Genomic DNA, 54676 nt, shown 5'->3' on the forward strand with positions numbered 1-54676 from the left:
GCAGCCCGTGCCCACGGAGTTCGGCTCCCTGATCCCGGGTCTGAACTCCCAGCAGTTCGACGTCGTGGCCGCCGGGATGTACATCAACGCCGACCGCTGCGAGCAGGTCCTGTTCGCCGATCCCGACTACCGGATGCTCGACTCGTTCATCGTCCGCAAGGGCAACCCGAAGGGGCTGCACGACTACCGGGACGTCGTGGCGAAGCAGGCCAGGTTCGCCACCGGGACCGGCTACGCGGAGATCCAGTACGCGGTCGAGGCCGGGTACCGGCAGAGCGACATCCTGATCGTGCCCGACCAGGTGGCGGGGCTGAACGCCGTCGAGGCCGGCCGGGTGGACGTCTTCGCCGGCACCGCGCTCACCACCCGCGAGGTGGTGAGGAAGTCCTCGAAGGCCGAGGCCACCAAGCCGTTCGCGCCGCTGGTGAAGGGCAAGCCGCACGTCGACGGCGGCGGTTTCGCCTTCCGGCCGACCGAGACGAAGCTGCGGGACGCCTTCAACACCGAGCTGCACCGGCTGAAGAAGAGCGGCGAGCTGTTCCGGATCCTGAAGCCCTTCGGGTTCTCGCGGGACGAGATGACGGATCTGACCGCGAAGGAGCTGTGCGGCGGATGACGACAGGACTGTGGGAACTCGTACTCCAGGGCGTGTGGATCACCGTCCAGCTGCTGTTCTTCAGCGCACTGCTGGCCTGCGCCGTCTCCTTCGCGGTCGGTGTCGCCCGCACCCACCGGCTGTGGATCGTCCGCTTCGTGGCGGGCTTCTACACCGAGGTGTTCCGCGGGACCTCCGCACTGGTGATGATCTTCTGGGTGTTCTTCGTGCTGCCGCCCGCCTTCGGCTGGCAGCTGGTGCCGATGTGGGCGGGCACGCTCGCGCTGGGACTGACCTACGGGGCCTACGGCTCGGAGATCGTGCGCGGCGCGCTGAACTCCGTCGACCCGGCGCAGCGTGAGGGCGGCGTCGCGCTCAGCTTCACGCCCTGGCAGCGGATGCGGCTGATCCTGCTGCCGCAGGCGGTGCCGGAGATGATCCCGCCGTTCAGCAACCTGCTGGTCGAACTGCTCAAGGGCACCTCGCTGGTGTCGGTCATGGGCATGGGCGACCTGGCGTTCAGCGGGAACCTGGTGCGGCTCGCGCTCCAGGAGAGCGCCCACATCTACACGTACATCCTGCTCATCTACTTCGTGATCGCGTTCGCGCTGACCCGGCTGATGCGCGGGCTGGAGAAGCGGCTGAAGCGGGGCGTCGGCAAGGCGGTGCGGGGCGGGGCCGTGACGTCGCCCGAACCCGTGGGCACACCGGTCGGCGGTGGTGCGGCGTGAACTGGGACTGGGGCGCCGTACGCGACTTCCTGCCGCACTTGTGGGACGGTCTGCTCGTCACGCTGCAGGCGCTGGTGCTCGGCTCGGTGATCTCGTTCGTGCTGGGGCTGGTGTGGGCGCTGCTCATGCGGGCGCCGACCCGGTGGGTGCGCTGGCCGGTGGGGGTGGTCACTGAGTTCGTCCGGGACACCCCGCTGCTGGTGCAGCTGTTCTTCCTCTTCTACGTGCTGCCCGAGTGGGGCCTGACGTTCTCCGCGCTGACCACCGGTGTCTTCGCGATCGGGCTGCACTACTCGACGTACACGATGCAGGTCTACCGGGCCGGTATCGAGGCGGTGCCCGCCGGCCAGTGGGAGGCGGCGACGGCGCTGAACCTGCCGCGGCGGCGGACCTGGACGGCGGTGATCCTGCCGCAGGCGGTCCGCCGCGTGGTCCCGGCGCTCGGCAACTACGTCATCTCGATGCTCAAGGACACGCCGCTGCTGATGGCGGTCACGGTGCTGGAGATGCTCGGGCAGGCGCGCCTGTTCTCGCAGCAGCACTTCCAGTTCACCGAGCCGCTGACCGTGATCGGTGTGGCCTTCGTCCTCGTTTCCTATCTGGCCTCCCTCCTCCTGCGAGCACTGGAGCGACGTCTTGTCCGTTGACGCCACGAAGAATCCCGAGACCCCCGAGAACACCGGGAAACCGGAGGGCTCCGTGCACCGGGCCCGGCAGGAACGGGCCGCCGCCCTGACCGGGCGGGGCGAACTGGTCCGGCTGGAGAACGTGACCAAGCGGTTCGGCGACCACACGGTCCTCGACGGCCTGGACTTCCGCGTGGACGCCGGCAGGCACGTCACGCTGATCGGCCCCTCCGGGTCGGGCAAGACGACCATCCTGCGGCTGCTGATGACGCTGACCAGGCCGGACGAGGGCACCATCATGGTCGACGGCGAGCAGCTCTTCCCGGCGCCCGAGAAGCGGGTCCGGGAGATCCGCAAGAAGATCGGCATGGTCTTCCAGCACTTCAACCTGTTCCCGAACATGTCGGTGCTGCGGAACGTCACCGAGGCTCCCGTCACGGTGCTCGGCCTGTCCAGGGACGAGGCGGAGGTCCGCGCGCGGGAGCTGCTGGAGCTGGTGGGGCTGGCCGGGAAGTGCGACGCGCGGCCCGCGCAGCTGTCCGGCGGCCAGCAGCAGCGGGTGGCCATCGCCCGGGCGCTGGCGATGCGGCCGCAGGTGCTGCTGCTGGACGAGGTGACCTCCGCGCTCGACCCGGAGCTGGTCGCGGGCGTCCTGGACGTGCTGCGGGACATCGCCCGCTCCACGGACATCACGATGCTGTGCGTGACCCACGAGATGGGCTTCGCCCGGGACATCTCCGACCAGGTGCTGATGTTCGACTCGGGGCGGGTGGTGGAGGCCGGGCCGCCGGAGCAGATCTTCGGGGACCCGGAGCAGGAGCGGACGCGGGAGTTCCTCAGCGCGGTGCTGTGACCTGGCCGCCGGGGCCCGGCGGGCCTCCCTCGGCGGCATTCCCGCGCCCGCGCCCGCGTCCGGTCCGCGGGCCGGCGGGACCGGGTCAGGGACCGGTCCCGCGCCCCGTCCCGGTGGTCCCCGGTGGTGGTCACGAGCACCCCCGGGGACCGGGTAGTATTTTCTTCGTCGCCGGCCGCGGGAAGCGGACGGCGGGAGTCATGCGCCGCTAGCTCAGTTGGTTAGAGCAGCTGACTCTTAATCAGCGGGTCCGGGGTTCGAGTCCCTGGCGGCGCACGCAACGGTGAGGCCGGTTCACACGACGTGGACCGGCCTCACCGCTTTTCGCGCGTCCGGCACTCACGGCAGGAGACCGCCGGACGCGGAGAAGACCACGTGGACGGCGGCCATGAACGCGAGGCACCCGGCGACGAACACCCCGAGGAACGCGCAGACGCAGCCCTGGCCGGCCGCGAGCAGACCCGGCGCGGGGGCGTGCGCCGTGGCGCGCTCCGGCTGCCCGGCCGGGTGGCGCACGGTGACGACGTCGCCCTCGACGACGGTCGCCGGGCCGCCGCTCTCGGCGAACCGCACGGCGCGCCCCTCGGGCGTGGTGAACTCGTACACGTGGTGCATCCCGGCGCTCCCGGACGTGCCGCCGCCGCTGGTGGCCGTGTACGCCCGCAGGCACCGGGCCTGGGCGGTGAGGCCGCTGCGCCAGGCCCGCCGCAGGCGGCTCGCCTGCCGGGCGACGGCGACCAGTACGCAGACCGCGCCGCCCGCCATGAGTGCCGGGACGATGTAGAAGAGCGTTTCCATGGAGCCCCCCGAGCGCCGTGCGCGGCCGTGATCGGCCGGCGTGGACGGGAGGCTACCCACGCCGGCCGTGCCGCTCGCTCAAGGAAAGCTCTGAGAACCGCCGGACCGCTCCCGGGCGGGCGCCCGGCGGGTCCCGGGGCCGGGCCGGGGGGTCAGAACGTGACGTCCGAGCAGGCGTAGAACGCGTTGCCCGTGTCGGCGATCGTCCAGACCGCGAGGATGACGTGGTGGCCGCTCAGGCCGCTGGGCAGGGTGCCGCTGTGGCTGAGGGTGGCCGGGGGCTGCTTGCCGCCGTAGGGGATCGTCAGGAACGGGGTCGTGTCGAGGTCCGCGCGGGTCAGGGCGTGGTCCTGGTTCCAGCCCTGCCGGGTGACGTAGTACTTGAAGTCGGTCGTGGCGTGCCGTGCCTCGAACTGCCAGCGGAAGGTGTAGCTCTGGCCGCCGGTGACCTTGGTGGTGGGCCAGGCGGCACCCTGGGGGGTGCGGGCGCCGTCGAGCTGCCCGAACCGGTCCAGGCCGCCCGAGCACAGGTGGCCGTCCGCCGGCCCGCGCGCCGGGAAGCCCTTGGGGCCCTCGACGCTCTGCGGCTCCCACTGGATCTCGCCGCAGCCCCGCACCGTGCCGTCGGCGCAGAGGAGCTGCCTGCTGATGGGGAGGTCGGTGTACCCGTGGCCGCTGGCGCCGCCGGCGGAGAGCACGAGGGCTCCGGCGGTGGTCAGGCCCAGCACGGCCGCGTACAGCTTGGCCTTGGTGCGCATGAAGTCGCTCCTGGTGAACGTGTGGGGAAGTTCGGTGAGCAGGACCTGTGCGTTGGTCTAGACCAAGAACCAGACTATGGCGACTACTTGAACATGTCCATACCAATCACGGGATGGTTTCCCGGCGTCCGGCGCAGAACGCCACCGTCAGGTCCCGCACCAGCACCTTGCGTTCGCCGTCGTCCAGATCGACCAGCCCGCGCATGGTCAGCCGGGTCACCGTGTCCTCGACCGAGTCCACCACCGAGGTCAGGGCACTGGCCCGGTCGCGGGCGTCCAGGGCGGCCACACCGCGCCGGTGCATGGCGCCGGCGACCTCCGGGGCGTACTCGACACGCGCCGGGCGGACGGAGAACACCTCCAGACCGGCCGGCTCCGCCTCCCGCGCCACCCACCGGGTCAGCGCCTCCCCGGCCGCCTCCACCGCGCCCCGCACGCCCCCGGCACCGCGCACCGTCACCCGCGCCAGCGCGGCCTCCACGCACGCGCGCAGGTACGCCTCGTGGTCGTCGACCCCGAGCACGGCCCGCGCGGTGTCCCGCACCCGCCAGACCACGAGCACCACCACCCGCAGCGCGATCCCGTCCGCGTCGGCGGCCGGCATCGGCTCGCTGCGCCAGTGCCGCAGCCGCACGTCGACGCCGCGGCGCGGCAGGAGCGGATTGATCCACAGCAGCCCGGCACGCCGGACGGTCCCGCGGTAGCGGCCGAACAGCCCGAGCACCCACGCCCGCCCGGAGCGCCCCCTGGTCAGCCCGCCGAAGCCGAACAGGGCGAGCGCCCCGGCCCCGGCGTACGCGGCCCACTGCGGCAGGCCGAGCCCCGCGCCCGCACCGGCCGGCAGCCGCAGCGCGTGGGCGGCGAGCGGCGGCAGCACCCCCGCCCACCAGGAGGTGAGCACGCAGCCCGCCGTCCCGCACGCACCGACGAGGACACCGGCGGCACCCGGCAGCACCCGGGCCGGCCGCTCCACCAGGCCGGGATCGGACGCGGGCGCCGGGCCGGCCGGGGCGGGCACCCGGCGGCGCTGGCGCGGCCGCTCGCCGGTGCCGCGCCTGCTGCCCACCACGGCGGGCCGGAGCGCGGCCGCGGGAGGGTCGCGGTCGAGCCGGCCGGGGCCGGGATCGTCCCGGAAGAGCAGGTGGAGAGGGATCTCGGTGGTCGCCTCGTTCTGGATGAGCCGGGGGAAGGAACGATTCGGCCGGTCAGCCGGGAGCTCCATGCGATCCACGTCACACTCCATACGGACTTGTCCGGATCTGTGCACGTTGATCAGTGTCACAATCGGCCCGGAAATACGCATGTCTGACGGTCCGAATGATGGAAACGACGCCTTCCGGAGCAGGTCCGCCGCCCCGGCCGTGGTCACAGGCACCTCACCGCGTCCTGTAAAGTTGTCCACGTCAGCAGGCGCCGCTAGCTCAGTTGGTTAGAGCAGCTGACTCTTAATCAGCGGGTCCGGGGTTCGAGTCCCTGGCGGCGCACGGTGACGACGGCGGTCGTGTTCGCGGAAAGCGCTAGCACGACCGCCGTCTTCTTTTGCGCGCGCGCCGCGCCGCGTACGGCGAGGCCCCCACGTCGCCCCGCATCCGCCCCCATCCCCGCTCGCTCGCACTCCTGTGCGCCCGCCCCTCTCGCATCCATATGAGCCGTTACTCCGCTTTCGGCATGGTGCGATCACGCTGAGCCGCAGGACTCTGGCCGTCACCATGCCGACTGCCGACGGCAGTTGGAGACCGCGGGGCGTCGCGGGTGGCGGCGGGGGCCCTCGGGAGCGGTGCGGCCGGGGCGCGAGGGATTTCGAAAGATCGTTTGAACCAGTTGCCCGATGCGTGGGAAAAGGGGTCCCGCTGCGTCGAGGGCGGCGGAGGCGGGCAGCCATGCAACCGGTACGGAACCGGATCAACACGCGCTGACCGGCGTGTGGGGGGATGAGTCATGACGTCGACGCCGCCGGGCGCCCGGCACCAGCAGAACGCGTCCGAGACGACCCGGGCGCGGGGGCCGGCGCGCCGCACCGGCAGCACCACCGGCGATCTCCGCAGGATCAGGAGCACCCTGCCGAGATACGACTACGAGCACCACAGCCGCCTGGCGGGACCGCTCACCCGGCCCGCCCCGGACCGGCCCTACCAGGTGCAGTACCGCTCGCTGCTCTCGCAGGAGCCGCACCGGCTGCGGGCCGCGCTGATGCCGGCCGCCGCGCCGCTGCTCTCCCTGGTCCTGCTGGCCTGGCTGATGCGGCCGCAGCACTGGACCGAGCGGGACCACCCGGCCTACGGCTTCCTGCCGGTCCTCGACGGGGTCATGCTCGTCTCGATCGGTCTGATCGAGTTCTTCCGCTGCCTGAACGTGCTGTCCAACGCGCACGCCACCCTGGTCGCCCGCGACCCGGTCCCGGTGGTGCCGGAGGCCGGTACCCGCGTCGCCTTCCTCACCACCTTCGTACCCGGCAAGGAACCGCTGGAGATGGTCGCGCGGACCCTGCGGGCGGCCGTCCGGCTGCGGCACCGGGGCGTCATGCACGTGTGGCTGCTCGACGAGGGCGACGACGCCGGGGTGAAGGCGGTCTGCGCGCGCCTGGGCGTGCACCACTTCACCCGCAAGGGCGTCGAGCGCTGGAACCGGCCGAGCGGCCCGCACCGCGCGAGGACCAAGCACGGCAACTACAACGCCTGGCTCCAGGCGCACGGGGACGAGTACGACTTCTTCGCCTCCGTCGACACCGACCACGTCCCGCTGCCCAACTACCTGGAGCGGATGCTCGGCTACTTCCGTGACCCGGACGTCGGCTTCGTCGTCGGCCCGCAGGTCTACGGCAACTACGACACCTTCGTCACCAAGGCCGCCGAGTCGCAGCAGTTCCTCTTCCACGCGCTGATCCAGCGGGCCGGCAACCGCTACGGCACGCCCATGTTCGTCGGCACCTCCAACGCCGTGCGGATCAGCGCCGTCAAGCAGATCGGCGGCCTGTACGACTCGATCACCGAGGACATGGCGACCGGGTTCGAGATGCACCGCGCGAAGAACCCGGCCACGGGCCGCCGGTGGAAGTCCGTCTACACCCCGGACGTGCTCGCGGTCGGCGAGGGGCCGAACTCCTGGACGGACTTCTTCACCCAGCAACTGCGCTGGTCCCGGGGGACGTACGAGACGATCCTCAAGCAGTACTGGAAGGGGTTCGGCTCGCTGCCGCCGGGCCGGCTCCTCCACTACACCATGCTGGTCATCTTCTATCCGATGTCCGCGCTGAACTGGATCCTGGCCGCGCTGAGCTGCGCGCTCTTCCTGGGCCTCGGCGCCTCCGGCGTGAACATCGACCCCGCCGTGTGGCTCATGCTGTACGGCAACGCGTCCGCGCTCCAGATCGGCCTGTACGTCTGGAACCGGCGGCACAACGTCTCCCCGCACGAGCCCGAGGGGTCGGGCGGCGTGGCCGGCATGGTGATGTCCGCGCTGTCGGCGCCGGTCTACGCCCGCTCACTGATGGACGCGGCGCTGCGCCGCCGGAGCGGGTTCGTGGTGACACCGAAGGGCGAGTCGGCGAGCCCCGACACCCTGTTCGGCACGTTCCGCGTCCACTGGTTCTTCGTCCTGGTCTTCGGCGGCTCGATCGCGGCCGGTCTCGCACGCGGCCACGCCCACCCCGCGATGCTCGTCTGGGCCGCGCTCGCCCTGCTCATCACCGTCTCGCCCGTGGCCCTCTGGCGCTGGTCGCTGCGGCGCGCCCGGCGTGCCCCGGCGCCCGCCCGGCCGGTGGCGGCTCCGGCGCCCGTGGCGGCAGAGCCGGAGGACGCCCCGCAGGACGCCGTGCCACCGGCGTACGCGGGCCACGGAGCGGGAGGGCGTCACGCATGAGGGACCAGGCCGGCCTCCGCCGGGCCCGCCGGATCGGGATCGGGGCGGTGGTGGTGCTCGCCCTGGCCGGGACGAACGGGCCGTGGCTCTACCGCTTCGGCACGGCGCGCTATCACCAGTACAGGATCGACGAGCCCGGGTACAAGGCGGCCAACGGGCACTGGGACGTCGTCGAGTTCCCCAGGGAGTACCGGCAGGACACCATCCACGCGGTGCTGCTGCACACCGGCAAGGTCCTGCTGGTGGCGGGCTCGGGCAACAACCAGGCGAACTTCGACGCGAAGAAGTTCGACTCGCGCGTCTGGGACCCGGTCAAGGGCACCGTCAGGAAGGTGCCCACGCCCAACGACCTGTTCTGCACCGGCCACACCCAACTGGCCGACGGCAGCATCCTGATCGCGGGCGGCACCAAGCGGTACGAGAAGCTCAGGGGCGACGTCACCAAGGCCGGCGGCCTGATGATCGTCCACAACGAGAACCCGGACAAGCCGGTCACGCTGCCCGCCGGGACGCGGTTCACCGGGAAGGCGAACGGCAGGACGTTCGTCTCCAGGGACCCGGTGCTCGTGCCGCGCGCGCGGAAGAACTTCGACCGCGGGACGGGGAAGTTCCTCGGCACCACCGCGGGGCTCGGCCGGATCTACGTCGAGGCGCAGAAGAGCGGCGCCCGCTACGAGACCGGCACCCAGGACAACTACCGGATCCAGGGCCTGGCCGGCGCCGACGCCCGCAACACCTACGGCATCGCGCAGAAGCTCGCCCTGGACAAGAAGGACTTCCAGGGGATCCGGGACACCTACGAGTTCGACCCGGTCGCCGAGAAGTACATCAAGACCGACCCGATGCACGAGGCCCGGTGGTACCCGACGCTCACCACGCTCGGCGACGGCAGGATCCTCGGCGTCTCCGGCCTCGACGACATCGGCCAGCTGGTCCCCGGCAAGAACGAGATCTTCGACCCGCGCACGCGGAAGTGGACGTACACCCCGAAGGTCCGTCAGTTCCCGACCTACCCGGCGCTGTTCCTGATGCAGAACGGCAGGATCTTCTACTCCGGTTCGAACGCGGGGTACGGTCCCGACGACGTCGGCCGGAAGCCGGGGATCTGGGACGTGCGGAGCAACGCGTTCACCGAGCTGCCCGGGATGAGCGACGCGAGCATGCTGGAGACGTCCGGCACGGTGCTGCTGCCGCCCGCCCAGGACGAGAGGTTCCTGGTCATCGGCGGCGGCGGGGTCGGCGAGTCCCGGCTGTCCAGCAGGAAGACCCGGCTCATCGGCCTGAAGGCGAAGCACCCGCACTTCACCGACGGTCCGGCGCTGGACGAGGGCACCCGCTACCCGCAGGCCTCGGTCCTGCCCGACGACACCGTGCTGGTCTCCGGCGGCTCGAGGGACTACCGGGGCCGCGGTGACTCGGACATCCTCCAGGCCCGCCTCTACGACCCGCGGACCAACGCCTTCCGCCGGGTCGCCGACCCGCTGGTGGGACGTGACTACCACGCGGGCTCGATCCTGCTGCCCGACGGCCGGGTGATGTTCTTCGGCTCCGACCCGCTCTACGGCGACAAGGCCGGCACCAGGCCGGGCACGTTCGAGCAGCGCATCGAGATCTACACACCGCCCTACCTGTACCGGGACACGCGGCCCTCGCTGTCGGGCGGGCCGCGGACCCTCGCGCGGGGCACGTCGGGCACGTTCACCTCGCGGCACGCCACCGTGATCAGGAAGGCCCGGCTGATCCGGCCGAGCGCCTCCACCCACGTCACGGACGTGGACCAGCGCTCGATCGCGCTGGACTTCCACGCGTCCGGCGACAGGGTCACGGTGACGGTCCCGAAGAACCGGAACCTGGTGCAGTCGGGCTGGTACATGCTGTTCGTGGTCGACGACCGGGGCACGCCCAGCCAGGCGCGGTGGGTGAAGGTCCCGTAGGGCCACCCGGCACGCCCCGCCGCCCCGCACGGTCCCCGAGGCGCCCTGCCTCGCTCGGGCGCCCGGGGGCCCGCGCCGCGCGGCTACCCGCTCGCCCGCGCCAGCCCGAGCGCGTACGTCTCCCACCAGTCGCCCGCCGCCGGCCCGCCCTTGCAGGTGCCGTCGGACTCACCGGGGCGCTTGACCCACAGATAGGCGTCCGCCAAGGGGTCGGCGGTCTTCGTGGTGGGGGCCTCGCCGAGGGCGCGGCCGGGCGGGTTGCACCAGCGTTCGCCGGGATCGCCCTGCGTGTAGGGGCCGTTGCCGTTGCGGCTGGTGTCGATGACGAAGTGCTTGCCGCCGACCCTCGCGGAGAGGTGCCTGCCGTAGGCGAGCGAGGCCCGGGTGGAGTAGAAGTTGGAGACGTTGACGGCGAAGCCGTCGGCCCGGTCCACGCCCGCCCGCCGGAGCGGCTCGAAGATCTGGTCGGGCCGGCCCCAGCTGGCGTTGCCCGCGTCCAGGTAGACCCTGGTGTTCTCGAGAGTCTTGAGCGTGGCGACGGCACCCTTGAGGAGGTCGTAGCGCTCCTCCTGGTACTGGCGCGGGGTGCAGCCGTCCACCAGGTGCAGCACCGCGTCCGGCTCCAGGACCACCGTGGCCGCGCGGTCGCCGATGCCGCGGGCAACGCCGTCGACCCAGGCCCGGTAGGCGTCACCGTCGGCGGCGCCGCCGCGCGAGTACCGGCCGCAGTCGCGGTGCGGGATGTCGTAGAGGACGAGCAGGGCGGTGCGGCCCGCCCGGGCGGCGGCCTCGGTGAAGCCGCGCGCCTCCCGCTCGGGGTTCTCCGGTCCGATCCACTCACCGGTCGGCTGCTCGGCGATCTTGCGGATCTGCTCGGCGTCGGCCTTCCGGCCGGACTTGGCGTAGGCGGCGACCTGGCGGGCGGCCCGGCTGTCCGGGTCGACCCAGAACGGGCCGGCCGCCCGGGGCCGCTGGCCGATCGCGGCCCCCGCACCGCCGGCCCCGCCCTTCCCGTCTCCTCCCCCGCCCCCGGCGGAACACCCGGTGACCATCAGCGCCGCTCCCAGCAGCATCGCGCACGCCCGGGTCCGCGCCGCGGGGACGTGCGAGAGCGCCCCCCTCGTGCCGTGCATACGACTCCCCCTCGGTGCACCGGGCCGTACGGCCGCACGTCCCGCATTCCGCGCGTTCCATGCTGCCAGGCGGCGGCACGCTCACGGGCCGGTTCGGGGCAGGTACACCGAGACGGCGGGGCCGGGGAGTTCGGGGCGCCGGGCGGGGTGGTCCTGGGCGGGACGGCCGACGGCGGCCATGTCGCCGGTCGTCGGCGCGGCCGGCCGGCGCCCTGCCTCGGCGGACGCGCCGCCCCACTGCCACAGCGCCAGCAGCAGCACCACCCAGACCAGCCCGGCGACGAGGCGGCCGAGCCCACGCAGACGATCGGTGACGCGCGGGAGACCGGTGACGCCAGACCGTGCGGTGGCACACGGAGGTCCGGTGACGCCAGACCGCGCGGGGACGCGCGGGCGTTCCGTCACACGCGGGCGTTCGGTGACGCGCGGGCGTTCGGTGTCGGACATCGTGATCCCGTCCTTCAGTCCTCGGTCCGCCGGCGGCCGTGCGGGGCGGCGTCGTCGTCCCCGGGGCGGCCCGCGCCGCGTGCGCCGCGTGCGCCGCGTGCCCGCGGCAGGAGGACGACGGCCGCCGCCGCGACTCCCGCGAGGACCAGTCCGGTCACCGCGTGCGCCATGCCGGGCGCGGCCGCGACGGCGTGCGGGTCCGCGGGGGCGGAGGGGGCCGGGCGCGCCTGCACCGGGACGACGGCGACGGCGACGCCGCCGGGGGCGGGCGGCGCGGACGCCGGGGCACGGCCGCCACCGGCCCCGGCCGCTCCCTGGATGCTGCCGGAGGTGGTGGCGGGGGCCATGGCCGGGGCGAAGGCACCGGCCACCAGCAGCCCTGTGCACAGAGTCAGGCGCAGCGAACCCATCGTGACACCTCCGGTACCAGGAGACGTCACGGAGCCCGGGACCGCATCCGCGACCGGCCGGTACTGCTCCGTACGGGTGACCGGCCGACGGGTCAGGGCCCGCCCGGGGCCGGCGTCAGACGCGTTCCACCAGGTCGGCGATGGAGTCGATGACCTCGGACGGGCGGAACGGGTAGCGGTCGACGTCCTTGGGCTGCGTCACGCCGGTCAGCACCAGGAAGGTGCGCATCCCGGCCTCCAGACCGGCGAGCACGTCGGTGTCCATCCGGTCGCCGATCATGGCGGAGGTCTCGGAGTGGGCGCCGATCGCGTTCAGCCCGGCCCGCATCATCAGCGGGTTGGGCTTGCCCACGAAGTACGGCTTCTTGCCCGTCGCCGCGGTGATCAGGGCGGCGACCGAGCCGGTGGCGGGCAGGTCGCCCTCCACGGAGGGGCCGACGTTGTCGGGGTTGGTGGCGATGAACCGGGCCCCGTCGTTGATCAGCCGCACGGCCTTCGTCAGGGCCTCGAAGGAGTACGTCCGGGTCTCGCCGAGGATCACGAAGTCGGGGTCGTGGTCGGTGAGGACGTAGCCGATGTCGTGCAGCGCGGTCGTCAGGCCGGCCTCGCCGATGACGTAGGCGCTGCCGCCGGGCCGCTGGTCGTCGAGGAACTGGGCGGTCGCCAGTGCGGAGGTCCAGATGTTCTCCTCCGGCACGTCCAGGCCCATGCGGCGCAGCCGGGCGTGCAGGTCGCGCTGGGTGTAGATCGAGTTGTTGGTCAGCACCAGGAACGGCCGGCCCGAATCACGCAGCGTCTTCAGGAAGGCGTCGGCGCCGGGGATCGGAACACCCTCGTGGATCAGGACACCGTCCATGTCGGTGAGCCACGACTCGATGGGCTTGCGGTCTGCCATGGGTTTCGCTCTCCTGCCGTACGCGGGTCTGCGTGAGCCCCAGCCTAACCAGTGACCGGATCTTGCCGGAACGCTTCAGCGCCGCGCTGTTCCGGGGAGCCGGAGCCCGGCCGGGCGGTCAGCTGCCGGTGGCCCGCTTCCAGTCCTCGACGTACGCGGTCAGGTTCTCGCCGATGTCGGACCAGTCGGGCCGGAAGATCTCCACGCCCTTCATCAGGGCCGCCAGCGCGGTGGCGTTCGCGTCGGTGGCGTGGACGTCCTGGCGGGCGCTGAAGCCGCCGCCGATCTCACTGACCTGCTGCTGGGCCGGCCTGGCGAGCATGAAGTCGAGGAGCTTCCTGCCGTTCTCGGTGTGCGGGGCCTTGGTGACGAGCCCGGCGGCGTAGGGCAGGGCGAAGGTGGTGGGCCTGCCGCCCTGCCGGGCCGGGAACCAGATGCCGAGGTTCGGCATGGTCCTGGACTGGGCGTGGTTCATCTGGACGTCACCGTTGGCGACGAGGAGTTCGCCCTTGTCCACCTTGGGGGCGAGCTTGCCGGTGGAGGCGGACGGCCCGACGTTGTTGGACTGGAGTTTCTTCAGGTACGCCAGGGCCGCGTCCTTGCCGCCGAAGTCGTGCATGGCCTTGACGAGCACGGCGGTGCCGTCACCGGCGACGCCGGGCGTGGAGTACTGGAGCCGGTTCTTGAACTTCGGGTCCAGGAGCTGCTCCCAGGTGGTGGGGGCGGGCTTCAGCTCCTTCTTGTCGTAGACGAACCCGAAGTAGTTGTTGACGACGGAGGTCCAGGTGCCGTCGGCCGCCTTGTCGGCGGGGCCCACCTGGCCGGCGCCCTTCGGGGCGTACTTCTGCAGCAGGCCCTTGCCGTCGGCCTGCTGGATGAACGGGGGCAGGGTGACCAGCACGTCGGCCTGCGGGTTGGCCTTCTCGCGCACGGCGCGCTGCACCATCTCGCCCGAGCCGCCCTCGACGTACTCGACCTTGATGCCGGTCTGCTTCTCGAAGTCCTTGAAGACCCGGTCGTACCAGCCGTCGCCGTTCTCGCCCTTGAGGCCGTCGGCGCTGTAGACGGTGACGGACTTGTCGTCGGCGGAGGAGGAGCCGTCGCAGGCGGACAGCAGGGGGGTGACGAGCAGGGCGAGCGCGACGGCGAGCTTGAGGGTGTTCCTGGGCATGGCGGGGCGGACTCCTTGCGGCGGCGGACGGCAGGGACGAGGCAGGGAAGGGGGCAGGGGGGGGCAGGGGGGCAGGGCGATGGGTGCGGGTCAGCGGTAGGTCGCCCGGGTGCGGACACGGGAGACGGCCAGCAGGACCAGCAGCGTGACGGCCATCAGCACCACGGCGACGGCGGAACCGGTGAAGAGCGAACCCCGGTCGGTGGCCGCGAAGATCAGCACGGGCAGCGGGGTCCAGTCGGGCGGGTAGAGCATCATCGTGGCGCTCAGCTCCCCCATGGACAGGGCGAAGCAGAGGCCGGCGGCGGCCGTGAGCGAGGGCAGCAGCAGCGGCAGCCGCACCCGCCACAGCACGTACGCGGGACGGGCGCCGAGCGAGGCCGCGGCCTGCTCGTAGGCCGGGTCGAGGCGGCGGACCGCAGCCGAGACGGACTGGTACGCGAAGGCGGTGACCAGCACGGTGTGGGCGAGGACCACGATCCAGCGGGTGCCGTTGAGGAGCATCGGCGGTTCGGAGAACGCCACCAGGACCGACAGTCCGACGACCACCGACGGCACCGCGACCGGCAGGACGAACAGCGCGTCCAGCACGCGGCGGTGGGCCTTCTTCAGGGCGGCCCCGGCCAGCGCGGCCCAGGTGCCCACGGCCAGCGCGAGCAGGCTCGCGACGGTGGCGGTGACGAGGCTGGTGGTCAGTGCCTGGAGGGCTTCGCCGCGGGTGGCGGCGCGGTAGTTGCCGGTGGTGAGGCCCGAGGGCAGGGCACCGGACCAGTGGGTGGCGAAGGAGGCGCCGAGGACGACGAGGAGGGGCAGCGCGAACAGCGGCACGAACAAGACGAGGAACACCGTCCACACGGCCCAGCGGGCCCTGCGGCTATGCACCAGCACGGCGGCTCACCACCCGGTAGAGGCCGTAGAGGCCCACGGAGATCAGGACGTTGACGACGGCGACCACGCACGCGCCCGGGTAGTCGGACTCCAGGATCGCCTTGCCGTAGACGAGCATCGGCAGGGTGGTGACGCCCTTGGCGCCGGTGAAGAGGACGATGCCGAACTCGTTGAGGCACAGCACGAGCACCAGGGAGCCGCCGGCGCCGAGCGCGGGCAGCGCCTCGGGCAGGATCACCTGCCGGACGATGCGCGGGGCGCGGGCGCCCAGTGAACTGGCCGCCTCCAGCTGGGCGGTGTCCAGTTGCGTGAACGCGGCGAGCAGCGGGCGCATCACGAACGGCGTGAAGTAGGTGATCTCCGCCAGGAGCACGCCCCAGGGCGTGGCCAGGAACTGGAAGGGGCCGTCCGGGGCGCCGCCCGCCTGCTCCCACAGCCCGTTGGCCAGGCCGGTGCGGCCGTAGACGAACAGCAGGGCCAGCGTGATGAGGAAGGACGGGAAGGAGAGGAAGACGTCGATGAACCGGGCGACCGCCTTCGCCCCGGGGAACGGTACGAACGCGATGACCAGCGCCAGCAGGAAGCCCAGCACCAGGCATCCGGCGGTCGAGGCGAGCGCCAGCCACACGGTGGTCCACAGCGCCTCGCGGAAGCCGTCGGAGGCGAAGACGTCGGCGTAGGGCCGGACGGAGGTCCCGCCGTCCTGGGGGCTCAGGGACTGCTGGACGACGAGGGCCAGCGGGTAGAGGAAGAAGACGGCGAGCAGCACGACCGGGGGCAGTGCCCACAGGAGGCGCCGGGCGCTCCGGGGGGCGCGCACCGCGGAGGGCGCCGGGGCGGCGGTGCCCGGGCCCGGCACCCGGCCGGGCGCCGCGGTGGTCAGCGGCTCAGTGCTCATCGCCGCTCACCCCCGCGGCGAGCAGCACCGCGTCCTCGGCGGCGAAGTGCAGGCTGACGGTGTCGCCGTGGGCGGGGGGCCGCCGCAGCTCGGGCACGTCCGCCATCACGTGATGGCCGGCGACGTCGACGTAGAGCCGGTGCGTCGAGCCGCGCCACTGGACCTCGCTGACCGTGCCGGTGAGCCGGTTGGGGCCGTCGCCGAGGCCGACCAGGTGCGGGCGTACGCACAGGGTGCCCCGCGTCCCGGCCGCCGCGCCCGCCGTGTCGAGGGTCAGCTCGGCGTCGCCGAGGGCGGCGCCCCGGGGCGTCACGGTGACCGGCAGCAGGTTGGCGTTGCCGACGAAGGACGCGGTGAACTCGTCGGCCGGGGCCCGGTACAGCTCCCGGGGCGTGCCGCAGGCCCGCAGCCGGGCCTTGTCCATCACCGCGATCCGGTCGGCCAGGGTCAGCGCCTCGATCTGGTCGTGGGTGACGTACAGGATGGACACGTCGGGCAGTTCCCGGTGCAGGCGGGCCAGTTCGGCGAGCATGCCGGAGCGCAGCCGGGCGTCCAGCGCGGACAGCGGTTCGTCGAGCAGCAGGACGGCGGGGCGGATGGCGAGCGCGCGGGCGATGGCCACGCGCTGCTGCTGGCCGCCGGACAGCTCCCGGGGGTGGCGGCGGGCGTAGGCGGCCATCCCGGTCATCTCCAGGGCCTCGCCGACCCGTGCGCGGATCTCGGCCCGGCCGGCCCGGCGGGCCTTCAGGCCGAAGGCCACGTTGTCCTCGACCCGCAGGTGCGGGAAGAGGGCGTACTGCTGCACGACCATGCCGATGCCCCGCCGGTGGGGAGGCAGGTCCGTCACGTCCCGCTCCCCCAGAAGCACCCGCCCCGACACGGGCCGGACGAACCCGGCGACCGCCCGCAGCGCGGTGGTCTTCCCGGACCCGGACGGCCCGAGCAGCGCCATCACCTCGCCGGGCGCGACGGTGAGGTCGAGCGAGTCGAGGACGACGTTGCCGTCGTAGGCGACCGTGACGGAGTCGAAGCGGATGCTCATCTCACCGTTCTCCCCGGAGCAGGGCGGGCAGGGCACCGACCGAGTCGAGGACGTGCGTGGCGCCCGCGGCGCGGAACTCGGCGTCGCCGTGCGCCCCGGTGCGCACGCCGGCGACCAGGCCCGCCCCGGCGCGGACACCGCTGAGCACGTCGTAGGAGGTGTCGCCGACGACGGCCACCTGGTGCACGTCCTCGGCGGCCTTGGTGCGCAGGAAGGCCTCCAGGACCATGTCCGGGTACGGCCGCCCGCGCCCGCCCGCGTCGGCCGGGCACAGGGTGAGCGGCACCAGGCCGCGCCAGCCGAGCGCGTCGAGGACGGCGTCCTGGGTGACGCGGGCGAAGCCGGTGGTCAGGACGACGGTGCGGCCGTCGGCCCGGAGTTCCTCGACGGCCTCGCGGGCGCCGGGCACGGGGGCGACGAGCCCGCCGTCGACGAGGTCGCCGTACGCCTTCTCGAATGCGGTGTTGGCCCGCTGGGCGGCCTCCTCCGTACCGAACAGGTGCCGGAAGACGGAGATCTTCGACTCGCCCATGGTGGCGCGGACGTAGGCGAGCTTGTCGGCGTGGTCGGCCGAGCCGGGTGCGACGCCCAGTTCGGCGGCGGCAGCGGCGAAGGCCCGCTCGACCAGGCCGCCGTCGGCGACGGTGGTGCCCGCCATGTCGAGGACGACGAGCCGGATGTCCGCGGGAGCCGCGGTGGCCGTGTGGGTTTCGGTCATGGGTTCTCTCACCAGCCCAGTTCGTTCGCGGTGCGTTCGGCGATCGCCGGGGAGCAGGTCATGCCGCGCCCGCCGGGCCCGGTGACCAGCCAGACACGGTCGCGGACCTGCTGGCGGTGGACGACCCGGCCGGGGTCGGTGCACTGGGCGTACACCCCGGCCCAGCGCCGGCGGATCTTCGGCAGCGGGCGGCCCAGCAGGGACTCGACGACGGCGGTGAGGTGCTCGTAGGGGTCCTCGACGGTGTCGAACGCGAAGGGGTGCTCGTACTCGTGGGTGTCGCCGATGGTCAGTCCGCCATCGGCGCGCTGCACCATGAGCAGCTGCATCCGGTGCTCGGCGGCGGTCCGGGGCTGCGGCCGGCCCGCGTTGAGCGCGTCCAGGGCCGCGCCGGCGTACGCCGGGTAGTAGCGGAAGCTGTCGGCGTCGGCGACCGAGGTGGGCAGCGCCTCACCGAGCGGGTCGGTCTGCATCATCTGGAGCCGGACGCGGCGCACCGGCAGGCCGGGTCCGGCCAGTTCCCGGACGAGTCCGCCGAGCCAGGCGCCGGTGGCGAGGACCACCACGTCGGCGGTGTGCACCTCGCCGTGGTCGTCGCGGACGGCGCCCGCGCCGACGACCTCGCGGACCTCGCGGCCCGGCAGGAAGGTGTACTTCGGGTGCTTGAGCAGCTCGGCGCGCAGGGCGCGCTGGGCGGTGCGCGGCTCGACGGCGGCGTCCCGTTCGCAGTAGAGGGCCGCGTCGAAGTCCCCGCGCAGGGCGGGGTTGAGGGCGCGGGCCTCGGCGGGGGTCAGCAGCTCGTGTCCGCGGGCGGCGGCGTCCGGCGCGGCCGCGGCGGCCTCGGCCACGGCGTGTTCGAGGGCGCCACGCACGGGGGTGAGGGAGCCGTTGGCCCGGAAGCCGAGGGCTGGCACCCGGCCGCCGATCTCCTCCCACAACTCACGGGCGCGCAGGGCCGTCTCCAGCTCCTCGCCGCTCGCGCGGCCGCTCACCCAGATCTGCCCGAAGTTGCGCAGCGAGGCGCCGCGGGCCTCGGCCTCGCGCTCGATCTGCACGACCTCGTGGCCGCGTTCCACTGCCTGCCAGGCGTGCATGGTGCCCACCACGCCGGCTCCGACGACTGTCACTTTCACGACGACGACGTTCCTCTCGGACGGAGAACCGGAAGAGTCCGGCTGACAACGAGAGCCTGAACGAGGCATCACGATTGGGCTAGACCCGTTATCTTTTCGTTACCGTTGTGCGCGGGGTGGCGGGGAGACGCCCCGCGGCCGGCGCGTCAGCCGTTCAGGTGGGCGGTGAAGGAGAAGCGGTCCCCGCGGTAGAGGCTGCGCACCCGCTCCAGCGGCCGTCCCAGCGCGTCCCGCGAGACGCGGTGGATCAGCAGCATGGGCAGAGCCGGCGGGGTGCCGATGAGCAGCGCCTCGCGCGGGGTGGCGAGCACGGTCTCGATGCGCTCGTCGGCGTCCCCGAAGGCCAGGCCCAGGCTCTGGAGGTAGGCGTAGAAGGACGAGTCCGGGTCGAAGTCGGTGTCCAGGCGCGGCACGCGCGCCACCGCCACGTAGGTGCTCTCCAGGCCGACCCGTTCCTCGTCCGCGAGCAGCACCCGCTCCAGGTGCCAGACGGGTTCCCCGCGGCTGAGTCCCGTCTCGGCGGCGAGCGCGTCCGGGCACGGGAACCGTTCCAGACCGACGAGCGTGCGCCCCGGCGTACGGCCCTGGCGCCGCACGCCCTCCGTGTAGCTGGCCAGCGAGAGCGGCTGCTCCAGCTTGGGCCCCGCCACGACCGTGCCCCGGCCGCGGCGCCTGAGCTTGCCCTCCAGGACCAGCTCGCGCAGCGCCTGCCGCACGGTCTCGCGGGCGACCCCGTACTCCTCGGACAGATCGCGCTCGGTGGGGATCGGCCGGTCCTCGCCCAGCTCCCCGACGAGGCGGTCGATCCTCGCCTTCACCGCGTAGTACTTGGGGATCCGGCCGTGCTCCGGGATGCCGGAGCGCACCGGGGCGCCGGGGGCCTGGTCGTTCGGATAGTCCACGCAGGGATCGTCGCAGACCGGGGGCGCGCGCTCGGCGCCGCCTCCGCATCAGCACGCCCGCCCCGGGCGGCGGCGAGCAAGAGGGCGACGGCCGTGAGCCTGCCGTACGAGGTGACGCGGACCCGCTGTACGGCGTGACGGGAGCCCGCCGTACGGCGGGAGGGAGCCGGTCGTACGGGTGGGGGCGCGCGCTCGGCGCCGCCTCCGGATCAGCACGCCCGCCCCGGGCGGCGGCGAGCAAGAGGGCGACGGCCGTGAGCCTGCCGTACGGGGTGACGCGGACCCGCTGTACGGCGTGACGGGAGCCCGCCGTACGGCGGGAGGGAGCCGGTCGTACGGCGTGACGGGAGCCCGTCGTACGGCCTGACGCCGAGCCTGTCGTACGGGTGGGGGCGGGCGCGGGCCGGCCAGGGGCGGTCGGCCCGCGCGGGCGCGTGCGCGGGATCGCGGGGCCTATCCCTCCCCCCGCCCGAACAACGGCGCCAGCAGCAACTGCGCCGCGCCCTCCGCGACCCCGCGCGCCCCGGCCGGCGCCTGCCGGACCGGCACCGCCGCGCCCGGCAGTCCGCCCCGCCGGGCCCGCGCGGCGACCACCGCCCCCACCCCGGTCACGAACGCCTCCGGGCGCTCGGCGACCGTGCGCCCCCCGAGCAGCACCAGGTCGACGTCCAGCAGCCCGACGAGGTTCGCGGCCGCCGTGCCCAGCACGCGTGCCGCCTCCCGCGTGTCCCCGCGCGCGACCGCGGCCAGGCACAGCGCCTCCACGCACCCCCGGTCCCCGCAGGCGCACGGGGGGCCGTCCAACTGGATCACCTGGTGCCCGAACTCACCCGCCCCGGTACGCGCCCCCCGGTGCACGGTCCCGCCGATGACCAGCCCGGCCCCGAGGCCCGTCCCGAGGTGGAGGTAGGCGAAGGAGCCGCCGCCCTCACCGGTGACGGCGAGTCCGAGCGCCGCCGCGTTGGTGTCCTTGTCGACGACGACGGGCACACCGAGCCGCCGCTCCAGCGCGTCCCGCAGCGGGAACCCGTCCCACTGGGGGAACCCGGTGACGCGGTGCAGCACCCCGCGCCCGTGGTCCAGCGGGCCGGGCAGCGCCACCCCGGCCCCGAGGAGCGAGGCGGCGGACGCCTCCCGCGCGCCGGCCCCGAACGCCTCCGCGACCAGCGCCTCGGCCTGCTCCGCCACCGCCTCCACGACGGCGCCGGCCTGCGCCCCGAGGTCCAGCGGCCGGCGCCGCTCGCCGGTGACCGTGCCGTTCAGGTCGACCAGGACCGCCCGCACCTCGTCCCGCTCGACGTGCACGCCCACCGCGTGCCCGGCCTCCGGGACCAGCCGGAGCACGGTCCGCGGCTTGCCCCCGGTGGAGGCCCGGCGTCCCGCCTCGGCCGCGAGCCCGCGTTCCCGCAGCCGTGCGGTGATCTTGCTGACGGCCTGCGGGGTGAGTCCGGTGCCCTCGGCCAGCTCCAGCCTGCTGATCCCGGCGGCTCCCGCCCCGCGCAGCAGATCGAGCACGAGGGCGGTGTTGTGGCTGCGCAGGGCGAGCAGGTTGGCCCCGCCGCCCGCACCCCGCATCCTCGCGCTCCGCACCGCCTCCCCGGTCACCACGGCGGAACCCCCGACCGCACCGGGCTCAGCGTGCGCATCACGCCCAGCGGACGCACCGGCCGCTTCAGCCCCACCGGTCTCTCCTGAAACCCCCGCCTCCCCTGAAGCCCCCACGACTCCGGAAACGCCCGCCGCTTCGGACGCGGCGGGCCTGAGCCCGCCATGCGCACCGGCCGCTCCGGCCACACCGGCGACTCCCAGCGCACCGGCAGCCCGAGCGATCCCCGTAGCCTCGCCGTCGTCGTCACCGCGCACTTCCACCGCTCCTGCTCCCGCCCGCCCACCGCCCGCGTGCACTGTTCGCCGCTCCCGGCGGCGGGCGCCTTCCTCCGCGTCCGGCTGCTCGCCTCCGCCGAACCGTCCTCCCCCATTCTCCCCCGCGCTTGCACTTAGGCAACAGCGTTGCGAAAGTAGGAGGCATGACTAGCACCCCCCTCCGCGACCTCCGCGTGGGCCTCATCGGCTACGGCCTCGCCGGTTCCGTCTTCCACGCCCCGCTGATCGCCGCCACCGAGGGCCTGACCCTCGACACGGTCGTCACCTCCAACGAGGAACGGCAGGCACAGGCCCGCGAGGAGTTCCCGGACGTCCGCCTCGCCGCGGACGCCGGCGACCTGTTCACCCGCGCCGGCGAGCTGGATCTGGTCGTCGTCGCCTCCCCGAACAAGACGCACGTCCCGCTCGCGACAGCGGCGCTGGAGGCCGGGCTGCCGGTGGTCGTGGACAAGCCGGTCGCCGGCACGGCGGCCGAGGCGCGCGGCCTCGCCGCCCTCGCCGAGGAGCGCGGGCTCCTGCTGTCCGTCTTCCAGAACCGCCGCTGGGACAACGACTTCCTGACCCTGCGCGCACTGGTCGAGCAGGGCGAACTGGGCGACGTGTGGCGGTTCGAGTCCCGCTTCGAGCGCTGGCGCCCGAAGCCGAAGGGCGGCTGGCGCGAGTCCGGCGACCCCGCAGAGATCGGAGGTCTGCTCTACGACCTCGGGAGCCACGTGGTCGACCAGGCGCTGGTGCTCTTCGGCCCGGCCACGCAGGTGTACGCCGAGTCGGTCGTGCGCCGGCCGGGTGCCGAGGCCGACGACGACACGTTCCTCGCGCTCACCCACGCGAACGGCGTCCGCTCCCACCTGTACGTCTCCTCGACGGCCGCCCAGCTCGGCCCGCGCTTGCGGGTGCTGGGCTCGCGGGCCGGTTACGTCAAGTACGGGCTCGACCCGCAGGAGGCCGCGCTGCGGGAGGGCGCGCGTCCGGGCCCGGACGGCTGGGGCGTCGAGGAGGAGTCCCTGTGGGGCCGTATCGGCGCGGGCGAGTCCCCGGTGTCCGGCGGCGGCAGCCCCGTACCGACCCTGCCCGGCGACTACCCGGCGTACTACGCCGCCGTGGCCGCCGCGCTGCGCGAGGGCGCCCCGAACCCGGTGACCGCCCACGAGGCCGCCGCCGCGCTGGACGTCCTGGAGGCGGCCCGCCGCTCGGCCCGCGACGGCGTGGCGGTGCGACTGTGACGAGCGCACCGCAGCCCCCGACGTCCCCGAAGCCCCCGCAGCCCACGAAGCCGCCGCAGCCGTCGAAGCCCCCGCAGCCGGCGCGCTCCCCCCAGCCTCCGGAGTCCCCGCAGACCCCTCGGGCCCCGCAGACCCCGCAGCCCGCGGCCGCGGATCCGGCGGTCCCCGGGATCGAGGAACTTCAGGCGCAGGAACGCCGCCTGGTCTTCACCCGGTTCACGTACGAGGACGCCTGGGCGCTCGGCTCGCTGCTGGTCGAGCTGGCGCGGGCGCGGCAGGCCCCGGTCGCCGTCGACATCCACCGCGCCGGCCAGCAGCTGTTCCACGCGGCCCTGCCCGGCTCCACGCCCGACAACGACGCCTGGATCGAGCGCAAACGCAGGGTCGTGGAGCGCTACGGCGCGGCCTCCTACCTGGTCGGTGCCCGTTTCCGCGCCAAGGGGACGACCTTCGAGGCCTCCTCCCGGCTGGACCCCGGCACCTACGCCGCGCACGGCGGCTCCTTCCCGATCACCGTGGAGGGCGTGGGTGTGATCGGCGCCGTGACGGTGTCGGGCCTGCCCCAGGTGGAGGACCACCGGCTGGTGGTGGAGGCCCTGGAGACGTACCTCGGCCTCCACTAGGACCTGCGCCTCTCGTTCGGGGCACGCCGGGCCCGGCGTGTCCCGAACGAGAGGCCCGGAGCCGCTGGGCCGGACACCCCCGCGCCGGACTCGCCCGGGCCGGGGAATGACGGGCGCCGTGCTCGCGGTTGGGGTTGGCTGTACGCATCGCCGGTCAGGCAACTGACCGCGCACGCACCTGATCGCGGCACGCGCCCGGAGGGATCGGAACCGATGAGCGACACGGCAGCCCCACTGAAGGAGACGGTCGGACGGTACGGCGTCTGGAGCGTCGGACTCCGCTCGGAGGACCCGGCCCGGCGCGGTGCGATCGCCGAGGCCGCCGCCGAACTGGAGGAGCTGGGCTACGGCACCGCGTGGCTCGGCGGCAGCAGCGCCCCGGCCAACGCCCGCCCCCTGCTCGACGCGACGTCGGCCCTCACCGTCGGCACCAGCATCCAGAGCATCTGGCAGCACGACGCCCCGGCGAGCGCGGCCGGCTTCGCCGAGCTGGAGGCGGCCCACCCCGGCCGCTTCGTGCTGGGCATCGGCGTGAGCCACGCCAAGCTGGCCGAGCAGTACCGCCGGCCGTACTCGGCGCTGGTCGCCTACCTGGACGAGCTGGACGCCGCCGAGGTGCCCGCCGAGCGCCGGGTGCTGGCCGCGCTCGGCCCCAGGACCCTCGAACTGTCCCGGGACCGTGCGGCGGGCGCGATCCCGTACCTGGTCACGGCGGAGCACACCGCGAAGGCCCGCGAGATCCTGGGCGAGGGCCCGCTGCTCGCCCCCGAGCTGAAGGTCGTCCTCGACGAGGACCCCGAGCGCGCCCGCGCGACGGCCCGCGACTACCTCGCGATGTACCTCCAGCTCCCCAACTACACCAACAACTTCCTCCGTCTGGGCTTCACCGAGGACGACGTGCGCGACGGCGGCAGCGACCGCCTGATCGACGCGGTGTACGCCTGGGGCGACGACAGCCGCATCCGCGCCCGTGTGGAGGAGTTCCAGGCGGCCGGCGCCGACCACCTGGCCCTCCAGATCGTCACCGGCACCACGGACCCCGACGACCTGCCGAGGCAGGAGTGGCGCCGCCTGGCCGCACTGCTCGGCTGAGGTCCGCCTCGAAGGGGCGCGGGGGCGGTGCCGGTGCACGGCGTCGCCGCGCGGGCGGGAAGCCCGGGCGCACGCGGCTGTGCCGCGCGGGCGCGGGAGGCCCGGGCGGCGCCGCGGACGCGAAGGCACCGCGGTTCCCCGCACCCCGGCAAAGCGCCTACGCGTCCTTCAGTTCCTGCCGCTGCCGCCCCAGCCCCTCGATCTCCAGCTCGACCACGTCACCGGAGCGCAGGTACGGCTTCGGCTCGGGCTGCCCCATGGCCACCCCGGCCGGCGTACCGGTGTTGATGACGTCACCGGGGTAGAGGGTCATGAAGTGGCTGACGTAGCGCACCACTTCGGCGACCGGGAAGATCTGCTCGGAGGTCGACCCGTCCTGCTTCAGCTCGCCGTTCACCCACAGCTTGAGGGAGAGGTTCTGCGGGTCGGGCACCTCGTCGGCGGTGACGAGCCAGGGCCCGAGCGGGTTGAACGTCTCGCAGTTCTTCCCCTTGTCCCAGGTGCCGCCCCGCTCGATCTGGAACTCCCGCTCGGACACGTCGTGCGCCACCGCGTACCCGGCGACGTGCGCGAGGGCCTGCTCGTCCGTCTCCAGGTAGCGGGCGGTACGGCCGATGACGACGGCCAGCTCCACCTCCCAGTCGGTCTTGGCGGAGCCGCGCGGTACGAGCACGGTGTCGTGCGGCCCGACCACGGTGTCCGCCGCCTTGAAGAAGACGACGGGCTCGGCGGGCGGTTCGGCGCCGGTCTCGCGGGCGTGGTCGTGGTAGTTCAGCCCGATGCACACGACCTTGCCGATCCGGGCGAGCGGCGGACCGATCCGCAGCCCGTCCGCGTCCAGCACGGGCAGTACCCCGGCGTCGGCGGCGCTGCGGATCCGGCCGAGCGCGGCGGCGTCGGCCAGCAGCGGGCCGTCGATGTCCGGGACGATGCCGGACAGGTCGCGCAAGGTGCCCCCGGCGTCCAGCAGCGCGGGCCTCTCGGCCCCGGCCGTACCGACTCGCAGCAGCTTCATGTTCCCCAACTCCCTCGATCGCGGGCAGCCCGGCCGAGCGACGCGACCTGAGTGCGGCGGGCGCAGCCGTCGGAGGACTGTTCGATCCTCCAAGGTCGCGTTCCACTCCGCAATACCCCGTTCACGTACTGGACCGTAGGGCACCTGCCGGCGGCCGGGCCGAACCCGTGGACCCCCAGCGACCAGGCCGGGCCCGCGGGGCACCTCCCGGCCGCCCGGCCGCGCTCAGCGGTGGAGCACCGCCCTCTCGACGGCGCTCCAGGTGGTGCTGGTCACCACGTACAGCGCGGCGGCCAGCGGTACGACGGCCACGGTGACCAGCGTGGCGAACGACATGAACGGCATCACCCTGCCCACGGCGGCGAGCCCGGGAACCCGCTCCTGCCCACCCGCGCCGCCCGTGCCGCCCGTGAGGCCCGCGCCGTCACCGAGACCGGCCGACGCCCGCCGGGCCCGCAGGAAGCTGAAGGTGGCGACGACGGCCACGACCGCGAACAGCCCGGCGTAGACGAGCCCGGCCGCCCCGAAGAGACCGTCGCCGGCCAGGGCGTCGCTCCACCGCCCGCCCAGCGGCGCGCCCAGCAGCCGGTGGCTGAGCAGCCCGTTGGCGTCCCCGCCGATCGTCGTGCTGGAGAACAGGTGGTAGAGCAGGAAGAAGGCTGGCATCTGGAGCAGGCCGGGCAGACAACCCGACAGCGGCGACACCTTCTCCTCGGCGTGCAGCGCGAGCACCGCCTTCTGCAGCCGCTCCGGATCCCCGCGGTGCTTCTCGCGCAGCTCGGCGAGGCGCGGCTGGAGCGCGGTCCGCGCCTTCTGCCCGCGCGCGGCGGCCCGGGAGAGCGGGTGGACGAGGAGCCGTACGAGCGCGGTGACCAGGACGATCGCGGCGGCAGCGGCGGAGGCGTGGAACACCGGCTCCAGCAGGCCGGCGAGGTGTTCGACGCCGCCGGCGAAGGCGGAGAAGACGGACGCGGGGATGACGGACATGGGTGAGGAGCCCTCCGGGGGTCTCGTCGTGCCGGGAAAGAAGACATGGCGGCATGACGACCCGCGGCGCGGGAACACGCATCGGACAGGGGGCCTGGACAGGCGTGACGCGAGGTGCCCTACGCGGCGGCGGTCGCCGGAAGGGCCCGTCCGGGTGCCCGGGGCCGTCGCCGGCCCGCGGCATCGGGATCGCGCTGCGGCAGGAACGCCGTACGCCGGTCCCGTTCCCGCATCGCCGTACGCACCCGCGTGGGCGCCACGGCGGGCGCGCACCGCGAGCCGAGCAGCGCGCACGCGACGAACGCGGCACCGGCGGCGACGGTCACGGAGAGGCTGCCCGTGTCGAGCAGCGAGAGCTGGAGGACCAGGAGGGCCAGCACGAGCAGGGACCCCAGAACGGGGGCGAGCGGCGCACCGAGCCGGTGACGAACGCGACGGATCACGACCGGCCCTCCCCGCTCCCTCGGTCCCACACCCGGGTATCACTCGTCTCACTGGTTCCTACGGTTATACAGGACCGCCCCGGAAGAGCCGCAAGGGATCCGTGCGCACCGCAGGCACGCGGAGTGCGGGCACGCGGGCCGCGGAGCGCGGGGTGCCGGTCACGCGGGCCGCAGGGCACGGAGGAAGCGGTGACGCGGGCCGCAGGGGCCGCAGGGCACGGGGCGCACGTCCTCCACGAGGGCCGGGCGGCCTGCCCGCGGGTACCTCATCATTGCCACCGCCCGGCAGTACCGTGTCCTGCATGCGCCCCGACACGCCCGCCGAAAACGCCGAGACCGCCGAGACCGCCGAGACCGTCGACCACACCGCCGAAGCGGCCCGCCTGGAGCGGACCGCGGGCCTGTACCCGGAGGACGCCGAAGCCCTCCTGCTGCGGGCCGCCGCCCACCTGGAGCTGGCCGGGGACCGCCCCGCCGCCACAGCGCTCTACGACCGCCTGCTGGCCTCTCCCGCGCCCCTGGAGAACGCGACGCTGGTGCGCGCGCTGAAGGCGGCCAACCTCTGGGAGTACGACCACGAGGCCGAGGCCCGGGCGATCATCGACGGCGTCCGCGCGGCCGCGCCGCGCGACCCGGCCCCCTGGGTGATCGTCGCGGAGTCGCTGGAGTCGCACGACGAACTGGAGGCGGCGCACAAGACGTTCACGGAGGCGGTGACGCTCCTGCTGACCGACGTCGCCGAGCCCCCGTACGCCACCCACCCCCTCCTCTTCGGCCGGCACCGGGTGCGCCGCATGCTCGGCGCCTCCCACGACGAGTGGGACGCCCTCGCCGACACCCTGCACTCCCTGCCGGTCTCCCTGGACGAACTGCACGACCCCAAGCGGGTCTGGTCCCTCGGCTCGGAGAACCCGGCCGAACTCCAGGCGGAACTGGTCCGCCTGCGCGCGGAACTGGGCGCCTACCGCGAAGCCCTCTCCCGCCCCTTCCCGGTGGCGGTCCTGCACTGGCCGGCCGGCGAACTGGAGGAACTGGTCGCCGCCTACGCCGACCTCGCCGCGGAGTACCCCTCGCACGAGACCCACCTCGCGACGATAGAGCGCTCCCTGCGCGAACTGTCCGCCTCCGGCACCGCCAACCTCGGCATCGTCACGGGCACGGTCCCCTCCTACGAGGCCTTCGCCGCCTCGGAGGGCTCCTCCCCGTCCGACACGTCCCTGCTCCCCCAGTACGCGACGACCCTGGCGGCCCGGGGACGTGCGGTGGCCTGGCCGCCGCAGCGAGCGGCGCAGTGCTGGTGCGGCTCGGGCCGGGCGTACGGGGAGTGCCACGGCCGGGCGTCCTGAGCCGGACGCCCGACCTGCTCGCACCCTCCATCCAGCAGATGCAGGACCGGAAGGGACCATGCCTGCGCTCTGGCGCGTACTCTGCCTCCTCCTGGCCGCCCTGTGGACCCTGGTCGGCGCCCACGGCACCCGCGCCGCGCTGCGCGCCCGCCGCTCCGTACGCCGCCTGGGTATCCCCGGCGTACGGACGAGCGGCGAGGTCGCCAACGGCCCCCGCCGGATCGGCCCGTCCTACCACCCGCCTCAGATCCGCTACCAGGCCCCACCCCCCGGCCGCCCGCACGCCCCCGCCGACCGCACCTACCGCCAGGTCCCCCTGAACACCGACGCTCCCAACGCCCTGCACCGCGGCGCGATGGTCCACGTCCGTTACGACCCGTCGGACCCGCGCCGCGTGGTGGTGCTCCGCACCCAGAAATCCCTCTCCCCCACGGCCAACCTCATCTGGTGCATCTGCTTCTGCGCGACGGGGCCGCTCTTGGGGCGCTCGCACTGCTCTGAGGAGCAGCACCTACCCGAGAGCCCACCCGGAAGGCCACCCACCGCCCATCGAAACCACCCCCACCGGGCCCACCGCCACCAGCGAGGAGCCACTCGCTTGGCGCGGTGGAGGCGCAAGGGCCCGGCCGCTGCGGTACGTGTCAGTGCCTCCTGTTACAACGGACACACGTTGACGCATGATCGAGGGGGTTGCGGTGACCGATGCGGGCGAGCAGGGACAGCCGATCGCTGGGGTGTACGAGAAGCTGATCACCGAGAGCTTGCACGATGAACTCGGACAGTTGGACGCCCTGGGCTGGAAAGCGATCGACGCAGAGGTCAGTGCCGAGTCGACACCCCATGTGCTGGCCCGCCACATCGCCGAGGAGGTCGCCCGCCGGCTCAACCAACTCCCCGTCCACCAGCAGGTGCCGTTCGCCAACAGGGTCCTGAAATCCGTGGCCGCCGACGACTTTGCGCCCCGCGATGCCGATCCGATCAGCGCGGTGGTCGAGGGACCACGCCAGTTGCTCGCGCTCGCCCAGCAGGAAGCGCCGGGAGCATACGCGATCCGTCCGCTCACTCCGTTGTCCGAGACCTCACTGCTCACCAACTCGCCAGAAGACCTCAGCCTGGGTGCCGAGTTGCGTGCGGAACTCGCGACTGCGGACCGCATCGACCTGCTCTGCGCGTTCGTGAAGTGGTACGGCATAAGAGTGTTGGAGGACGCTCTACGCGCCGCTAGGGAGCGCGGGGTAGAGATACGTGTCATCACGACCACGTACATGGGTGCAACGGACCGGCATGCCCTCGACCGCCTTGTCCGCGACTTCGGCGCCACCGTCAAGGTCAACTACGAGACCCGTTCCACGCGCCTTCACGCCAAGGCATGGTTGTTCCGGCGCAACACCCGTTTCGATACCGCCTACGTCGGCAGCTCCAACCTGTCCCGAGCCGCGTTGCTCGACGGCCTGGAGTGGAACGTGCGCCTCTCGTCTGTCGCCACCCCTGCGGTACTGGATAAGTTTGAAGCGACGTTCGACGCGTACTGGAACGACGTCGCCTTCGAGACGTACGACCCTGACCGGGACAGGGAGCGCCTTGATGGTGCGCTCAACCAGGCGAGCGGGAACACGGTCGCCGCCGATCGGAAGATCAACCTGTCAGGGCTTGAGGTGCGCCCCTTCCCGCACCAGCAGGACATGCTCGAACGGTTGCGTATCGAGAGGGAGATCCGCGGGAGACACCGCAACCTGCTCGTGGCGGCAACTGGCACGGGCAAGACCGTCATGGCCGCCATCGATTACCGGAACCTGTGCAAGGCCTCCCCAGAGAGACGACCGAAGCTGCTGTTCGTCGCTCACCGCAAGGAAATCCTCACGCAGTCCCTGCGCACCTACCAGGAAGTCCTGAACGACGCCTCCTTCGGAGAGCTTCTGCACGCTGGGCAGGAGCCGCGCGAGTGGAACCACGTGTTCGCCAGCGTGCAGTCACTCAACATCCGGCGGCTGGAGCAGCTGGCCCGTGAGCACTTTGACATCATCGTCATCGATGAGTTCCACCATGCCACCGCCGCCACGTACCGAAGGGTGATCGACCACTTCAAGCCGACGGAGCTGCTGGGTCTGACCGCCACTCCGGAACGGATGGACGGGCTCACCGTCCAGGACGAGTTCTTCGGTGGGCGGATCGCCGCAGAGATGCGTCTGTGGGAGGCACTGGAGAACGACCTGCTGTGCCCCTTCCACTATTTCGGGATCCCGGACGGCACGAACCTGACGAACCTCGGTTGGCAAAGGGGGGCCTACACCGATCAGGACCTGGACGCCCTGTACACCGGCAACCTCGCCCGCGCGCGGATCGTGGTGAAGCAGATCGAGGACAAGGTTTCCAACCCGGGAGCAATGCGGGCATTGGGCTTTTGCGTGAGCAAGGCGCACGCCCACTTCATGGCTGACTTCTTCCGCAAGGCCAACTTGCAGGCCGTCGCCCTGGACAGTGACTCGTCCGCCGAGGTCCGCTCCCAGGCGCTGAGTGATCTGCGTGAGGGAAAGCTGCAAGTGATCTTCTCCGTCGACCTCTTCAACGAAGGCCTCGACGTTCCGGATGTCGACACCCTGCTCCTCCTCCGCCCCACCAGTAGCGCCACCATTTTCCTCCAGCAATTGGGTCGGGGGCTAAGGCGCACTCCGACTAAGCCTGTCCTCACGGTCCTGGACTTCATCGGACAGCATCGCGCCGAGTTCCGTTTCGAGGAGCAGTTCCGCGCTTTGACCAACCTGTCGCGCAACCGGCTCATCGAGCACATAGAGCACGACTTTCCTCAACTGCCGTCCGGCTGCCAGATTCTCCTGGAGGGCAAGTCTAAAGAGCTCATCCTGAATAATATTCGTTCACAGGTGAACGCCACGGTGAAGACGTTGGCAAATGAGGTGAAGGCCTACAATACGACTCTCCTCGCCGACTACATCCGGGAGAGCCGCCGGGAGATCAAGGAGCTGTACAAGAGCGACAACTCCTGGACCTCGATCTTGCGCCGTGCGCATCTCATCGAGGAGCCCACCTCCCCTGAAGAAGCCGCCCTCCTCAAACGCGTCCACGCTTTCCTTCACGTGGACGACCCCGAGCGCGCTGACGCCTATGTTCGCCTACTCCAGGACGATGCTCCCCCGTACGAAGAACTGGGCGCCTCAGATCAGTCGTACGCCCGCATGCTGTTCTTCAATCTCTGGGACGACGCGGGAAACTTCCAAAGCTTCCAGGAGGGGCTCGCATCGCTCCGTCACCAGCGACTCTTCCGCGACGAACTCAGGCAAGTACTGTCGTACGTCATCGGGCAAGCTGACCACTTCCCCCTTCCGCTGACCGGCGCTCTGAGCCAAGTTCCGCTGAAGGTGCACAGTTCTTACAACCGCTCCGAAATCCTCGCAGCACTGGGGGTGGCCCGGTTCGGCGGCCAGATGCCCCGGTCTTGGTCACAGGGGGTCCAGTGGGCGGCGGAATTCCAGACCGATGCGCTGTTCATCACCTCAGAGAAGAACGAGAAGGACTTCTCCCCCACGGTTCGCTACAAGGACTACGCGATGACCCCGAATCTCTTCCACTGGGAATCGCAGAACGCAACCGGAGAGAATTCACCCACAGGCTTGCGCTACCGGAACCACGTGCAGCGCGGAAGTCACGTGCTGCTGTTCCTCCGGCGCTACAAGAACTCGGACATAGGGAAATCACAGCCGTGGATGCTGCTGGGCCCGGCGACCTATGAGGAACACGCAGGGAGCAAGCCGATGGCGATCAAGTGGCGCCTTGAGCACGATCTTCCAGCCGACGTGTGGACGTACTCGGCGATCAATGCGAGCTGATTCGCGCGAGGCGGGATCAACTCGCGGTCAGTGGGCCTCGGCTTCGAAGTGAGCCTGGGCCCGCTCCAGCACCTCATCCGGGTCCCTGCCTTGCGCGTCCAGCCAGTGCAGAAGATCAGCGATGACGTTGATCGCCGCCTCTTCCGCCACCAGCGCCCCCAGCCGACTGGGCTGGGAAACCGCCGGCACATTCACGGCGTCGACGTAAAGCCCGATCACGTTCACGGCCCGTGTCATACGAGGACCGGCCGCCAGTGGATCAACCTGGCCGGTAGGTAAAGCGAACTCGCACCATGTCGCCTTGCGCCCGGTGGTGAGGTCGACGCCCCAGCGGTCGGTGACGGCATCGACGAGAGCCATACCGCGCCCGCCCTCGGCGTCCGAGCTCGCCTCAATCAGGACCGGAAGAGCGCGGGGGTCGGGGTCGTGCACCTCGATGCGCAAGCGGCCGTCGCTCGCACGAACCGCCAGTGTGGCGGGGGTTCCAGACCCCACATGCTTGATGACGTTGGCGACGAGCTCGGTGACGCACAGCTGAGCGGATTCACTCACTGCCTCGAGCCCCCACAGCTCCAACTGGAGTTGCAAGAGCCGCCGCAGCCCGGCGACTCCCTCGGCCTCAGCCTGGAACCTCCGTTCCCACATCCGTGATGGCACACAACCTGTGCAATCCATGACGTACCCCACTCCCTCGCCCGCACCGCCATGCTCACTGCGTGTAGTAGCCCTGCGAACACCAAGAGTTGCAGTGAGAGTTTCAAAATGGAAGTCTCACCTGCTGTCTTAGGGAGCACGGCCGCTCGCAATGCGCCCCGGCGCACACCACCTTGCCGTTCCTCCTAGGAGACGGGGACGATCTACCGCACCGAGAGGAAGGCCGCACGGCATGGCAGTTGGACCCACCACACGCAGGCGCCAGTTGGGAGCCGATCTGCGTCGCCTACGCGATGCGAAGGGGCTGACGCTGGAGGAGGCCGGAGCACGCGTCGGCATCTCGAAAGCGACTCTCAGTCGCTACGAGACAAAGGAAGGGACGGTGAAGTGGCCGGCCGTTGACGCCCTGTGCCGCGAGTACGGCGCCACCGACGAGGAACGCCTGGCACTCGTCGAGCTGGCTAAGGGCGCCAAGATTCAGGGGTGGTGGCGCTCCCTCGCTGACCCCATCCCCGAGTCCATGAATCTCATGCTCACCCTCGAAGACGAAGTCGTCCGCGAGGATCACTACGCCTGCATGTACATTCCAGGTCTGCTCCAAACCCGGGCGTACGCCGAGGCGGTGCACCGCGCCTCGGAAGTGAGATGCCCAGAGCGCGAGGTGCAGCACATGGTCGACATCCGCATGAAGCGCCAGGAGTTGCTGGATCGCGCGGAGCCACCGCGCCTGTGGTGTGTGATCGACGAGGCGGCCATCCGACGGTTGGTCGGCGGCCGGGAGGTCATGCGAGAGCAATTGCGCCACCTGCTCGACGTAGCCGAACGGCCTTACGTCACCATCCAAATGCTGCCGTTCGCACGCGGCGCGCATGCTGCGGCCGTCGGTAGCTTCGCTGTCCTGCGCGGACAGACGGAGGAACTCGACGTGGTGTACGTGGACCTCATCGGCGGCGGCCTCTTCATGGAAAAGCGTCAGGAACTGGATCGCTACAAGACCGCGTTCGAGTACCTCAATGCCCAAGCCATGGACTTGGAGTCCTCAGTCGAGCTCATCGAGCAGGTCAGAAGGGAACTTTGATGGCGGCATCGCCGGAAGCACGCTGGTTCAAGTCCTCTTACAGCGGTGGAAGCGGCACCGAATGTGTTGAGTGCGCGTACGCCACCGAGGGCATACGCATACGCGACTCAAAGGACAACGAAAGACGGCCCATCCAGACTCAGCAAGCGGCCTGGGACGCCTTCGTCCGGGCCGTCGGGAGCGGTGGCCTGACGCGCCGTTGACCGTACGCCTCGGGCACGTAAGCGCGCTCTCCACTGTGCTGGATTACCACCTCTCGCGGAGTCGGCCCTGCTCCTAGCCACTGCCGTATTGCACGACGGTGATAGGGCCGACTCGGCTTCAGCGGTCCGGCGAAGGGTTCGGGCGCGGCGGCCTGCCCGCAGTGGCCCGGGTGAGCCGGAACGTCTCCGCCATCGCCGTGTTCGCGATGACGAGGACCGCCATCGTGACGGCCGCCGCCGGGTGGCCCGCGCCGTACACCGCCGCCGCGCCGCCGCCGAGAACCAGGGTCTTGACGAGGAGGACCCAGGGGAGGCCGGGGCGCAGGCGGGCTTTGGGGGCGGCGAAGAGGGACCACAGGGTGATGGCGAGGGCGGGGGCGCCGAGGCCCAGGAGGAACGGCGTGGCACCCTCGCCGGTGCGGAAGCCCCACCAGGCCAGGGCCGCCAGGGCGGCCAGTTCGAGGAGGAAGGCCAGGAGTTCGTTGGCCGCGTACCAGGGGCGCAGGCCGGCCGGTGCGGCCGCCGTCCGGGCAGAGTCGTTCCGCGCCATGCTGTCAGTCCCCCCTCGCGCGGCGATCCTCCGTCCCGGCGGGCCGCCCGGGGACTGAGCATGGCACGGCGGGCGTCGCGGGTCACCGTCGGAACTTCCGCACCGGCGGACGAGGGGACCCCGGCCGCCTCTCGCCGGGCTTGCGAGGCGATGGGCAGGTCACGTTTCTCGACGCTCTCGCCAATCCGTCCGGATCATCCCCTCCGGGGCGCCGGCGGGCGGGGGCCGGACAGTTCTGCGCGGCCGAACAGCAGGGCGTAGCCCGGGGGGAGTTGGGTCAGGATGTCCGTCAGGACGGGTGGGGGCAGGAGGTCGGCCAGGACGGTGAGGACCGTGCCCGTGTCCCAGCGGGCTGTCGCCGGGGTGGAGTTGTCGATGCGGGACGCCACCGATTCGACGAACTCGCGGGCCGTCAGGGGGCGGATGACCGGGATCTGGGCGGCCACCACCCTGGCCGCCTCCTCGGGCAGGGCGCGGGCCAGGGCGACGCGTTCGTCGCCGGTCACGTGGGTGCCGAGGGCGGACAGGACGGTGCGGGTGACGCCTTCCGCCTGCGCTCTCGTCGTGTATCCGCCCGCTTCGCGTACGCGTTCGATCAGGGTCTGCCAGGGGCGGGACGTGGAGGCGGAGTCCGCCTCCGTCGGGGTCGTCATGGTCCGGATGGGTGCCGCCGGCGCGGTCATCGTGTGGGGCCTCCTCCGCGTGGGTTGGCTCGCCGGGGTGGTGCGTGGCCGCGTCCCGTGAGCGGGACACGGGCTCACGGGACGCTCTTCTCACAGGGTCCGTCCGGCCAGTGGTGGCCGGGGTGGGCCGGGCCGAGGGCGGCTCTTCAGCCGCTCAGCTGGCGGCGTTCGCTGCCGCCGGTGATCTGGATCTTGCGCGGCTTGGCCTGCTCGGCCACCGGGATGCGCAGCGTGAGGACGCCGGCCTCGTACGACGCGTCGATGCGTTCCGTGTCGAGGGTCTCGCCGAGGAACAGCTGGCGGGTGAAGGTGCCCGTGGGGCGTTCGGCGACGATCATCTCCGCGCCCTCGGCGGCCGGGGACTTCCGCTCGGCGTGGACGTTGAGCACGTTCCGTTCGACGTCGAGGTCGATGGTCTCGGGGTCGACCCCGGGGAGGTCGAAGTGGACGATGAAGTCGTCCCCCGACCGGTAGGCGTCCATGGCCATGGTGCCGGGGCGGGCGGGGCCGAAGACCTGCTGCGCGAGACGGTCGAATTCGCGGAAGGGATCCGAGCGCATGAGCATCACAGGTCACTCCTTTCCTGTGGCACTGGGTGCGATGCCCTACGTCTCTTTATATAACTCGCCGGACTAAAGTTGACAAGCCTCGACTCAGGTCAGGAACGCGCTGACCGCCTCGTACAGGGCTTCCGGCTGGTCCAGGTGGACGTCGTGGCCCGCGCCGGGGACCGTCAGCGGTGTCGTGCCGTGCGGGCGGCGGGCGTGCATCTCGGTGAACTCCGCCTCGCGCATCGTGCCGTCGGCGCCCCTGACGACCAGCACGGGGCAGGTGACGGCCTCCCACTCCCGCCAGTGGTCGCGGCGCGCCAGTTCGGTGATCGAGGACACCATCACGTCCCGGTCGGCCTTCGGCCACCAGCCGTCCGCACGCTCCTCCAGGCTCCGTGCCCAGACCTCGTGCCCGAAGAAGCGGGCGGCCGCCCCGGCGGTGGGGAAGGGGACCGGCCAGGAGTCCAGCCACGCGGCGATCCGGCCGGGGAGGTCCGCGGGCGCCATCGCGGGCCCCGCCTCGACGAGGATCAGGGACTTCACCAGGTCGGGGCGTGCGGCGGCGAGGAGCAGTGCGGTGTGGCCGCCGAAGGACTGGCCGACGAGCACGGCCGGGGCGAGGGCGCGGTCCTCGATCAGCGCCGCCGCATCCCCCACGTACGCCTGCCGGGACACGTCCCCGGGGCGGCGCGTGCTGTCGCCGTGGCCGCGGGCGTCGTACGCCACCACGCGGTGGCCGTCCGCCCGCAGGCGCCCGGCCAGGTCGTCCCATTCACCCCTGTGACCCGCCAGGCCGTGCAGGAGGAGTACGGACTTGCGGGGCGCCGACGGGTGCGGGGACTGCGGGGACCGTGGCCTGCGGGCCTCGGCGGTGCGGGAGTCGGAGCTGCGGGACCCGGGCGTACGGGGCCCGGGCGGGTGGCCCTGGGGGGCGTGGTCCTCGTAGGCGATGTGCGTGCCGTCCGGACGTGCCAGGCGGCCCTGGCGCGGGCGTGGGGTGCGGTGGGGCATCGGTCGTATCGGTTCACCAGGCACCGCTCGTCCTCCCGGGGCAGATCACCGTTCGAATCCGGTCACGGACCACGGCCGGCCGGCCCCGGTCGTCCGGCGGCGGCCGTCGGGCCGACGCCGCTCGTCTCCGCATTCTCCTCGGCCGCCGGCGAGGGGCGCGGCCCTCACCGGACTCTCGGAGGGCGGGAACCGCGGTCCCGGGAGCGGGCGCCGGCCCCCGCGGACCGCCGTCCGGCCCGAGTTACCACCTGGGTTGCAGGAGCCGAGTCCGGCTACCGCTGTGGTTGCAGGAGGTTCAACCCTGTGCGGGACGTCGGCCGTACGGGCCGGACAGTACGTTCGGGTTCGGCCGGCGGCGGGGCCGACGGTGGGTCACCACCGCCCGTGAGGTCACAGATCTGGTCAACGGCCCCGCACGCGCACCGGGACGTCATCGGATCGGAAAAAGAGGGGGAACACCGTGTTCTTTCGTCCGTCGCGCTCGATCCTCGCGAGCGCCCTCGCCACCACGGCACTGCTCGGCGCGGTCACGGCCGTCACGCCCGCCGCCCACGCCGCCTCCTTCTCCACGCAGGCGTACACCTGTCACATGTCCTACTCGGGCGGCAGGGCGTACGCGGGGCACTACAGCGGCAACACCGTCGTGCCGACGAGGACCTCGGTGTCCCAGGCGGGCGCGGAGGCCCAGTGCCTGCTCAAGAACTACGGCGCCGGCGCGGTCGACGGCATATTCGGCGCCCGGTCGCAGGCCGCCATGCGCAACGCGCAGGAGGACATCAACGACTGGTACGGCCACAAGGTGACCGTGGACGGCATGCCCGGCCCCTCGTCCTGGCCCTGGCTGCGCAAGCTCATCTCCGACCAGCACCTGTGAGGCGGACGCACTCCCGCGCGGTGACTCGCCGCCGGGGCCGGGGCCCAGTGGTGCGCCCGGCCCCGGCCCCCCGCGGGCGCGGTACGGGGGGCACGCCAGAGGGCCTTCCGCGGTGGGACCGTGCCGACGGTGTCCGCCGGCCCCGGGTCAGCCGAACATGCCCGGCTGGTAGTCGCCCGCCGGCTGCTGGATGACGACGTTCAGGCGGTTGTACGCGTTGATCAGGGCGATGAGGCCGACGAGGGCGGCGAGCTGGTCCTCGTCGTAGTGCTTGGTGGCGTTCTCCCAGACCTCGTCGCTGACGCCGCCGGCCGCGTCCGCGATGCGGGTGCCCTGCTCGGCCAGTTCCAGGGCGGCGCGCTCGGCCTCCGTGAAGACCGTGGCCTCCCTCCACGCGGCGACCAGGTGCAGGCGCTGTGCCGTCTCACCGGCGTGCGCGGCGTCCTTGGTGTGCATGTCCGTGCAGAAACCGCAGCCGTTGATCTGGCTGGCGCGGATCTTCACCAGCTCCTGCGTCGCGGCCGGGAGCGTCGAGTCCGACAGGACCTTGCCGGCGGAGTTGATGTAGCGGAAGAACTTGCCGGCGACGGGGTTCTCGAAGAGGTTGAGGCGGGCTTCCATCGTGGGCTCCTTGGTCATCGTTGCTCGTCGTCGTGCGGTTGCAGTGATACGACGGATCCGGGGCGCGGTGTGTGACAGGCCTGCGGATCCTGTTGGTGTGACCTGGGTCTCACTCTGACCCGCTCGGGGCCGGTCCGCCCGCCGGCCGGGACGGGGGTTAGCCTCGGGGCGTTCGACGCGTGCGGCAGTCACGGCACGTGCGGGAGTCGGGGGAGACAGGGAGACAGTGATGGCGAGGATTCCTACGGCAGCGGTCGCCGCGACCGGGCTCGTCGGCGGCTACGGCGTGGCCCGCTGGACCAAGAAGCGGCAGCTGGGCGGGGCCGTGCTGGCCGTCGCCGGGGCCGCCGCCGCGCAGCAGTGGCGGCAGCGGGCGGGCGGGAAGGCGGCGGGCGCGCTCACCGCCGCCTACGTCGCCGCGTTCGCCGGGTCGCACCCGCTGGCCAAGAAGGTGGGCGCCTGGCCCGCCGTGTTCGGGGTCGCCGGGGCGGTCGCCGCCGCCTCCTGGGCCGTGGCCGACCGGCGCGGTTCGTAGGCGCGGTTCGTAAGGGACACGGGTCCCGCCCGCGCTCCGGACCGCCGCCTCAGCCCCGCGCCGCCCCGGCCACGCACCGCCTCAGCCCCGCGCCGCCCCGGCCACGCACCGGCTCAGCCCCGCGTCGCCCGGAACGCGTTCCGGTACGCCCTCGGGCTCGTGCCCACCACCCTGCGGAAGCGCTCGCGGAAGGCCGTGGGCGAGCCGAAACCGGCCTGTTCGGCGATGCGTTCCACGGGGTCCGGCGTGGTCTCCAGGAGGTGCTGGGCGCGCCGCACCCGCGCACGGTGCAGCCACTGCAACGGCGTCGTGCCGGTCTGCTCGCGGAAGCGGCGGTTGAGGGTGCGGGTGCTCATGCCGGCCCGGGCCGCGATCTCCTCCAGGGCGAGGTCGCGGTCGCAGTGCTGCTCCAGCCAGCGCAGCACCGGCTCCAGGGTGGCGCCGGCGGGGGCGGGCGGCAGGTCGTGGACGATGAACTGCGCCTGGCCGCCCTCCCGTTCCAGCGGCATCACCGACAGGCGGGCGGCGTGCGCGGCGATCGCCGAGCCGTGGTCCTTGCGGATCATGTGCAGGCACATGTCCAGGGCCGCGGCGGCGCCCGCGGAGGTCAGGAGCCGGCCGTTGTCGACGTAGAGGACGTTCGGGTCGACGGTCACCCGCGGGTACCGCTGGGCCAGCGTCCGCGCCGCGGTCCAGTGGGTCGTCGCGCGCAGGCCGTCCAGCAGGCCGGTGGCGGCGAGGAGGAAGGCGCCGACGCAGATCGAGGCGATGCGCGTGCCGTTCGCCGCCGCGTCGCGCAGCGCGTCCGCGACGCCCGGCGGGAGCGGGGCGGTGGGGTCGGCGACCCCGGGCACGACGATCGTGTCCGCCTCGGCGAGGGTGCTCAGTCCGTACGGCGCCCGGACGGTGAACGCGCCGCCGGCCGTCCGCACCTCCCGTTCCACCGAGCAGACCCGGGTCTCGTAGAGGGCCCGGCCGTCGGGCTGTCTGGCCCAGCCGAAGGTGTCGACGGGGGCGGAGAGGTCGAACGGGATCACCTGGTCCAGCGCCAGGACGGCCACGGTGTGCATGCCGGGAGCGTAGGCGGGCGCGCCGGGGGCGGGCACTGGGGGTAGCCGGTGTCCCGCCGGGCCCGCCCTTCCCGTCCACCCGCGTCCGCCCGGTTTCCGCCTCGCGCCCCCTGCTCAGCCGCGCACCGGCGCCCCCGGCGTCCGTCCGGCTTCCGCCCGCGCCGGCCCCGGCGTCCGCCCGGTCTCCCCCACACCGGCTGCTCGCCCCCGCACCTGCCCCGGCGCCCGTCCGGCCTCTGTCCCGCACCGCTCAGTGCTCAGCCCCGCACCAGCACCTGGCCAGCCCCAGCACCCGTCCCCGCCTCTCCCCGCCCCCGCACCGGCTCCCGTCCGGGCCCGGGTCCTGGCGGGAATCCGTCGGTACCTGGCATTCCTGCCGCTTCTTCCGGCTCACCGGCCCGTCTAGCGTCGGCGCGTGACCAAGTTCCTCCTCGCCGTGCACGTCCTGGCCGCGATCGTCGCGATCGGGCCCGTCACCGTCGCCGCCAGCATGTTCCCGCCCGCCGCGCGCCGCGCGCTGTCCTCGCCCGGTGATCACCGGGCGGCGGAGACCGTACGGCTGCTGCTGCGGATCTGCCAGGTGTACGCGGTCGTCGGTGTCGTCGTGCCGGTGTTCGGGTTCGCCACGGCACGGAACATGGGCGTGCTGGGCGACACGTGGCTCCTCGTGTCCATCGCGCTGACCGCGCTCGCCGCGCTGGTGCTCGCCGCACTGGTCCTGCCCCGCCAGGCGGCCCTCGTCGAAAGCCTCACCTCGGAGGGCTTCACCTCGGAGAACCTGGCCGGGAAGAGCCTCACCGCGGAACGCCTCACCTCAGCAGGCCCCGCCTCAGCGACCCTCGTCGCCGTGAGCGGCACCGGGGCCACCGGCGAAGGCACGGGCGGCGGCGCAGGACCCGACCGCACCACCGTCCGCGCCACCGCCCGGCTGGCCATGTTCACCGGCCTGTTCAACCTGCTGTGGGCCGCCGTCACCGTCCTGATGATCGTCAGGCCGGGCTCGACGACGGGGGCGTGACGTCGGGGCGGCCCTTGCCCGCGGACGGTCCGGTCTTCGCCGGCACCGCGGTCAGCGGCGTGGCGATGTCCTCCAGGGAGCGGCGCTCGGCGTCGACCGCGAGGAAGGCGGCCACCAGGCCCGCCGCGCACATCAGGGCCGCGCCGATCGAGAAGGCGAGGACCGTGTCGCCGACCTTGCCGGTGCCCGTGAGGTCGGCGAAGAGCACCGGGCCGCTGATACCGCCGGCGGCGGTGCCGAGGGCGTAGAAGAACGCGATGGACATCGCCCGCGTCTCCATCGGGAAGATCTCCGAGACCGTCAGGTAGGCGCTGGAGGCGCCGGCCGAGGCGAAGAACAGCACCGCGCACCAGCAGGCGGTCAGCGTGGTCGCGCCGAGCGCGCCGCGGTCGAACAGCCAGGCCGTGCCGAACAGCAGCAGGCCGGACAGCAGGTAGGTGGAGGAGATCATCACCCGGCGGCCGACCGTGTCGAAGAGCTTGCCGAGCAGCAGCGGGCCGAGGAAGTTGCCGACCGCGATGACGGCGAAGTAGTAACCGGTGCGGTCGGAGGGGACGTCGAAGAACTTGGTCAGGATGGCGCCGAAACCGAAGGTGATGGCGTTGTAGAGGAAGGCCTGGCCGATGAAGAGGGAGAAGCCGAGGACCGCCCGCTTGGGGTAGCGGGCGAAGACCGTGCGGCCGATCTCCAGGAAGGACACGCTGCGGCGCTGGTGGATGGTGATCTCGCCGTGCGGCTCCGGCAGCCGCCCGCCCGTCTCCGACTCGATCCGCTGTTCGATCCCGCTCACCACTTCCTCGGCCTCGCCGTCCTTGCCGTGGATCAGCAGCCAGCGCGGGCTCTCCGGCACGTGCCGCCGTACGAGCAGGATCACCAGGGCGAGGACGGCGCCGAGCGCGAACGTCAGCCGCCAGCCCACGTCGGCGGCGAGGAAGCGGGTGTTCAGCGCGAGGATGGACAGCAGCGAACCGCCGACCGCGCCCACCCAGAAACTGCCGTTGATGATCAGGTCGACCCGGCCGCGGTAGTTCGCGGGGATCAGCTCGTCGATCGCGGAGTTGATGGCCGCGTACTCGCCGCCGATGCCGAACCCGGTCAGGAAGCGGAAGAGGAAGAACCACCAGGCGTGGAAGGAGACGGCGGTCAGGGCGGTGGCCGCGAGATAGACCGCCAGGGTGATCATGAACAGCTTCCGGCGGCCGTAGCGGTCGGTCAGCCGTCCCCAGAACAGGGCGCCCACGCAGGCCCCGGCCACGTACAGCGCGGCCGCCACGCCGGTGACCTGCCCGGAGCTGATCGCCAGACCGCTGCCCGGTTCCGACAGGCGGCTGGCGATGTTGCCGACGACGGTGACTTCCAGCCCGTCCAGGATCCACACCGTGCCCAGGCCCACGACGATGGTCCAGTGCCAGCGCGACCACGGAAGACGGTCGAGTCTGGCGGGGATGTCGGTGGTCACGGTGCGGCCGGTGCCGTCACCTGCCGACCCTGCGGCGCTTGCGGCGTCTGCGGTGGCCATGGGCTCCCTCCTCGTCGGGCGGACGTCCCTCCGGGTGCCCCCGAACCCATGGGATCACGCCCTGGCACCGGCCGCCTACGCTCCGAGGACGCGCGACACCGTGTAGATCAGCAGTCCCGCCAGCGAGCCCACCACCGTGCCGTTGATCCGGATGAACTGCAGGTCACGGCCGATGTGCGCCTCGATCTTGCGGGTGGTGTGCTCGGCGTCCCAGCCCGCCACGGTGTCGGTGATCAGCGAGGTGATCTCCTTGCGGTACGTCGTCACCACGTACACCGCGGCACCCTCCACCCAGCGGTCCACCTTGCCCTGGGCCTTGGGGTCCTCGGCCATCCGGTTGCCCAGGGAGAGCAGGGAGGCCCGCACCCGCATCCGCAGCTCGCTGCGCTCGTCCTCCGCCGCCGAGACGATCATCGACCGTACGGCGGACCAGGCCGAGGCGATCAGGTCCTGGACCTCGCCGCGGCCCAGCACCTCGCTCTTGAGGCGTTCGACACGGGCCCGGGTGTCGCCGTCGGACTGGAGGTCGCAGGCGAAGTCGGTGAGGAAGCGGTCCAGGGCGCCGCGCGCGGGATGGCTCGGCATGTCCCGCATCTCGGTGACGAAGCGCAGCAGCTCCCTGTAGACGCGCTCACCGACCTTCCGGTCGACGAACTTCGGGGTCCAGCCGGGCGCCCCGCCCTGCACCGCGTCCATCACGGAGTCGCCGTGCAGCACCAGCCAGTCGTGCGCCCGGCTGACGACCAGGTCGACGACGCGCCGGTGCCCGCCGTCGGCGACGATCTTCTCCAGCATCTTGCCGAGCCCGGGCGCGATCTCCTGCACCGCCGCCCGGCGCGTGATCGCCTCGCCGACCACCGCCTGCACGTCGGAGTCGCGCAGCACCGTCAGCGCGCCGCGCAGCGCGGTGGCCAGTTCGGCGGTCACCCGGTCGGCGTGCTCCGGGCGGGCGAGCCAGGCGCCCAGCCGGCCGCCGATGCCGACGGCGCGCAGCCGCTGCCGCACGACGTCCTCGGAGAGGAAGTTCTCGCCGACGAACTCGCCCAGCGAGACGCCGAGCTGGTCCTTCTTGGTGGGGATGATCGCGGTGTGCGGGATGGGCAGCCCGAGCGGGTGCCGGAAGAGGGCGGTGACCGCGAACCAGTCGGCGAGCGCGCCGACCATGCCCGCCTCGGTGGCCGCGGCGACGTACCCCGCCCAGGCACCGGCACCGGTGTGCTCGGCCCACTTGGCCAGGACGTACACCACCGCCACGAACAGCAGGAGCCCCGTCGCGGTGAGCTTCATCCGGCGCACACCGCGCCGGCGCTCCTCGTCGGCGGGGCTGAACACGGTCATCGCGCGCCGGGGGACGGCCGCGGCGTCCGCCGCTTCCGCGTCCGCCTGTGGCACCGCCGTCGTCGTTCGTTCCATCCGCTCCACCCGTTCCGTGTTCCCGCACCCGCCCCGCGCACGATTGTCCCCTCCTGACCTACTCCCGGGACGGAACAGGAGTTCCCGGCCTCACCCGGAAGGGGCGACGGCGCGGGGAGCGACGGCGGCACGGCGGCACGGGGAAAGTCCGCGGACGGCGGAGGCCGACTGCGGGGCGGGGAGAAACCAGCGGCAGGAGCGGCAGGAGGGGCAGGAGGGGCAGGAGGGGCGGGGAGAACGGGAGGAAGGGCCTAGAAGTCCCGGTGTCCCCGGCCGTCCCGGCGCTGCTCCCGGCGTTCGCGGTGCCGCTCCCAGCGCTCCTCGTGCCGCTCGCGGTGCTGCTCAAGCCGCTCCTCGTGGCGTTCCCACTGCCGCTCCCAGCGCTCTCGGCGCTCGTCGCGGTGACTCCCCTGCAGCTCGCGGCGCTCGGCCCTGCGGTCCAGCTTCTCCTGGCGGCGCTCCTCCTTCTGCCGCTGGCGCTCGGCCCTGGTCAGCTTGCGCTCGACCCCCACACCGCCCCAGAAGGCGAAGCCCGTGACGATCACGCGCGGGGCGCCCGGCTCGCCCGGCACGCCCTCCTCGCGGTGGTCGAAGCCGCCCATGATGCCGATGCCGCGCACGACCACCTCGACACCGGGCGGCACGATCACCTGCGCCCCGCCCATGATCGCGATGCAGTTGATCTCGACCTCGCGGTCGGCGAAGTCCGCCTCGCGCAGGTCGATCTCGCCGCCGCCCCAGAAGGAGAAGCAGGTGAAGCGCTTGGGAACCGTCCACCGGCCCTTGCGCTGGAAGCCGGACATGACGGCGACGGCCCACGACGACGACCCCTCGCCGCCCGTGATCCGTCCCGCCCAACTCCCCTGTGGTGCGGGCTCCTTGTGGAGGGAGACGGCCGGGGAGAGGGGGACCGCGCCCTGCCCGACCGGCAGGTCACGGGTGATCGGCGCCAGCTCCCCGTACGTGCGCGCCTGGTACGTCGCCTCCAGCCGCTCCTCGAACTCCGCCATGTCCAGGCGCCCTTCGGCGAGGGCGTCCCGCAGGACCTCGGCGACTCGTTCACGGTCGGCGTCGGAGGCGCGCAGCTCGGGGACGGGGTGCCCGGCGGGCGTCTCTCCTGGGGGCGGCACGGCGTCGGTCATGGGCAGCAGCCTACGAGTTCGCCGCGCGGGAGGCTACGAGCCCACGCGTTGCGCTCCGGTCTCGTACATCTTGGCGATCACGGCCTCGATGTCCGGTTCGCGCACCGACAGGTCCACCAGCGGGTAGCGGTCCGCGATCCGGGCCACCAGCGGGGCCGCCGACTCGCCCGCCGGGAACGCCAGCCACTGCCGCGGCCCCTCGACGCGGACCACGCGCGCGCCCGGCACGTCGACCGGCGGCAGTTCGCGCTCCAGGTCCACCACCAGGGTGCGTTCGCCCTCCCCCGCCTCGTGCAGGCCGGCCAGCGGGCCGTCGTACATCAGCCGGCCGTGGTCGATCACCATCACCCGCGAGCACAACTGCTCGATGTCCTGGAGGTCGTGGGTGGTCAGCAGCACCGTCGTGGCGCGCTCGGCGTTCAGGTCGCGCAGGAACTCACGGACCCTGGACTTGCTGACCACGTCCAGGCCGATGGTCGGCTCGTCCAGGTACAGCACCTCCGGGTCGTGCAGCAGGGCCGCCGCGATGTCGCCGCGCATCCGCTGCCCCAGGGAGAGCTGCCGTACCGGGACGTCCAGCAGGCCGGACAGCTCCAGGAGTTCCACGCAGCGGTCGAGGTTCTCGCGGTAACGGGCGTCGGGGATGCGGTACATGCGGTGCATCAGCCGGTAGGAGTCGATCAGCGGCAGGTCCCACCACAGGGTCGTCCGCTGCCCGAACACCACCCCGATGCGCTGCGCGAGCCGCGTCCGCTCGCGCGAGGGGTCGATGCCGGCGACCCGCAGCCGACCGCCGCTCGGGGTCAGGATGCCGGTCAGCATCTTGATCGTCGTCGACTTGCCCGCGCCGTTCGGGCCGATGTAGCCGACCATCTCGCCGCGCGCCACGGTGAAGGAGATCGAGTCGACCGCCCGCACCCGCCGCCGTTCCCGCTTGAGGAAGCCGGTCTTCTTGCGCACGTCGAAGACCTTCTCGACCCGGTCGAGTTCGATGAAGGCCCCGCCGGCCGTCCGCTCGCGGGCGCTCCCGAGCGCGCCGTCCGCTCCCGTGTCCATGTCCTGTGTCCCTCCAGCTTCAGCTTCCCGTACTCCGGTACGACCGCAGTCCCGCCCGCCACGCCAGTCCCGCCAGCGCGCAGCACGCCGCCGCCACCAGCGGCGGGGTGAACGCCGTCCACCACGGCAGCCCCAGCGGGTAGGGGCGTTCGAGCACATAGGCCGCGGGGACCCAGTTGACGAAGGCCAGCGGCAGGACGAACGTCACCCCCCGCACCAGCTCCCTGCCGAACACCGTCGGCGGGTACTCCAGCAGCGTGGTGCCGCCGTAGGTGAACGCGTTCTGCACCTCGGAGGCGTCCTGCGCCACGAACTGGAAGGCCGCGCCCGCCACGAAGACCGCGCAGAAGATGGCGCAGCCGCTCAGCACCATCACCGGCATCAGCAGCACCTTGGCCGGCGTCCAGTGCAGGTCGAGCGTGCACAGGGCGTACCCCAGCACCAGGAGTCCCTGCGTGACCCGGCCCAGCCGGCGCAGCGCGAACCGGTCCGCGGCGACCTGCGCGAGGACCGGCGCCGGGCGGACCAGCAGCGTGTCCAGGGTGCCGTCGCGCACCCGCCGCCCCAGCCGGTCCATCGAGCCGATCGTGAGGTCGGCCAGCCCGAAGGACGTGCCGGACAGCCCGTAGAGGAAGGCGATCTCGGGCAGCGAGTAGCCGCCCAGCGCGTCCACGCGGGAGAACATCAGCAGGATCGCCACGAAGTCGAGCGCGGTCGCCGCGAAGTTCCCGAAGGTGGTCATCACGAAGGAGGCCCGGTAGGCCATCGTGGAACGCAGCCACATCGCGGCGATCATGCGGTAGGCGCGCAGACCGTCGGCGAGCCGGCCGCGGGACGCGGACCCGGGGTCCGCGGCGGGCGGTGCGGAGGCGGTGGCGGGCGGTACGACGTCCGGGGCGGCCGGAACGGAGCCCGGGTCGGCCGGAACGGAGCCCGGGTCGGCCGGAACGGAGCCCGGGTCGGCCGGTACGGAGCCCGGCGTGTCGCCGGTGAGGTCAGCCACCCTGGACCACCACCCGGCGCGTCGCCACCGTCTGCAGCAGCCGCCCCGCCGCCAGCAGCGCCACCGCCCACGCACCCTGGAAGGCGTACGTGCGCAGCGGATCCGCGTGCCCGAGCAGGACGTCGGCCGGGGCCTGGAGCAGCGACGACCACGGCAGGACCCGTACGACCTCGCCGAGGGCGCCCGGGAAGACGTTCAGCGGCAGGAGCATCCCCGAGCAGAAGAGCCCGGCCAGCCACGCGATCTGCACGACTCCCGCCCCGTCGAGCAGCCAGAACGCGCTCAGCGCCACCAGGTACCGGATGCCGAAGCTCACCAGCATCGCCAGCGGCACCGCGCCGAGGAAGGCCGCCCAGGTCACCGGGTCGGTGGGCAGCATGGCCGGGAAGACCAGCGCCCCGAACACGAAGGGCACCACCCCGCGGCCCAGCAGCTGGAAGACCGCCCGGCCCAGGTCCGCCGCGAGCCACCACAGCTGAAGGTCGGCCGGGCGGTGGAGATCCGTGGCGATGTCCCCCGTACGGATGCGCTCCATCAGCTCGTCCTCGACCCCGCCCCCGCCGATCGCGAGCGTCGCCAGGAACGCCTGGCCCAGCCACACGTACGTCACCGCCTGGGAGTGGTCGTACCCTCCCAGATGCGGGCGGGCGTCCCACAGCGCGAGATAGGTGTACACGAGGATCAGGCCGAAGACCGTGTTCGTGAACACCCCGGCCGCCGTGGCCGCCCGATACGTCGCGTACCGTCTGAATCCGCCTGCCGCGACGGCCACGTACAACCGTCCAGCGCCCACGTCACGCCCTCCAAGCTCCGCCGACACCGAAGCGCAGGAGCCTAGTGCGCGCGGAACGTGAGGTGCCACGCATTTTCCGCGCGCCGGAAGTTCCGGAGCGCGGGAACGGAACGTGAGGTACGAGAGTCTTCATCCGGGGGCGCAGAAGACGCATGAGGGCGTACGGGAACGTACGAGGCGAAACAGGAGTCCGTGCACGAGATGAGCGACGAGCCGCAGCCGAAGGCCGGGGCGCAGCAGCCAGGGACCGGCGCGCAGCCGCAGCCGGGAGCGCGACCGCCGTCGCGGCCCGGCCGGGAGCCGCAGGAACGGCCCGGCCCACGACCGGAGGCCGGGGCACAGCGCCAGGGCCCCAAAGCGGGACGGGACTTCGGCGCGGGGGCCGCCCGTGGCACGGAGTCGGCCTCCGGCGCGGGGTCTCCCTCCGGTCCGGGGTCCGGCTCCGGCACGGGGTCTCCCTCCGGTCCGGGGTCCGCCTCCGGTGCGGGATCCGCCTCCGGTGCGCAGAAGAGCCCCGGTGCGGGCCCGCGGTCGGGCTCGGGCGGTGCCGGAGCCGGTTCGCGGCCCGGCGCGGGGGCCGGCACCGGGGGTGAGGCCGGTCGTCCGGACGCCGCTCCGGTGCCGGATGCGGCACCGGGGTCAGCACCGGAGGCCGGGCGGGATCCCCTGCGTGAGCCCGGACGGGAGCCGGAGCCGCAGGGCGCGCCGCGACGTCGTACGGCACCTCCCGCCTGGGCCGCGACGGGAGCCGGTGCCAACGGACGCAAGGCACCGGCCTCCTCCCCCGCCGCCATGACCACCGCGGCCCACGCCTCCGTCGCCGGCGGCGGCAACGCGGGCGCGGGCGGCGGCGGGACGCCGGGCCCGGACGGCAAGGGCGGCACGGGCGGCACGGGCAAACGCCCCAAGCGCCGGCGTACCGGCTGGCGGCGGATCTTCCCCACCTGGCGCATGACGCTCGGCACGTTCCTCACGCTCGTCCTGCTGGGCTTCGGCGCGTTCTTCCTCGGCTACTCGCTGGTCAAGATCCCGTCCGCCAACGCCCTCGCCGTCAAGCAGGCCAACGTCTACCTCTACGCCGACGGCACCGAGATCGCCCGCGACGGCGAGGTCAACCGCGAGAGCGTCCCGCTGGACCAGGTCTCCAAGGCCGCCCAGCACGCCGTGCTCGCCGCCGAGGACCGCGACTTCTACAGCGAGTCCGCCATCGACCCCAAGGCCATCGTCCGCGGCGGCTGGAACACCGTCACCGGCAAGGGCAAGCAGTCCGGCTCCACGATCACCCAGCAGTACGTCAAGAACTACTACCTGGGCCAGGAACAGACCGTCACCCGCAAGGTGAAGGAGTTCTTCATCTCGATCAAGCTGGACCGCAACAAGTCCAAGGACGAGATCTTCGAGGGCTACCTCAACACCAGCTTCTTCGGCCGCAACGCGTACGGCATCCAGGCCGCCGCGCAGGCGTACTACGGCGTGAAGGCCAAGGACCTCGACCCGGCCCAGGCCGCCTACCTCGCCGCGCTGGTCAACGCCCCCAGCGAGTACGACGTCTCCGCCCACCCGGAGAACAAGCAGGCGGCCGTCGCCCGCTGGAACTACGTCCTGGACGGCATGGTCAAGAAGGGCTGGCTCGGCGCCTCCGAGCGGGCCGGCCTGAAGTTCCCGGAGCCCAGGTCCGCCACCGTCCCGACGAACATGGCCGGGCAGCGCGGCTACCTCGTGCGCGCGGTGAAGGACTACCTGGCCAAGAACAAGATCCTCGACGAGGACGAACTGGCCGCCGGCGGCTACCGCATCACCACCACCCTGCAGAAGAAGAAGCAGGACGCCTTCGTCAAGGCGGTCGACGACCAGCTGATCGACAAGCTGGACAAGAAGAACAACAAGACCGACACCTACGTCCGCGCCGGCGGCGCCGCGGTCGACCCGAAGACCGGGCAGGTCGTGGCGATGTACGGCGGCATCGACTACGTGAAGCAGTACACCAACAACGCCACCCGGCGGGACTTCCAGGTCGGCTCCACCTTCAAGCCGTTCGTCCTCACCTCCGCCGTGCAGAACGACTCCACCACCCAGGACTCGCGCCCCATCACCCCCAACACCCTCTACGACGGCACCGACAAGCGGCCCGTACAGGGCTGGAACGGGGGCCACTACGCCCCGGAGAACGAGGACCAGCAGTCCTACGGCGACATCACCGTCCGCGAGGCCACCGACAAGTCCGTCAACGCGGTGTACGCGCAGATGGCCGTCGACGTCGGCTCCGACAAGGTCAAGGACACCGCGCTCGCCCTCGGCCTCCCCTCCGACACCCCGGAGCTGATCGGCTCCCCGTCGATCGCGCTCGGCGTGGCCCAGGCCAGCGTCGTGGACATGGCCGAGGCGTACGCGACCCTCGCCAACCACGGCAAGCACGGCACGTACACGATCATCAAGAAGATCACCAAGGACGGCGCCGACGCGGTGGCCCTGCCGGGCCACGACAGCACCGTCTCGCAGGCCGTCAGCCGCGAGGCCGCCGACACCACCACCGCCGTGCTGCAGAGCGTCGTCCAGAACGGCACCGGCGCGCCCGCCCAGGCGATCGGCCGCCCGGCCGCCGCCAAGACGGGTACCGCCGAGAACGACCAGGCGGCCTGGTTCGCCGGATACACACCCGACCTCGCCACCGTCGTCTCCGTCATGGGCCAGGACCCGGAGACCGCCGCGCACAAGCCGCTCTACGGCGCCCTCGGCCTCGCCCGCGTCAACGGCAGCGGGCCGCCCGGCAGCATCTGGGCGCAGTTCATGGGCGACGCCCTCAAGGGCACCCCGGTCAGCGACTTCGACCTCCAGCTCCAGCCCGGCGCCGACCAGACCCAGGCGCCGCCGAGCGACCCCGCGCAGACCAGCCCCGGCACCGGCACCGGCGGCGGTGACACGGCCGGCTCGGCCAGCCCCGGCCAGACCACGCAGGGCCAGAGCACCCAGGGCCAGGACCGGGGACAGACCGGCGGCACGCCCACCGACGGCGGCGGAACGCCCACCGACGGCGGCGGCACCGGCGACACCCAGGGCGGCCCCGGCGGCGACACCGGCGCCACGGACGGCACCGGCGGCACTCCGCCCACCGGCGGGGACACCCAGGGCGGCGGCACCCCCGGCGGCTCCGGCGGCGGTACGCCGACCACCGGGGACCCGACGGGAGGCGGCGGCGCGGGCGGCGACGGCGGGACCGGGACCAGCACGGGCCCGGGCGCGGGCGGCACGGGCACGGACACCGGCACGACGACGGGCACCGGCCACGGCCAGCACGTCACCGCGGCGCGGGAGTAGTAGCCCGCCCGCGGGGCCCGCGCGGGGCACGGGCCGGAAGGCCTGAGCCCCGCGCGGGCCCCGCGCCGGTGACGAGTCCTCAGTGACCCGAGGTGGCCTTCAGACCCACCACGGCCACCAGCAGCAGACAGACGAAGAAGATCCGGGCGGCGGTCGCCGGCTCCCCCAGCACCACCATGCCGAGCACCGCCGCACCGGCCGCCCCGATGCCCACCCACACGCCGTAGGCGGTACCGATGGGCAGCGAACGGGCGGCGTAGGACAGCAGCAGCATGCTCGCGACGATCCCCGCCCCGGTCAGGACGCTGGGCACCGGCCGCGTGAACCCCTCGCTGTACTTCATCCCGATCGACCAGCCCACTTCCAGCAGACCGGCGACGACAAGCAGAACCCAGGCCACGACGGGCACCTCCGCGAAGACGGCGACGCCGGGCGGTCGACCGGGCGTCACGACGGACATCAGGTGCGTCGTCTTTGCCTTCGACCCGGTACGGCGCGTCTCGTCGGGCTCCCTTCCGAGGTTAGCAAAGGAACGACAAAGGGGCCGGTGACGACGGTCACCGGCCCCTTCGTTCCCTTTGAGCCGTCCTGTCAGAGGTACAGACCGGTGGAGTCCTCCGACCCCTCGAAACGGTCCGCGGCCACGGCGTGCAGGTCGCGCTCGCGCATCAGCACGTACGCGGTGCCCCGCACCTCGACCTCCGCCCGGTCCTCCGGGTCGAACAGCACCCGGTCGCCCGGCTCCACGGTCCGCACGTTCTGACCGACCGCCACGACCTCCGCCCAGGCGAGGCGGCGGCCCACCGCCGCCGTCGCGGGAATCAGGATGCCGCCGCCCGACCGGCGCTCGCCCTCGCTCGTGTCCTGGCGGACGAGCACCCGGTCGTGCAGCATCCGGATGGGCAGCTTGTCCTCGTGGGGGCTGTGCTCGTTTCTGTTGGCGCTCACGCCTGAAACCTACCTGCTCGGGCCTTGTCCGTACGGAGCGGGTCAGCCGCGGCGCTTGCGCCCGCCGACGGCGAGCAGGCCGACGACCCCCACGGCCAGGAGCGCGACCGGCACGATCCGCTCCAGCCGGGGTGCGCCCGCCTCGTCCACGAACTGCCCGCGCACCTCGCTCACCACCCGGTTGACCTGGACGTACGCCCGTCCGAGGGTGTGGTCGACGTGGGAGGCGACCTTGGCTCTGGCATCGCCGACGATGGTCTTCGGGTGCACGCGCACCCCGATCTCGTCGAGGGTCTCGGCCAGCGTCTCGCGGCGACGCCTGATGTCCGCCTCGATCTCAGCCGGGGTTCTGGTGTCCGCCGTGTCCGCCACCGTAGCGCCTCCGAAGTCAACTGATGCGTGTTCAGCACAGTCTGTCAGCTCTCGCCGCGACCGCACTGTCGGCACCCCCGGTTACCCTCGGACCCACACGGTATTGGCACCTACGAGGACACGCACGAGGAGAAGACCTTCGATGAGCGAGCGACTCCAGCCCGGCGACGCGGCCCCCGCCTTCACCCTCCCCGACGCCGACGGCAACGAGGTGTCGCTGGCCGACCGCAAGGGCCGCAAGGTCATCGTCTACTTCTACCCGGCCGCCCTCACCCCCGGCTGCACCAAGCAGGCCTGCGACTTCACCGACAACCTCGACCTGCTGGCCGGCGCGGGGTACGACGTCATCGGCATCTCCCCCGACAAGCCGGAGAAGCTCGCGAAGTTCCGCGACACCGAGTCCCTGAAGGTCACCCTCCTCGCCGACCCCGACAAGAAGGTCCTGGAGGCCTACGGCGCCTACGGCGAGAAGAAGCTCTACGGCAAGACGGTCACCGGAGTCATCCGCTCCACGGTGGTCGTCGACGAGTCCGGCAAGGTCGAACGGGCCCTGTACAACGTCAAGGCCACCGGCCACGTCGCCAAGATCATCAAGGACCTGGGCATCTGACCCCACGCCCCGCCCCACCCGAGCGGCCCGCCCCGGACACCGGGCACGGGCCGCTTCCCGGTGCGGCCGGCGGGGGAAGCCGCCGCCGCTGGGCCCCAACTGCCGTGCGGTCACCGGTACCTGGCGCAGGCGCGACGCGGGGCGGAAGGCGGTTGCCGGTACGATGACAAGCAACCGGCGGCGGTGGCGCAATGGCGACGCAGCAGACTTAGGATCTGTGGCCCTTGATCGGGCTTGAGGGTTCGAATCCCTTCCGCCGCACACGAACGGCCTGCGGATCGAAGGATCTCCGCAGGCCGTTGCTGTGTCAGCCCACCAACTCCCGCACCACCGGCACCAGTGCCCGGAAGGCCTTGCCGCGGTGGCTGATCGCGTTCTTCTCCGCGGGGGACAGTTCCGCGCAGGTGCGGGTCTCGCCGTCGGGCTGGAGGATCGGGTCGTAGCCGAAGCCGTGCTCGCCGGCCGGGGTGTGGCGCAGGGTGCCGCGCAGCCGGCCTTCGACGACCCGTTCCGTGCCGTCGGGGAGGGCGAGGGCCGCCGCGCAGGCGAAGTGGGCCGCGCGGTGGCCGTCCGCGATGTCCGAGAGCTGGGCCAGCAGCAGGTCGAGGTTGGCCTTGTCGTCGCCGTGGCGGCCGGCCCAGCGGGCGGAGAAGATGCCGGGGGCACCGCCGAGGACGTCGACGCACAGGCCCGAGTCGTCGGCGACCGCCGGCAGGCCGGTGGCCCGGGCCAGCGCGTGGGCCTTCAGCAGCGCGTTCTCGGCGAAGGTGACGCCGGTCTCCTTGACGTCGGGGACGTCCGGGTAGGCGTCGGTGCCGACCAGTTCGTGGGGCAGTCCTGCCTCGGTGAGGATCGCCCTGAGTTCGGTGATCTTTCCGGGGTTGCGGGTGGCGAGGATCAAGCGGGTCATGCCCACCAGTATCCGGTGCCGGTCAGGGTGTGCAGACCTTGGTCAGTTCGCCGGCGGCGTCGGTGACGGGGGTGAGGTCGGGGGTGTCGTCGCCGTTCTTGAGGGCGGTGCGGACGTTCCCGACCGCCTTGTCGAGGTCGTCGACGGCCTTGTTGACGTCCGCGTTGTCGGTCTTGTCGCCGATTTTCTCGAGGTTGTCCTCTATGGCGCGGAGCGCGTCGTCGGACTTCGCCGGGTCGTCGACGGCGTTCCGCACGGCCTGCTGGAGGTCGGTGACGCTGTCGGCGATGGAGTCGGCGGTCTGTACGCAGTCCAGGGCCTTGCCGACCGCGTCGCAGCCGGTGAGGGCGGCGACGGTGAGCGCGACGGCGGCCGCGGTGGCGGCGACGGCGGTGGTGCGGCCCGGACGTCGGTACCGGCTCGTGGCCATGGCTGGGTCCCCTCCCCGTTCGGTGGCCGGGCGCATGGCTGTGGTGCCGTACGCCCGTACCCGTAGGGACGC

The 54676-nt window shown here is 72.5% G+C and carries 55 protein-coding genes, 3 tRNA genes and 1 riboswitch (1 of these 59 only partly in view); of the genes, 22 read left to right on the top strand and 36 right to left on the bottom strand.

Going from position 1 to position 54676, the window contains the following annotated elements; genetic code table 11:
• From ehuB to IG64_RS06990, 5 genes are all read left to right on the top strand, one after another.
• Positions 1-616, top strand: the 3' portion of a protein-coding gene (gene ehuB / locus IG64_RS06970; RefSeq protein ID WP_037853180.1) for an ectoine/hydroxyectoine ABC transporter substrate-binding protein EhuB. Its footprint begins 299 nt before the window's first position; only the last 616 of its 915 coding nucleotides appear in the window; the start codon falls outside the window, past its left edge; the stop codon is at positions 614-616.
• Complete coding sequence (gene ehuC / locus IG64_RS06975; protein WP_037853182.1) at positions 613-1326, top strand: ectoine/hydroxyectoine ABC transporter permease subunit EhuC; 714 nt, start codon at positions 613-615, stop codon at positions 1324-1326. The genes ehuB and ehuC overlap by 4 nt, the downstream gene beginning before the upstream one ends.
• Positions 1323-1973, top strand: a complete 651-nt coding sequence (ehuD, locus tag IG64_RS06980; protein ID WP_037853184.1) for an ectoine/hydroxyectoine ABC transporter permease subunit EhuD — start codon at positions 1323-1325, stop codon at positions 1971-1973. The genes ehuC and ehuD overlap by 4 nt, the downstream gene beginning before the upstream one ends.
• Before the next feature lie 52 nt (positions 1974-2025).
• Positions 2026-2805 (top strand): ectoine/hydroxyectoine ABC transporter ATP-binding protein EhuA, encoded by a 780-nt coding sequence (gene ehuA / locus IG64_RS06985; RefSeq protein ID WP_051812451.1) that lies wholly within the window; start codon positions 2026-2028, stop codon positions 2803-2805.
• 202 nt (positions 2806-3007) lie between these two features.
• A tRNA-Lys gene (locus IG64_RS06990) sits at positions 3008-3081 on the top strand.
• A 63-nt stretch (positions 3082-3144) separates the two neighbouring features.
• Here the strand turns inward: IG64_RS06990 and IG64_RS06995 are convergent.
• From IG64_RS06995 to IG64_RS07005, 3 genes are all read right to left on the bottom strand, one after another.
• Positions 3145-3603, bottom strand: coding sequence for a DUF3592 domain-containing protein (locus IG64_RS06995; protein WP_037853194.1), 459 nt, complete (start codon positions 3601-3603; stop codon positions 3145-3147).
• 152 nt (positions 3604-3755) lie between these two features.
• Positions 3756-4361, bottom strand: a complete 606-nt coding sequence (locus IG64_RS07000) for a lytic polysaccharide monooxygenase auxiliary activity family 9 protein (RefSeq protein ID WP_037853197.1) — start codon at positions 4359-4361, stop codon at positions 3756-3758.
• 106 nt (positions 4362-4467) lie between these two features.
• Positions 4468-5583 (bottom strand): SPFH domain-containing protein, encoded by a 1116-nt coding sequence (locus IG64_RS07005; RefSeq protein ID WP_037853198.1) that lies wholly within the window; start codon positions 5581-5583, stop codon positions 4468-4470.
• 188 nt (positions 5584-5771) lie between these two features.
• Here IG64_RS07005 and IG64_RS07010 point away from each other — a divergent pair.
• From IG64_RS07010 to IG64_RS07020, 3 genes are all read left to right on the top strand, one after another.
• Positions 5772-5845: transfer RNA gene (locus IG64_RS07010), tRNA-Lys, on the top strand.
• A gap of 454 nt (positions 5846-6299) precedes the next feature.
• Positions 6300-8219 carry a glycosyltransferase family 2 protein gene (locus IG64_RS07015; protein ID WP_037853201.1) on the top strand — a complete coding sequence of 640 codons (1920 nt, stop codon included), beginning with the start codon at positions 6300-6302 and terminating at the stop codon, positions 8217-8219.
• Complete coding sequence (locus IG64_RS07020) at positions 8216-10153, top strand: kelch motif-containing protein (RefSeq protein WP_037853203.1); 1938 nt, start codon at positions 8216-8218, stop codon at positions 10151-10153. Before IG64_RS07015 ends, IG64_RS07020 begins: the two co-directional genes overlap by 4 nt.
• A gap of 83 nt (positions 10154-10236) precedes the next feature.
• Here IG64_RS07020 and IG64_RS07025 read toward each other — a convergent pair whose 3' ends face one another.
• From IG64_RS07025 to IG64_RS07080, 12 genes are all read right to left on the bottom strand, one after another.
• A complete protein-coding gene (locus IG64_RS07025; protein ID WP_037853204.1) occupies positions 10237-11286 on the bottom strand; it encodes a glycoside hydrolase family 6 protein in 1050 nt (349 codons plus the stop codon).
• An 81-nt stretch (positions 11287-11367) separates the two neighbouring features.
• Positions 11368-11733: a hypothetical protein gene (locus IG64_RS07030; protein ID WP_037853218.1), complete on the bottom strand. Its 366-nt coding sequence runs from the start codon at positions 11731-11733 to the stop codon at positions 11368-11370.
• A 14-nt stretch (positions 11734-11747) separates the two neighbouring features.
• On the bottom strand, positions 11748-12143 hold the full coding sequence (locus IG64_RS40150) for a hypothetical protein (protein WP_051812440.1): 396 nt from the start codon (positions 12141-12143) through the stop codon (positions 11748-11750).
• A gap of 115 nt (positions 12144-12258) precedes the next feature.
• A complete protein-coding gene (locus IG64_RS07040; RefSeq protein ID WP_037853220.1) occupies positions 12259-13038 on the bottom strand; it encodes an HAD-IIA family hydrolase in 780 nt (259 codons plus the stop codon).
• 118 nt (positions 13039-13156) lie between these two features.
• Positions 13157-14209, bottom strand: coding sequence for a 2-aminoethylphosphonate ABC transporter substrate-binding protein (locus IG64_RS07045; RefSeq protein ID WP_037853221.1), 1053 nt, complete (start codon positions 14207-14209; stop codon positions 13157-13159).
• A 90-nt stretch (positions 14210-14299) separates the two neighbouring features.
• Positions 14300-15097, bottom strand: a complete 798-nt coding sequence (locus IG64_RS07050) for an ABC transporter permease (protein ID WP_199811525.1) — start codon at positions 15095-15097, stop codon at positions 14300-14302.
• Complete coding sequence (locus tag IG64_RS07055; RefSeq protein WP_037853224.1) at positions 15084-15995, bottom strand: 2-aminoethylphosphonate ABC transporter permease subunit; 912 nt, start codon at positions 15993-15995, stop codon at positions 15084-15086. Before IG64_RS07055 ends, IG64_RS07050 begins: the two co-directional genes overlap by 14 nt.
• On the bottom strand, positions 15985-17037 hold the full coding sequence (locus tag IG64_RS07060; RefSeq protein ID WP_037853226.1) for an ABC transporter ATP-binding protein: 1053 nt from the start codon (positions 17035-17037) through the stop codon (positions 15985-15987). The genes IG64_RS07055 and IG64_RS07060 overlap by 11 nt, the downstream gene beginning before the upstream one ends.
• A gap of 1 nt (position 17038) precedes the next feature.
• Entirely contained in the window at positions 17039-17755 is a 717-nt protein-coding gene (locus IG64_RS07065; RefSeq protein ID WP_037853227.1) for an HAD family hydrolase, read from the bottom strand.
• A gap of 8 nt (positions 17756-17763) precedes the next feature.
• Positions 17764-18888, bottom strand: a complete 1125-nt coding sequence (locus IG64_RS07070) for a TIGR03364 family FAD-dependent oxidoreductase (RefSeq protein WP_037853230.1) — start codon at positions 18886-18888, stop codon at positions 17764-17766.
• Positions 18889-19034: 146 nt separating this feature from the next.
• On the bottom strand, positions 19035-19790 hold the full coding sequence (locus tag IG64_RS07075; protein ID WP_037853232.1) for a GntR family transcriptional regulator: 756 nt from the start codon (positions 19788-19790) through the stop codon (positions 19035-19037).
• A gap of 453 nt (positions 19791-20243) precedes the next feature.
• On the bottom strand, positions 20244-21365 hold the full coding sequence (locus tag IG64_RS07080; protein WP_051812442.1) for an ROK family transcriptional regulator: 1122 nt from the start codon (positions 21363-21365) through the stop codon (positions 20244-20246).
• Between the two features lie 195 nt (positions 21366-21560).
• Between IG64_RS07080 and IG64_RS07085 the strand changes: the two genes are divergently transcribed.
• The 4 genes from IG64_RS07085 (at position 21561) to IG64_RS07100 (ending at position 24612) form a co-directional block, all read left to right on the top strand.
• Positions 21561-21791 (top strand): hypothetical protein, encoded by a 231-nt coding sequence (locus IG64_RS07085; RefSeq protein WP_037853237.1) that lies wholly within the window; start codon positions 21561-21563, stop codon positions 21789-21791.
• Positions 21792-21817: 26 nt separating this feature from the next.
• Positions 21818-22897: a Gfo/Idh/MocA family oxidoreductase gene (locus IG64_RS07090; RefSeq protein WP_037853241.1), complete on the top strand. Its 1080-nt coding sequence runs from the start codon at positions 21818-21820 to the stop codon at positions 22895-22897.
• Between the two features lie 170 nt (positions 22898-23067).
• Positions 23068-23520: a heme-degrading domain-containing protein gene (locus tag IG64_RS07095; protein ID WP_037853379.1), complete on the top strand. Its 453-nt coding sequence runs from the start codon at positions 23068-23070 to the stop codon at positions 23518-23520.
• Positions 23521-23733: 213 nt separating this feature from the next.
• Positions 23734-24612, top strand: a complete 879-nt coding sequence (locus IG64_RS07100) for an LLM class F420-dependent oxidoreductase (protein WP_037853243.1) — start codon at positions 23734-23736, stop codon at positions 24610-24612.
• Positions 24613-24769: 157 nt separating this feature from the next.
• Here the strand turns inward: IG64_RS07100 and IG64_RS07105 are convergent, their stop codons facing one another.
• The 3 genes from IG64_RS07105 to IG64_RS07115 all read right to left on the bottom strand — a co-directional run bounded on the left by IG64_RS07105 (position 24770) and on the right by IG64_RS07115 (position 27054).
• Entirely contained in the window at positions 24770-25627 is an 858-nt protein-coding gene (locus tag IG64_RS07105) for a fumarylacetoacetate hydrolase family protein (RefSeq protein WP_037853245.1), read from the bottom strand.
• Between the two features lie 225 nt (positions 25628-25852).
• Positions 25853-26614 (bottom strand): YidC/Oxa1 family membrane protein insertase, encoded by a 762-nt coding sequence (locus tag IG64_RS07110; RefSeq protein WP_037853247.1) that lies wholly within the window; start codon positions 26612-26614, stop codon positions 25853-25855.
• A 119-nt stretch (positions 26615-26733) separates the two neighbouring features.
• Complete coding sequence (locus IG64_RS07115; RefSeq protein WP_051812453.1) at positions 26734-27054, bottom strand: DUF6412 domain-containing protein; 321 nt, start codon at positions 27052-27054, stop codon at positions 26734-26736.
• A gap of 305 nt (positions 27055-27359) precedes the next feature.
• On the opposite strand from IG64_RS07115, the gene IG64_RS07120 reads away from it, so the two are divergent.
• A complete protein-coding gene (locus tag IG64_RS07120; protein WP_037853249.1) occupies positions 27360-28403 on the top strand; it encodes an SEC-C domain-containing protein in 1044 nt (347 codons plus the stop codon).
• Positions 28404-29080: 677 nt separating this feature from the next.
• Positions 29081-32245: a DUF3427 domain-containing protein gene (locus IG64_RS07125; protein ID WP_199811526.1), complete on the top strand. Its 3165-nt coding sequence runs from the start codon at positions 29081-29083 to the stop codon at positions 32243-32245.
• 27 nt (positions 32246-32272) lie between these two features.
• Here IG64_RS07125 and IG64_RS07130 read toward each other — a convergent pair whose 3' ends face one another.
• Positions 32273-32920 (bottom strand): ATP-binding protein, encoded by a 648-nt coding sequence (locus tag IG64_RS07130; protein WP_037853384.1) that lies wholly within the window; start codon positions 32918-32920, stop codon positions 32273-32275.
• Positions 32921-33131: 211 nt separating this feature from the next.
• Here IG64_RS07130 and IG64_RS07135 point away from each other — a divergent pair, with 211 nt between their 5' ends.
• Together IG64_RS07135 and IG64_RS38425 are read left to right on the top strand one after the other, a co-directional pair.
• Positions 33132-33977, top strand: coding sequence for a helix-turn-helix domain-containing protein (locus IG64_RS07135; RefSeq protein WP_037853250.1), 846 nt, complete (start codon positions 33132-33134; stop codon positions 33975-33977).
• A complete protein-coding gene (locus IG64_RS38425; protein WP_078883838.1) occupies positions 33977-34180 on the top strand; it encodes a DUF397 domain-containing protein in 204 nt (67 codons plus the stop codon). The genes IG64_RS07135 and IG64_RS38425 overlap by 1 nt, the downstream gene beginning before the upstream one ends.
• Positions 34181-34298: 118 nt before the next feature.
• Here IG64_RS38425 and IG64_RS07140 read toward each other — a convergent pair whose 3' ends face one another.
• The 4 genes from IG64_RS07140 to IG64_RS07155 form a co-directional block, all read right to left on the bottom strand.
• Positions 34299-34730: a YrdB family protein gene (locus IG64_RS07140; protein ID WP_051812444.1), complete on the bottom strand. Its 432-nt coding sequence runs from the start codon at positions 34728-34730 to the stop codon at positions 34299-34301.
• A gap of 194 nt (positions 34731-34924) precedes the next feature.
• The gene (locus IG64_RS07145) at positions 34925-35383 is read right to left on the bottom strand and encodes a DUF2267 domain-containing protein (RefSeq protein ID WP_234438414.1); all 459 of its coding nucleotides are present in this window, start codon (positions 35381-35383) and stop codon (positions 34925-34927) included.
• Between the two features lie 176 nt (positions 35384-35559).
• The gene (locus IG64_RS07150; RefSeq protein ID WP_037853252.1) at positions 35560-35979 is read right to left on the bottom strand and encodes an Hsp20/alpha crystallin family protein; all 420 of its coding nucleotides are present in this window, start codon (positions 35977-35979) and stop codon (positions 35560-35562) included.
• Positions 35980-36066: 87 nt separating this feature from the next.
• Positions 36067-36975: an alpha/beta fold hydrolase gene (locus tag IG64_RS07155; protein WP_107474180.1), complete on the bottom strand. Its 909-nt coding sequence runs from the start codon at positions 36973-36975 to the stop codon at positions 36067-36069.
• Positions 36976-37435: 460 nt separating this feature from the next.
• Between IG64_RS07155 and IG64_RS07160 the strand changes: the two genes are divergently transcribed.
• Entirely contained in the window at positions 37436-37849 is a 414-nt protein-coding gene (locus tag IG64_RS07160; protein WP_037853254.1) for a peptidoglycan-binding domain-containing protein, read from the top strand.
• Positions 37850-37996: 147 nt separating this feature from the next.
• On the opposite strand, the gene IG64_RS07165 is transcribed toward IG64_RS07160, so the two are convergent.
• Entirely contained in the window at positions 37997-38470 is a 474-nt protein-coding gene (locus IG64_RS07165; RefSeq protein ID WP_037853255.1) for a carboxymuconolactone decarboxylase family protein, read from the bottom strand.
• A gap of 229 nt (positions 38471-38699) precedes the next feature.
• Between IG64_RS07165 and IG64_RS07170 the strand changes: the two genes are divergently transcribed.
• On the top strand, positions 38700-39005 hold the full coding sequence (locus IG64_RS07170; protein WP_037853258.1) for a hypothetical protein: 306 nt from the start codon (positions 38700-38702) through the stop codon (positions 39003-39005).
• A 113-nt stretch (positions 39006-39118) separates the two neighbouring features.
• Here IG64_RS07170 and IG64_RS07175 read toward each other — a convergent pair whose 3' ends face one another.
• Complete coding sequence (locus IG64_RS07175; protein WP_037853389.1) at positions 39119-40075, bottom strand: GlxA family transcriptional regulator; 957 nt, start codon at positions 40073-40075, stop codon at positions 39119-39121.
• A gap of 415 nt (positions 40076-40490) precedes the next feature.
• On the opposite strand from IG64_RS07175, the gene IG64_RS07180 reads away from it, so the two are divergent.
• The gene (locus IG64_RS07180) at positions 40491-41093 is read left to right on the top strand and encodes a hypothetical protein (RefSeq protein WP_037853259.1); all 603 of its coding nucleotides are present in this window, start codon (positions 40491-40493) and stop codon (positions 41091-41093) included.
• On the opposite strand, the gene IG64_RS07185 is transcribed toward IG64_RS07180, so the two are convergent.
• From IG64_RS07185 to IG64_RS07210, 6 genes are all read right to left on the bottom strand, one after another.
• Entirely contained in the window at positions 41065-42612 is a 1548-nt protein-coding gene (locus IG64_RS07185) for an MFS transporter (protein WP_037853262.1), read from the bottom strand. The genes IG64_RS07180 and IG64_RS07185 overlap by 29 nt on opposite strands.
• Positions 42613-42687: 75 nt before the next feature.
• Positions 42688-44025, bottom strand: a complete 1338-nt coding sequence (locus IG64_RS07190) for a DUF445 domain-containing protein (RefSeq protein WP_420709888.1) — start codon at positions 44023-44025, stop codon at positions 42688-42690.
• Positions 44026-44276: 251 nt separating this feature from the next.
• Positions 44277-45167, bottom strand: a complete 891-nt coding sequence (locus IG64_RS07195; RefSeq protein WP_051812446.1) for a DUF1707 SHOCT-like domain-containing protein — start codon at positions 45165-45167, stop codon at positions 44277-44279.
• Between the two features lie 33 nt (positions 45168-45200).
• A complete protein-coding gene (locus IG64_RS07200) occupies positions 45201-46223 on the bottom strand; it encodes an ABC transporter ATP-binding protein (protein WP_051812448.1) in 1023 nt (340 codons plus the stop codon).
• A 19-nt stretch (positions 46224-46242) separates the two neighbouring features.
• Positions 46243-47226 (bottom strand): ABC transporter permease, encoded by a 984-nt coding sequence (locus IG64_RS07205; RefSeq protein ID WP_234438415.1) that lies wholly within the window; start codon positions 47224-47226, stop codon positions 46243-46245.
• A complete protein-coding gene (locus IG64_RS07210) occupies positions 47219-48019 on the bottom strand; it encodes an ABC transporter permease (protein ID WP_037853267.1) in 801 nt (266 codons plus the stop codon). Before IG64_RS07210 ends, IG64_RS07205 begins: the two co-directional genes overlap by 8 nt.
• Positions 48020-48811: 792 nt before the next feature.
• Here IG64_RS07210 and IG64_RS07215 point away from each other — a divergent pair.
• Complete coding sequence (locus IG64_RS07215) at positions 48812-51334, top strand: transglycosylase domain-containing protein (protein WP_199811527.1); 2523 nt, start codon at positions 48812-48814, stop codon at positions 51332-51334.
• Between the two features lie 79 nt (positions 51335-51413).
• On the opposite strand, the gene IG64_RS07220 is transcribed toward IG64_RS07215, so the two are convergent.
• The 3 genes from IG64_RS07220 to IG64_RS07230 all read right to left on the bottom strand — a co-directional run bounded on the left by IG64_RS07220 (position 51414) and on the right by IG64_RS07230 (position 52654).
• Positions 51414-51734 (bottom strand): DMT family transporter, encoded by a 321-nt coding sequence (locus IG64_RS07220; protein ID WP_037853400.1) that lies wholly within the window; start codon positions 51732-51734, stop codon positions 51414-51416.
• Positions 51735-51796: 62 nt separating this feature from the next.
• Positions 51797-51871: riboswitch (guanidine-III (ykkC-III) riboswitch) on the bottom strand.
• Between the two features lie 54 nt (positions 51872-51925).
• Positions 51926-52282 (bottom strand): GroES family chaperonin, encoded by a 357-nt coding sequence (locus tag IG64_RS07225; RefSeq protein ID WP_037853273.1) that lies wholly within the window; start codon positions 52280-52282, stop codon positions 51926-51928.
• 42 nt (positions 52283-52324) lie between these two features.
• Positions 52325-52654, bottom strand: a complete 330-nt coding sequence (locus tag IG64_RS07230; RefSeq protein ID WP_037853275.1) for a DUF3618 domain-containing protein — start codon at positions 52652-52654, stop codon at positions 52325-52327.
• A 142-nt stretch (positions 52655-52796) separates the two neighbouring features.
• Between IG64_RS07230 and bcp the strand changes: the two genes are divergently transcribed.
• Together bcp and IG64_RS07240 are read left to right on the top strand one after the other, a co-directional pair.
• The gene (gene bcp / locus IG64_RS07235) at positions 52797-53264 is read left to right on the top strand and encodes a thioredoxin-dependent thiol peroxidase (RefSeq protein ID WP_037853278.1); all 468 of its coding nucleotides are present in this window, start codon (positions 52797-52799) and stop codon (positions 53262-53264) included.
• A 177-nt stretch (positions 53265-53441) separates the two neighbouring features.
• Positions 53442-53525, top strand: a tRNA-Leu gene (locus IG64_RS07240).
• 46 nt (positions 53526-53571) lie between these two features.
• Here the strand turns inward: IG64_RS07240 and rdgB are convergent.
• Together rdgB and IG64_RS07250 are read right to left on the bottom strand one after the other, a co-directional pair.
• The gene (gene rdgB / locus IG64_RS07245; RefSeq protein WP_037853281.1) at positions 53572-54174 is read right to left on the bottom strand and encodes an RdgB/HAM1 family non-canonical purine NTP pyrophosphatase; all 603 of its coding nucleotides are present in this window, start codon (positions 54172-54174) and stop codon (positions 53572-53574) included.
• 22 nt (positions 54175-54196) lie between these two features.
• Positions 54197-54604 (bottom strand): hypothetical protein, encoded by a 408-nt coding sequence (locus tag IG64_RS07250; protein ID WP_037853285.1) that lies wholly within the window; start codon positions 54602-54604, stop codon positions 54197-54199.
• Positions 54605-54676: the final 72 nt, after the last annotated feature.

The organism is Streptomyces sp. NRRL S-340 (assembly GCF_000720185.1).
In the GTDB taxonomy this organism is placed as follows: Bacteria; Actinomycetota; Actinomycetes; order Streptomycetales; family Streptomycetaceae; genus Streptomyces.

What these genes read in the sequence shown, in the direction of transcription:
- ehuC (WP_037853182.1), top strand. Translation starts at nt 613, where the DNA reads ATGACGACAGGACTGTGGGAACTCGTACTCCAGGGCGTGTGGATCACC.
- IG64_RS06995 (WP_037853194.1), bottom strand. Translation starts at nt 3,603, where the DNA reads ATGGAAACGCTCTTCTACATCGTCCCGGCACTCATGGCGGGCGGCGCG.
- IG64_RS07000 (WP_037853197.1), bottom strand. Translation starts at nt 4,361, where the DNA reads ATGCGCACCAAGGCCAAGCTGTACGCGGCCGTGCTGGGCCTGACCACC.
- IG64_RS07005 (WP_037853198.1), bottom strand. Translation starts at nt 5,583, where the DNA reads ATGGAGCTCCCGGCTGACCGGCCGAATCGTTCCTTCCCCCGGCTCATC.
- IG64_RS07015 (WP_037853201.1), top strand. Translation starts at nt 6,300, where the DNA reads ATGACGTCGACGCCGCCGGGCGCCCGGCACCAGCAGAACGCGTCCGAG.
- IG64_RS07020 (WP_037853203.1), top strand. Translation starts at nt 8,216, where the DNA reads ATGAGGGACCAGGCCGGCCTCCGCCGGGCCCGCCGGATCGGGATCGGG.
- IG64_RS07025 (WP_037853204.1), bottom strand. Translation starts at nt 11,286, where the DNA reads ATGCACGGCACGAGGGGGGCGCTCTCGCACGTCCCCGCGGCGCGGACC.
- IG64_RS07030 (WP_037853218.1), bottom strand. Translation starts at nt 11,733, where the DNA reads ATGTCCGACACCGAACGCCCGCGCGTCACCGAACGCCCGCGTGTGACG.
- IG64_RS40150 (WP_051812440.1), bottom strand. Translation starts at nt 12,143, where the DNA reads ATGGGTTCGCTGCGCCTGACTCTGTGCACAGGGCTGCTGGTGGCCGGT.
- IG64_RS07040 (WP_037853220.1), bottom strand. Translation starts at nt 13,038, where the DNA reads ATGGCAGACCGCAAGCCCATCGAGTCGTGGCTCACCGACATGGACGGT.
- IG64_RS07045 (WP_037853221.1), bottom strand. Translation starts at nt 14,209, where the DNA reads ATGCCCAGGAACACCCTCAAGCTCGCCGTCGCGCTCGCCCTGCTCGTC.
- IG64_RS07055 (WP_037853224.1), bottom strand. Translation starts at nt 15,995, where the DNA reads ATGAGCACTGAGCCGCTGACCACCGCGGCGCCCGGCCGGGTGCCGGGC.
- IG64_RS07060 (WP_037853226.1), bottom strand. Translation starts at nt 17,037, where the DNA reads ATGAGCATCCGCTTCGACTCCGTCACGGTCGCCTACGACGGCAACGTC.
- IG64_RS07065 (WP_037853227.1), bottom strand. Translation starts at nt 17,755, where the DNA reads ATGACCGAAACCCACACGGCCACCGCGGCTCCCGCGGACATCCGGCTC.
- IG64_RS07080 (WP_051812442.1), bottom strand. Translation starts at nt 21,365, where the DNA reads ATGCGGGGTGCGGGCGGCGGGGCCAACCTGCTCGCCCTGCGCAGCCAC.
- IG64_RS07085 (WP_037853237.1), top strand. Translation starts at nt 21,561, where the DNA reads ATGCGCACCGGCCGCTCCGGCCACACCGGCGACTCCCAGCGCACCGGC.
- IG64_RS07090 (WP_037853241.1), top strand. Translation starts at nt 21,818, where the DNA reads ATGACTAGCACCCCCCTCCGCGACCTCCGCGTGGGCCTCATCGGCTAC.
- IG64_RS07100 (WP_037853243.1), top strand. Translation starts at nt 23,734, where the DNA reads ATGAGCGACACGGCAGCCCCACTGAAGGAGACGGTCGGACGGTACGGC.
- IG64_RS07105 (WP_037853245.1), bottom strand. Translation starts at nt 25,627, where the DNA reads ATGAAGCTGCTGCGAGTCGGTACGGCCGGGGCCGAGAGGCCCGCGCTG.
- IG64_RS07110 (WP_037853247.1), bottom strand. Translation starts at nt 26,614, where the DNA reads ATGTCCGTCATCCCCGCGTCCGTCTTCTCCGCCTTCGCCGGCGGCGTC.
- IG64_RS07120 (WP_037853249.1), top strand. Translation starts at nt 27,360, where the DNA reads ATGCGCCCCGACACGCCCGCCGAAAACGCCGAGACCGCCGAGACCGCC.
- IG64_RS07125 (WP_199811526.1), top strand. Translation starts at nt 29,081, where the DNA reads ATGATCGAGGGGGTTGCGGTGACCGATGCGGGCGAGCAGGGACAGCCG.
- IG64_RS07130 (WP_037853384.1), bottom strand. Translation starts at nt 32,920, where the DNA reads ATGGATTGCACAGGTTGTGTGCCATCACGGATGTGGGAACGGAGGTTC.
- IG64_RS07135 (WP_037853250.1), top strand. Translation starts at nt 33,132, where the DNA reads ATGGCAGTTGGACCCACCACACGCAGGCGCCAGTTGGGAGCCGATCTG.
- IG64_RS38425 (WP_078883838.1), top strand. Translation starts at nt 33,977, where the DNA reads ATGGCGGCATCGCCGGAAGCACGCTGGTTCAAGTCCTCTTACAGCGGT.
- IG64_RS07140 (WP_051812444.1), bottom strand. Translation starts at nt 34,730, where the DNA reads ATGGCGCGGAACGACTCTGCCCGGACGGCGGCCGCACCGGCCGGCCTG.
- IG64_RS07145 (WP_234438414.1), bottom strand. Translation starts at nt 35,383, where the DNA reads ATGACGACCCCGACGGAGGCGGACTCCGCCTCCACGTCCCGCCCCTGG.
- IG64_RS07150 (WP_037853252.1), bottom strand. Translation starts at nt 35,979, where the DNA reads ATGCTCATGCGCTCGGATCCCTTCCGCGAATTCGACCGTCTCGCGCAG.
- IG64_RS07155 (WP_107474180.1), bottom strand. Translation starts at nt 36,975, where the DNA reads ATGCCCCACCGCACCCCACGCCCGCGCCAGGGCCGCCTGGCACGTCCG.
- IG64_RS07165 (WP_037853255.1), bottom strand. Translation starts at nt 38,470, where the DNA reads ATGGAAGCCCGCCTCAACCTCTTCGAGAACCCCGTCGCCGGCAAGTTC.
- IG64_RS07170 (WP_037853258.1), top strand. Translation starts at nt 38,700, where the DNA reads ATGGCGAGGATTCCTACGGCAGCGGTCGCCGCGACCGGGCTCGTCGGC.
- IG64_RS07175 (WP_037853389.1), bottom strand. Translation starts at nt 40,075, where the DNA reads ATGCACACCGTGGCCGTCCTGGCGCTGGACCAGGTGATCCCGTTCGAC.
- IG64_RS07185 (WP_037853262.1), bottom strand. Translation starts at nt 42,612, where the DNA reads ATGGCCACCGCAGACGCCGCAAGCGCCGCAGGGTCGGCAGGTGACGGC.
- IG64_RS07190 (WP_420709888.1), bottom strand. Translation starts at nt 44,025, where the DNA reads ATGGAACGAACGACGACGGCGGTGCCACAGGCGGACGCGGAAGCGGCG.
- IG64_RS07195 (WP_051812446.1), bottom strand. Translation starts at nt 45,167, where the DNA reads ATGACCGACGCCGTGCCGCCCCCAGGAGAGACGCCCGCCGGGCACCCC.
- IG64_RS07200 (WP_051812448.1), bottom strand. Translation starts at nt 46,223, where the DNA reads ATGGACACGGGAGCGGACGGCGCGCTCGGGAGCGCCCGCGAGCGGACG.
- IG64_RS07215 (WP_199811527.1), top strand. Translation starts at nt 48,812, where the DNA reads ATGACCACCGCGGCCCACGCCTCCGTCGCCGGCGGCGGCAACGCGGGC.
- bcp (WP_037853278.1), top strand. Translation starts at nt 52,797, where the DNA reads ATGAGCGAGCGACTCCAGCCCGGCGACGCGGCCCCCGCCTTCACCCTC.
- rdgB (WP_037853281.1), bottom strand. Translation starts at nt 54,174, where the DNA reads ATGACCCGCTTGATCCTCGCCACCCGCAACCCCGGAAAGATCACCGAA.
- IG64_RS07250 (WP_037853285.1), bottom strand. Translation starts at nt 54,604, where the DNA reads ATGGCCACGAGCCGGTACCGACGTCCGGGCCGCACCACCGCCGTCGCC.